Below are 57671 nucleotides of genomic sequence, written 5' to 3'. Positions count from 1 at the left end.
CACGTACTTTATTTATTGCATCATATGCTTCTTTAGTCGGACCTTGCTTCCATTCATTGAGAGCTTCTGCATATAATAGTAATACGTCGGCATAACGTAAGAAATACCAATTGACGTTTGATTTGTCATTATTGATTAATTTGTTTTTTACGTATTTCTCAATGTCCCATTTGGCAGGTGTATAGTTTTGTTTTTCTTTGTTTTTTTGTGTACTTAGTGCGTCGTTTTCTAATGCTTTTTTATCAGTATCACTTTTACCTTTAGCATATAAAACTTTATTTGGATTATACTGGTAATTTGCTACAGAAAGATTTAGACGTTTATCTTTAACAGTTTCCGGATGATATACTTCGCCGTCTGCTAAGTCTTTTTCTCTCCATTTTAAAACAAAAGGATGAACAACTTTAACATTACCAGCACAACTACCACGTTCTCCAGCGAGCATTGTTGTTTTTACTCCATTCCATTTTCCAATACGTCCACATGGGTCGCTGGCACCACCAGATGCTGTTGGGCTGTAGAAACTAATTTCAATTAGACTTTCGGTCGGATCCCAAACACCATTACAAGTATTGTCCCATAATTGTTCAAAGTCATTTAATAAATCATGTTTTTGTGATTCGACCAGAACTTTCGCTGTTTTGGCTGCTTCTGCCCATTTTGTGTGATCTTTGACTGGATAACCTGCCCATGTAGCATAGACTTTAGTTAATAGTCCTAAAACAGCTCCCTTGGACATACGGTATTTATTGCTTTGGCGATTTGTATCGTCTATTGCATAAGGAAGTGTTTGTATAGCATGTAACAGGTCTTCTTCAATAAATTTATAAATAGTTTCAGGTTTTTCCTGAACGAAAGTACTTGGAGCTTGTTCGGACATTGCTGTATTAGTCATTAATGGCACATTACCAAATCTGCGTACCAACTCGAAATAGCACATACCACGAATAGCTCTTGCCTCGGCTATGTAAATATAAGCCAATTGTTTGTCTGTTTCATTGAAATCATTCATCCGTTGTTGAAGAATCTCCATGAAATCATTTGCATTATAAATAGCTTTATACAAAGCAGCCCATGTTTGTTGTATTTCCGCTTGGCTTGCATTAAAAGCATTGGCAGGAATGATACGATAATTTTCTGTAGTATTTCCTTCTACTTGTTCACAATCTGTTGCTAAATTGAACAGAATTGAGAGGTGGTAGCCATACATTGCATCACTCACTAAACTTTGATAAACGCCTAACAATACAGTTTCCGCTTCTAAGGCGTTTTTCATGAATCTATTTTTATCAATCTCTGTCCGAGATTCTTCGTCAAGCGAGCATGAGAAAGGAAGTATGCACATCGCTGACAATAATATATAATAAAATATCTTTTTCATTGCGTTCTTTATTAGAATTGAAGATCAATACCGAATGTAAATACTCTACTCTTAGGATAAGCACCCCAGTCTAAACCTGGTGTCATAGGATTACTTCCTGCCGTACTAACTTCCGGATCATATCCACTGTATCCATTGATGCAGAATAGATTCTGTCCACTGGCGTAAACACGTAATTTAGATACATAAAATTTCTTAGTCCATTTATGCGGTAACGTGTATCCGAGAGTAACATTCTTCAAACGTAAGAAGGAACCATCTTCTACAAAACGAGAATATACATCATTTGTTATATAACCTTTAACCGAAGGTACTTTATTAGATGCATTTGTTTCACTCCAACGATCGGCTACTTCTGCCATCATGTTTCTACGGCCATTTCTAGTTTGTGTGGCATACAAACGTGTAGCATTATAGATGTCATTCCCATAATTGAACTGGAACATGAAACTTAAATCTATTCCTCTATAGTTGAATGTATTTGTAATACCACCATACCATTTAGGAAGTGCGTTACCTATTACTGTACGGTCTTCCGAAGTAATAATGCCATCACCATTCTGATCTTTATATTTTACAACGCCAGGACGTAAACCATCTGCATCAGTATAGCGAGTGTTATTTACTACTCCTTCCTTTAAAATATATTTAGGATTGTTCGCGTCTGTATATCCATCTATGTAAAAGTCAGAACTTTGGTAGATACCATCAAATTCATACCCGTAAATCAAGCCTAATGATGAACCCACAATAGCTATATAATCATCTTGTGTAAAGTTTCCGTCAAAACCGGAACGAGTTGTTTTATAATTAGCACCGGATTCTAATGACTTTAGTTCATTACGAATGAAGGAAATATTGAAATTGGTATTCCATGTGAATGATTTCGTCTGAATGTTAGTACTGCTAAGATTTAACTCTATACCACGGTTTTGTATTTTTCCAATATTTTGATATTGAGTACTATGTCCGGTGACATGTGCTAATTCTTGAGCTAACAGCAAATCTTTTGTGTTTTTGATGAAGAAATCTGCTGTAAAGTTTAAACGGTTATCAAAGAAACCTAAGTCTACTCCTAAATTGACACTTGATGAACCTTCCCATTTCAAATCTTGATTCTTAATTTGTTTAGGAGTAAGTACAGTTACTAAACTGTTACCAACGCCATATCTGTTGTTTTGATACAAATCAAGTGAGAGATAATTAGAGATTCGGTCGTTACCAACGATACCCCATCCAAAGCGTACTTTGAAATTAGACACCCATTCGATATCTTTCATAAAGGCTTCTTCTGATACACGCCATGCAGCAGAGAATGAAGGGAAGAAACCCCATTTGTTTTTCTTTGAAAATACTGTAGAACCATCAGCACGTACTGTAGCTGTTAGTAAGTAGCGATTGTCATAGTTGTAATTACCACGTGCAAAGAAAGACAATAACTTTTTGTCGCCAAAGTCCGTAACGACTTTGCTTGGGGTAGCCCCCAGTCCTAAATTGTTATTACCTAAATAATCAACGGGAAAGTCCATTGCCTGTCCTAATAGATATTCGCTGCTACGGTAAGCAATTTCATGTCCTAGCATGATGTCATAGCTGTTTTTCTTGTTGATTTTTTGCTTCCATGTCAATTGGTTAGAATTTGTCCAACGCAAATCGCGTCCCATTTGAGTATCTCCATAAGGCTTTTGTCCATTACGGAATGCTTCCTTCGAACCGTCTTTATAGAATTTGTCTATACGATTGTTTGTTGTGTTATAAGTGGCTGCTGTTCTGAAAGTCAGTCCTTTAATAATCTCCCAGTTTAAGGAAACATTAGCTGACCACATTTCAGCTCTTTTTTTATTGGTTACAGATTCTGTTTGTCTTACAGGGTTTACTTGCGCTAAACTACTTCCATCTTCTAGCATTACCGGGTCGATTGCAGAAGCTAGTAATTCTTCATCTGTCAATTTAAGACCACCGGTAGGACGTGCACTTAAAATTTGTGCCAACATATTAAAACGTCCGCTGTCTGCTGTTGTTCCAACTCCTCTTCTATTTGTTTGTGCGTAGTTCATAGTTGCATCAAACGATAGTTTCTTGGTAAGTTTTTGTTTTAAACGAAACTTAGCTGTTGTTCTGTCAAATCCACTGTTGTTGAAAATACCGTTTTCATTGTAACGTGTGAACAAAAGAGAGTATGTGGTTTTTTCGTCTCCACCTGTGATTGAAAGGTTATGATCTTGTGACCAAGTAGGATTGAATGTTTCATCCTGCCAATCTACTCCGCTTTGACCGATATAATCTTCTAATGATTGATAACGATATGGAATACCATCATCATCATTTCCCACTTTATAATATGTATCCGGATACTTCTCATTAATTTCCCCTTGTAATTTTACAAATTCATAAGGGTTGAGGAGGTCTAGCTTTTTAGTAATTTTACGATAGCTGGCAGAACCGTTATATGTAACTGTGGGTCTTCCGATTTTTCCTGATTTAGTAGTGATCATTACAACACCATTAGCTGCACGTGCACCATAAATAGCAGAAGAAGAAGCATCTTTCAAAAATTCCATAGACTCAATATCTGAGTTGGCAATATTATCAATATTATCTACTTCGAATCCATCTACAATGAGTAGAGGAGAAGCATCTCCGGTCATTGTACCGACACCACGAATATTGATATTGAAACCGGAACCAGGACCACCATCAGATTGAGTGATTTGTACACCGGCAATTTGACCTCCTAAAGCTCCAATGACAGAACTACTTTGGAAACCTGCAACATCTTTTGCTGCTACCGAAGCAACAGAACCAGTCAAGTCACTACGTTTCATAGAGCCGTAACCTACTACAACTACTTCATCTAATGCTTGATTATCTGGTACCATTTTTATGTTTACTCTTTGCTGACCGGTATATTTCACTTCCTGTGTTTTATATCCGATATAGGAAACCACAATGATATTTCCTTTTTGGGCATTGATAGAATAATTACCATCAATATCAGTAATTGTTCCTCCACTATTTCCTTTTATTAAAACAGTTGCTCCAATTAACGGAAGATCAGTTTCATCTACAACTGTTCCTTTAACTAAATTCTGGGCATACAGACTAATTGACATGACCAGAGCCAAGAGGGTGATGAACCCTCTATGGCTAATTGTTTTGGTTATTATATTGTGCATAATTATTAGATTATTAGTTTTACTCTTCGTAATTTTCATCGAACCAAATGATTAGTGGTGTTGCTTTACCCCCACCGTTAACATTTCCTATTATACCATCAGTACAGAAAGTCATTTCTGCTGCCATAAATCCATTAGCGTATCCCTCGCTATCTTTCCACATATCTTTAATGATATTCACTGAATGTTCATGGTTTTTGTATTCTATAGTATTCGGATTGTAATTAATTACATAACCTAAGGATTGAGAACTATTATCTTTGTAGCCACTGTTTGTGAAAAATGCCATCGGTGGTTTGTTTGCATTATTTTTTTGTCCACAAGCTTGCCATAAATGAGCCATGAATGGTGAGATTTTATTGGGGTCGTTTTTGTCATAAGGTATGCCATTAGTATGATTGCCTCCAAAATTGTAGTAGTTGAAGTTTCTACGATATTCCAATAAGAACTTCTTACGTACATCACCTGAAAGTTCACTGTCAGGTTCTCCTTTAAGGATTATTTTAGGAGATGTTGATATTCCTCCTTTATGTGGATTAACGTGTAACACAAAGGGATAATATTCGATTTTGACATTATCTTGATTGTATTTTGTCCAATTGTTGAAATGGAAGAAAACAGGGACTTTAAGTTCTGTCTTATCATTCACTGTTGCAGTGATAATTCCGATATTGGATGTGGCTGCATCTCCTTTCCAACCAGAGAATGTAATTTCATTATTAGAAATATTCGCATTTACTGATGTAGAAAGTTTTTCGTATTTAAATGTAATCTTAGCATTAGGATAAGCATTGGTTTTTATAGTGAAAGTTTTATTCATATCATTTTCACTATTGAATCTAAATTGATTTTCGTATTGAATACCCGGTAATGCATTACCGTTTGTATCTAAATTATTACCACAATGAATGTATGTAATCCTATCTATATTTTGAGTTAGTTTGAAAGTTATATTGGCTTCTTTTTCATATTTTGAGTTAGCAACTTTGACTTTCATCGTATAAGAGTCTTTACCCTCATCATTTATCACTAATTTATTTCCCTCTTTCATAGTGATAGCGCCTGTCGTTGTATTAAATTCAATGTTTTTTTGTAACTCTGGTTCACATTCAATAAGTGTATATTTAATGTTTTCACCTCCACCGACTATAGTTGGCTCTATAGTGTATGATGGACCAAGTTCCATTCTTTCAATTGTATTTGTTTCATTTTCATAATAAAATTGATCAAATTTTGCGATAAATGCTACTGTTTTTAAAGAATAGGCATTTTCAATAACTGTTCCTATCTCTCCTTCTTCATTGTACATATTTCTTGCACATACACTAATCTTATAGGTTGTTCCTTTTTGTAATCCATGTCCAGCTTCTACATATAGTTTACCTGTATTTTCATTAATTTTAATAACTTCTTGTTCGATGGCAGGTTCGATTGTATAAATGCTAAATTTTAATCCATCTGTGGCTCCCTGATATGTTGGAAGTACCGATTCGAAAGTTGTTCCTTCTGGCGTAGCTGTACTTTCTTCTTCTAATTCTCCTTCTGCGGGATCATAGAAGAAATTAAGTGGTTTAGATGTTACTTTAATGTTAATACTATTTTTCTCATCCAACAAATATTCATTTGTACGGGTTGATAATAGAATACTAACTGCATATAAAGCACCTGGTTCTAAAATTTTTGATTTTTCATCTTGTACAATAGTGAATTCTCCTTCTTGAGAGATACTGAAACATTCTTTAATACCTTCTGTTGTTACTAATTCGTAAACAGGTTCTTCTGTATTCTCATTGGTGATTTTGAATACATCAGAAACTGTGTATGAACTGATGGAGATATGTTCTTCACCAGTTGTTGTTATTTGGGCTATAGGCATATCAATTTCACTATTTTTATTGATGATATCTCCGTAATCAGCCTGTATTAATTTAGGAGTGATTATTACGCTTTTGGGAGCGGATGCTAATAATTTAACAATTACAATATCTTTATATTCATATCGAGTCCCTCCAGATACGCACGAGATGGAGATTTTGTAATGTCCTTTAGTTGCGTTTTCTGTGTTTTGCACAGAAATTACTCCAGTTTCAGAATCAATCTGAAAACAATTTCCTGTATACACTTCATTGTTAAGTGTGATACCGGTAATTGTAAAATCAGAAGGGGCACTACCTTTGTATGTAGGTTTACTGATTGTTCCGGTCATAGACGGAGCTATGTTGGTCAATCCTGTATAATAAAGTGCGAAGTTGGACGAGTCTGTTGTTTCTGTATCAGAACAAGAAGCATAGAACAGCGGTGAAACTGTAACTATTAGAATCGCCAAAAAACTAAATGTTAATTTTCTTAGACTCATTTTATATCAGTATTAGTTATTATTATAGGTTGATTATTTAGTGTATCCTAATTCATATGTCTGATCATTTACCGTAACCTCTAATTTTACAGCATCTTCAATAGATTCCTCAATATCTGTGAATGTAGCTGAGATGTCAGGTGTTTCGTTTGAAATGGGATATATAACGGTTATATAACGTACTGGTCTATCTGCTGTTTTTTTCATTACGAGTGAATAGGCTTTACGGGCAAGGAATTTCCCTTTGGTATCGTAAGAAATATATCCCTTAACTTCATTCTGTGTGATATTTACATTTCCAAAGCTACGTATGAATAAGTTGTTATTATCATCGAATGTTGTATGTGCTCCGTAGTTATCTGTATCTAAGGAAACAGATTCTTCCGTTTTATCATCACAGAGGTGGAAATATAGTTTGCTGAATCCAGTTGCTGTTCCTATACCTTCATCTACTATTACAAAGAATGGCTTTTCTTTGGGTGTGACAAAGAAGATGGAACGTCTATGAGTAAAGTTATCGTATCCTTGATTTTCAGTAGCAATAAACTGATATTGATTAGTTTCACCTTTACGAATTAATTTACCTAAGGTGTTTTTGATATCTTCATCTCCATATCTTTTTGCATTAGGTTCATCATTGTCTTCTGCTTCTTTATTGCTTAGAATCATTGTGTTATGCGATTTTGTTTGACGGAACCAACTGCGAATATTATTAGGAGTTCCAGTACCTACATAAGAAGATACTCCGGAATCAGGGAAAAAGTTACGCCCATTATGATATAATTCAAATGTTCCGTTATCCGGTTGATTGTGACTCCATATATCCATCTTTTCATTTGAATAGTTATTACTATGTATTAGCATAGTTGAAGTTTTATCCCATCCATTTCGTAGAATATAGTGTCCGGAGTTCTCGAAAACTTTTATTCCTGCGCTTGGTGCATGTCCTTGTCCACCACGAGTTGCCATCCACGCTAATTCTTGATTATTGGGGAACATTTCAGCGTATTTCTTAAAGTTTTTCTCTAATACACTTTCTGTTTTCATCCACGAATCATTGAATGCCGATGTGCAATAGTCATTACTGCTTGCCTCAAAATAATTGGGATAGGTAAAATGCATAACTATTTCAGTTGCTTTCTCTAAAATTTGGTCAAGTTTAGAAGTGAGTAAGTTTTCCGGTAGATGATTCTCCTGGATAAGTCTTTTAAGGTTATAAAGTTCGTCTAATATACCTATATGGTAATGCAAAGAAAGGTCACTAAGCATTCCGTCCGGTAAGAATTGTTTTTCAAGTTGCTCATTAATGATTCTACAACCTTCTGCTTGCCATTGAGGAGCATCCTTAAATTCAGGAAATAAAGTTCCGGCAAATACCATTGAGATTATTTGGCTAAATAGAATATTGTTTTCATCTTTATAGCGGTTTTTTAGTAAAAAATCGGCATGTTCTGAGAAGTGAACTAAAAAGAAAGAAAGCCATTGGGGTGTGAAATTGGATGAAAACTTGAAATATTCAAATGCTTGTGCTTGCCCCATTAGACGTGTGGATACTTGTAATTGCCACCATGCAAATTCATCTACAACGGTTTCTGTTTTTGGGAATTTGGATACCCAATCTGAATATACATCTTTCCATCCCAACATATATGCTTCATCTTGGGTTTTTTGATATGCCATAGCCTGAAATGGAATCCAATTGTGTCGATGCAACTGCTTGCGATATTCGTTATCAGCATCTTTAGGAATAAATTCCCAATTGATCTCTTTTCCTGACTTTAAGCTATAGGGAACTTTTTCTTTACCATTTCCAAGATCTTTTTCTTCTACATAATTATCATTAACATAAAAACGATAATTATTTTCTGCTAATGCTAATTCTGCATATCTTGCTTGCTTTGTTGTAATAGAGTTTAAGGATACATAAGGGTTAATGATGCCAATTCTACCTCTATAATATTCGAGTAGAGCTTTGGATGCAGAGTAATAGTTACCAGTTTCATACCAATTTTTTACTTGCTCCAAGCCAGGATAATCTAAATTGATAACTTCAAATAAACGTTGATCAATTTCTTCGTTAGGGAAACTAGTTTCCTCCTCGGCAGAATCTTTTCCACTGTTTTTGTAGAGTTCGTCGTCATCTGTGCATCCTGTAAATGCAATCAGTGAGAACACGCAAATAAAGAAGATGTTCTTCATACTTTATTAGGTTTTAATTATTAAAAGTTATATTTTACTGTTTGCAAATGTAATCTCTTTATATATAACGATTAGCCGAAGTTGTTCAGGCTTTGTTCAAAAATGTTTTTTTGATATTAGTTTTGTTGAATCATATGCTATTTCTGTTCAAAAAAACTGTTTATGACTTGAAAATAGGTCTTTTGTATGTCATAATGTAACCTTCTCATACATATATAGAGGAAGGCTTTTGTACATTTTTAGGTGTTGGTTTGGACGTTTTTTAGTCCAAAGTGATTTTTGGAAACAGGTGGAATGGGAGAGATTATGAAGTCCGGAATCTTTCCTTGAGGATAGATCAAGACCTCTTCTCCTTTCTTTAAATCAATTTGATACGTATCGTTGGTGGTGGCTTGTACAGTAAACGTCCGTTTCCCTTTGAATATGGGATTAACGATGTCGGTAGTTACGATACATGGTTCTCCTGTAAGACTTTTGATGTGGATAAACAGTGTTTTCCCATCCTTTCTGTTGGCAGATACTTTGAATGCTCCTTCTGTGCGTAAACCGGAGAAGCAGACATCCTTCCAAACGTCCGGCAGTGCAGGGAAAATACGGAGTTTCCCCCCCAACTTTGTATTAACATATCATGTATACATTGTGCACCTGATAGTGGCGTCTCGATAACCGGGCCGCTTTCTTTATACATAGTGGTCGAACTAAGGAACTTGCCAAATAATTTATTTAGATAGGATAGAGCCTCGTTTCCTTTTCCAATAGCGGAAGATATAGAGGATGCACCTGTACATGAGTAACCTAAAAGAGCTTTCGGTTTACTTTGCCAAAAGGCTAATGATTTCTCTATAAGTCGGGTATTGTTTGGTTGCTCCTTATTAATAAGGTATAAAGGATAGATGGAAAGCAAGTGTGAATAATGCCTGTGGGAGAAAGCATAAGGTGTGTCTTTTCCAATAAGTAACCCATTTTCATCCATCGGATACGGAGTGAGATTATCCAATACATCTTTCCAGGTTGAATTTAGTGGATCTTGAATCTGCAATCGCTGTGCTGACTCCAATAAGGTCTGACAACCCCAATATAATAATGCAAGGTCAAAGTTACAGTCTTCCGTTACACCATATTCGGGAGAATAAGTTTCAGGTAGATGATATTTGCCGTCTTCTCCTTTTTGGATAAAATGAAGATAGTAATTGATAGCCCCTTTTAATAGCGGGAACAATTTGTTACGCAAAACTTCATCATCCATTTTATGACGATAAATAAGCCAAAGATTATGGCAGGCCCAAGGAAGAAGCCCCACTTGTGCTTTTCCTTTACCGGGAATTCCTACAGTGGTCGTCATGCATTCCAAATTTGAAGCAACACCTATGCCCAATGAGTTGTGACGATATGCGGCAGGTATGTTCAAGCGTAGTTGGTCAATGTGATTATAGAGTGCATTCTCTAGAGATGCGGCTAAATCCAAATGGTCGGAAGCATTCAGTGCCCAGTAGGTGAGTTGCACGTTGAGGTTCCACCAAGCATTTGGCCACGGTGTTTCAGATAACCACGGACCGGTGTTATCTATTAATGCCCGTTCGCCACGAGTAGCTGAGGCTAGTTTATACATTTGAATCCAGTAGAAATTTTCTTTCTTTGCATCCGGTAAGCTGATGAAACTAGCGGGATAATAAGAGTTCCACCATTGCCGATGAGCGTTTTGAAGTGCTGCATAACCTTTACGTATAGCTTGGCGTATTTCTGCTTTACAAATCTTTTTTGAAGTACTTTGTGGATAAGTGTGTGTAAGATTTATCCATAAGATTCTTTCTTGTGGAGACGTTTTTGTCTCTTGCCATCCTACGGTTGTTTCTCCTCCTGCCAATAATTCTTGTATAGATAAGTTTATCTCATTTTCTTTGCTGTTAGTAGGGGAAGGATTGAGTTCATAACCTTCGGGGATCTTATTCGTTTTTCCTTGCCTTTTGAATAATAGATAACGCGGGCTGTTGGCTTCAGCAGCTATCCATTCCCATCGAAAGTCATGTTCGTCTCCTTCGGTAGTTGCTTTAACTACGATGATCATATCATCAGCATGAACGAAAGTTTGTAGATGGATAATTCCTTTCGTAGTGGTGATTTCGGTTGAAGCCTCTGCGTTCCAAAGATCAAGACGCATCTTGCCGCTGATTATTTCTCCTTTAGGGTGTAAAGCAAAATGCCCGGTAAGTAGTCGGGGAATTCCAAATACATCTCTTTTTGCACGATGATCGTGTACATCACAGTTTCCTGTTTCCAGGCGTATATAGTTTTTATCCGGTTCTTTGTAGATCATTACTCCCAACCTGCCGTTACCTAGATAGGCTGAGTCATACCAATATTCCGGTAATCTTTCCCATATCATATCCTGCTGACTCATAAATTGAGGCCAATTTATATTCTGCTTGATATCCATAGAATAAACATCCGCACTACAAAGGCAGATTAAAAGCAGAAGGATACAGTTATAGTATCTGCGTTGAATATTCATAGTGCTATTTATGTGTTTATAAGGTTAACGAGAGATTTACAGGTTGCTAACAAAAATAGGAATAAAAATAATAAATTCCAACTAATTGCTTGAATATATTTTTGCATAACTTTTAGTGTTTGAGTTGAAAGCTTAGTGGATATACCTGATTACTGATAGTCACTTCAATAGAAACATGGTTTGAGTTTGACGAGTCATCAGTAAATTTTGCACTGATCTTTTGATTGGAAACCTTACTGACCGGATATAGTATGGTAATGTATCGCACGGGGATACTTCTTTGTTTCTTCATAACAAGTGAATAGGCTTTTCTTGTTGAGTATTTTCTGTCGGTCTGATAAGATATCCGTCCATCAAAAGGCTTTAGGGTGATGGCCTGATTTCCAAAGCTTCGGATTAATAAGTTATTGTTTTCAAAGGTAGTATGTGCGCCTGCCTCTTGACTGTCCAGAATAACATTATTTACAGATGTTTCATCGCAAAGATGGAAATATAATTTTGCATAACCGGTTGCTGTGCCAAATCCTTCATCTACCAATACGAAAAATTCGGTCGGTTGTTTTACATAAAAAACAGCACGGCGGTGTTTGAAATCATTGTATCCTTGATTTTCGGTAACTATGAGTTGTTGGTCGGCATTTTCTTCTTTTAGTAGTAACTTGCCTTCTGCCTTGCTGATATTTTCTGCACCGATATCTTCATGATCTTCAGATTTTCCCAGTACCATTGTATTGTGCGCTTTGGTTTGCCGAAACCATCTGCGTAGTTTCATTACTTCTGCATCATCCTCTTTCATATATGAACATACTCCGGAGTCCGGAAAGAAATTACGACCGTTATGATATAACTCGAATGTTCCGTTATCAAGTTGGTTATGGCTTGAGTCTTGTAACTTGGAAGATATGTTATTGCTAAGTATCAGCATTGTAGACTCTGGTGTCCAACCGTTGCGCAATACATAAAATCCGGAATCTTCGAATGTTTTGATTCTGCTGTCGGGAAGAGTGCCTTCATTACCATACGTTTGCATATACTTTAATTCAGAATCTTCCGGAAACATTGCCGCATACTTCACAAAGTTTTTGTTTAATACACTGCGTGTTTTTATCCATGAATCATTGAATGCGGGACTGCACTGTTTGCTTCCTTTCTCAAAATAACTTGGGTATGTGAAGTGCATGACAACTTTGGTGGCTTTCAAAAGTGTTTCATCGAGCTGCGGTGAGAGCAGATTGTCCGGCAATTTATTCAGTTGGATAAGCCGTTTGAGATCATAAAGTCCGTCTACTATGCCTATATGATAATGAAGAGAGAGATCGTTAGTCATTCCATCTTCCAAAAATAACTTTGTAGTTTGATCATTTATAATCTCACATCCTGTTTTCTGCCATTGTGGGGCATTCTTAAGTTCCGGAAACAATGTTCCGGCAAATACCAATGCTACTGCCTGGCTTAGTAGAATATTGTTTTCTCCGGAATATTTGTACATAGATAAATAATCGGCATGTTCAGCAAAATGTATGAGGAAAAAGGAAAGCCATTCCGGAGTGAAATGAGGGGAGGATTTGAAATACTCGAAAGATTCTGTTTGCCCCATAATACGTGTGGACATTTGGAGCTGGTGCCATTGGAATTTGTCCGGCTTCCCATTCGGCTTTGGATTTTTGAGTATCCAATCTGTATATACTTCTTTCCATGAAAGCATATATTTTTCATTCTTGGATTTTTGATAGGCTTTGCCCTGCATTGGTATCCAATTATGGCGATGTAACTGCTTTTGATATTCATTATCAGCACCTTCGGGAGCAAATTGCCAATTAATCGTTTGGCCGTTACTTTTCAGTGAATATGGAATTTTCCGATCTTTGTCTTCCAAGTAATTGTCATTGACGTAAAAACGATATTCGTCTATGGCATAATCGGCATAACCTTGCTCCGTGTCATTAAGAGTAGCAGTCAGATTGGGGTTTTCAATGGCCGTTCTGCTTCTGTAGTAGGTAAGTAACTTTTGCATTGCTGCATCATTCTCACCGCTTTTATATAAAGATTTTATTTCTTCTAATCCCGGATAATCAAGATTGAGAATATCAAATAAATGTTCTTCGGCCTCTTCCTGAGGAGGGGTTGGCTCGTCTTTGGGAGGAAGATTATTATTGTTTTCCTGAATGTCGTTGTCAGTGCACGCTATAAACGTGGCGATAAGAAATAACAATATGTGGATACCTAATTTATTACCGAAGTTCATAGTATTAATTATTAGTTTACGCAATTTCTGAGTACTGATTTATTTCTCTGCAAATATATGGAGTAAAGTAGCCTGATTATGGATAATTTTATTGAATAGTATTTCAATTTTGTGCAATGTTCCTGTTTGATACGTGGAAAAGGCCGTAGCATTTTGTAGAATTGTGCTGTAGTGTTAATAATCTCGTCTACTTATATTATGCAAAACATCTTGGTCTTTTGATAAGTTCGTCTAATAGAGTTAATGAGTTGGAGTTGAGTAATCGACCGGTTGCTGTTGTGTAACCACATGGAAAGACAAGTGTAACTTATCGGTTACACAACTGTAATGCATTAAAGAAAAAATGCACTTTTCTCTTGGAAAAAAGCGAAAACATCCTGTTGTTTTTTGTAAACTTATTCTATTTTACCCTTGTTTTTGGACTTAAACCTTTGATAATGAGGACTGCAACATTTTTGTATTTCCCCCTATAATACTTAGAATAACTACAAAAATGTCACAGGCGATGAAAGAGAGGTTCATATTGCTGTTTTACAATAAAAATTCTTCTATATTCTCCGGAGTTATTACTGTAAAAGTAGCTCCCGGATAATTCTCAGAAAATGCTCTTGGAAATTTGGCAGAACGTTTGGGATTCCACTTGAATTCATAAGTCATTAACTTTCCATTTCCTTCTTCTATCAAGTCTATTTCCTGCATGGCAGTTGTACGCCAAAACCATGTGTTATGCCATAAATGGTGATATTGAAGATATTTGATTCGTTCTGAAACAAGGAAATTCTCAAATAAAGCTCCTATATCTGAACGGGTTTCTGCTAACGAAAAGTTGGCGATTACAGCGTTACGTATTCCATTATCATAGAAATATATTTTTCGGCTGCTTTTTAGTTCATTCCTGAGATTACGGCTGAATGAACCTAAACGGAAGATTATATATGATTGTTCGAGCAATATAACATAGCGTTCTACTGTTTTCGGATCAAGATCACATAATTGTCCTAATTCATTATAAGAGACTTCAGAGCCTATTTGAAAAGCCAGTGCTTGAAGGAGTTTTACAATCTTGTCTGCCTTTTTGATGTGTTCCCAATCTAAAATATCTTTATATAGGTAGCTGTCTGATAGTAACTTCAGAATTTCACTTTCCGAACCGGGATGTGTAACTACATCCGGATAATAGCCAAAAACCAAGCGGTGTGGTAACAGACGTTTTTCATCCAGTAAACCATGATGATTGACCATTTCTTGAAAAGAAAGAGGGTACATTTTATATTCCCATTTTCTTCCGGTAAGAGGCTCATTTACTTTATTGGCTAAGTCGAACGAGGAACTTCCTGTGGCAATCAATTGTATTCCATTTATTTGGTCGGTGATTAGTTTTAAGCGTAATCCTATATTTTCGATACGTTGTGCTTCATCAATGATGATAATTTTCTTTTTTCGAGCATTTTTTTGGATTTGGACTTATCCTTTTGTCCTCTTAATATATTCTGTCGGTAGGTATCCAAAATATTTCTTGAAACTTGTAGCAAAGTAAGACGGGGTATTGAATCCCACCATTGTACTGACTTCCGCTACGGTATAACGTCCGTCTTTCAATAGTTTGGCAGCTTCGTTGAAACGAATCTTACGTATAAAGTCGATCGTGGATTCACCGGTAATCGCTTTCAGTTTCAAGTGCAAGTTGGAGCGGCTCATGTTCATTTCTCTGGCAAACTCATCGGTGGAGAACTCGATATTGTCCATATTCTTTTCTACAATACTTACGGCACGTTTAAGCAAAGCCTCGTCCATGGCATTAAACGTGATCTTTTCGGGTTCTACTTCCAAAGACTTGGAATAACGTTCAAGCATACGTCTGCGTGTACGCATCATATTTTGTATCTTCGTGGTCAGGATCGAAAGAGAGAAAGGTTTGGGGATGTAGTCGTCCGCACCCATTTGCAGACCTTCCATCTGGTCTTTTATTTCGCTTTTGGCTGATAACATAATTACCGGAATGTGACAGGTCGGAATGTTCTGTTTCACATTTTTGCATAACTTGATACCATCCATAACGGGCATCATCACATCAGTCACGATAATATCTACCTCATTTCCTTTCAGTTTCTCCAATGCTTCTTCACCATTTCCTGCCTCTAATATATTGAACAGTTCGGCAAGCCCGCTACTTAGATAGTGCCGGATTTCATTGTTGTCTTCTACGATGAGAATGGTTCCTCGCTTTTTGTCACCGGATTCTATAGCTTCATTCTCCACCTTTTCCGTGTCGATGAAATACATTTCTTTGGAATTGGTGGAATATACCTGTTCCTCCTCGCTCTTATTGCCGTTGGCAGCCAGTTCGGAGGGCTTGTAGATACTTATGTCCTGTGGCAGATAGACGGAGAACGTACTTCCTTTTCCTTCTTCGCTATCCAGTTCGATATGTCCGTGATGTAGTTCGACCAGACGTTGTATCAATGAAAGTCCGATACCACTTCCTACATGTTCACTTTCGATCTGGTAGAAACGCTCGAATATTTTTCCCTGTTTATTGATAGGAATACCGATACCGGTATCACTGACTTGCAACACCAGATAATTATTTTCTTCCTTCAACGTGACAGTAATGCTTTGGCCGCTTTCTGTATATTTGAAAGCATTCGAAAGCAGGTTGTTTACTATCAATTCCAGATAATTAGGATCAAAAAGTACCTCTTTATCTTCCAGATCGGAGTGGAGAGTATAAGTTATCTTTTTGTGGCGTGCCAGTTTATCATAAAACAAGAAATTTTCTTGTATCAGTTGGTAAGCGTTCGCTTTCTTGGCTTTCAATTCGAATACTCCGAGTTCGGCACGGCGATAATCCATCAACTGATTGACAAGGTGTAGCAGACGATTAGCGTTTCGTTGGATATATTCTAATTGGTTTCGTGTCCAACGATCGCTTATCTTATTGATGATATCCTGCAGAGGAGCCAGGATAAGAGTCAATGGGGTACGAAGTTCATGGGAGATATTGATGAAGAAACGCATTTTCATTTGGTTGATTTCCTCCTGATGTTCTTTGTCCCTGCGTTCTATTTCCAGTTCAGCTTCCATGCTTTTGCGCATCCAGAAGAAACGAAAAACGAAAGTGATGAAGCCGATAAAAGTGGCTAGGAAAAGAAGAATAGCCCACCATGTTTTATACCATATCGGAAGTACGATAATCTCGAGTACAGTTGGGATAGTGTTCCATTTACCGTCACTATTGGCGGCTTTTACCATGAAATGATAAGTCCCTTGTGGCAGATTAGAGTAGGAAACACTACGTTTATCTGTCAGATAATACCATTCTTTATCGTATCCTTCCAGCTTGTAAGCGAAAGTATTATGTTGTCCTGAAATATAATTGGATACGACGAACTCAATGGTGAAAGCTGTTTGCCAGGATTTCAGTGTGATACTTTCAGTTTCACTGATGTTTTTAGTCAATATGCCTGTTTCATCGTCCGGGCGGACCGTTTTATTAAATAGCTGTAGCTTGGTTATTACTACCGGTGGAGTGTATGGATTGTCCAGCAACAACTCCGGACGGAAAGTAGTGATACCATTGATACCACCAAAGTACATTTGCCCGTTGGCAGTGCGGCAGTAGGAGGAAGAGTTGAATTGATTACTTTGTAATCCATCCGATTCTGTAAAGTTACGGAACTTTTCCGTTTCCGGATTGAAACAGGAAATACCACGATTGGTACTCAGCCAAAGTCGTCCGAAAGTATCTTCCAGTATGCCGTAGACCACATTATTGGGCAGTCCATTAATTGTAGTGTATCGTTTGATTGTTTTTTCTTCCTCATTAAAGCAATAGACTCCTTCACGTGTGCCTATCCAAATAATACCATTGGAAGCCTCGTAAATGCAATTGGTAAATAACTTTGTAACTGATGATTCAGGTAGTATCGTAACTTCTTGTATTTCCGGTCCTTCCTGTTGAAAGACTGATATACCCTCTTCGCCGCCAATCCAAAGTCGTTTGTGGGAATCCCTGAATAAGATTGTGATTCGTTGGGGAGTGAAAGGCGTGCCGTCTTTCTCTTTTTCTATGGTTGTAAAACTGCGTTCTTTCGGATTGAAACGGACTAAAGCGCTGAGTGTTCCCAATAAGAGATTACCGTCTTTGTCGGGAAGGATGGCATATACATTCTCATTGACAAGCTGGCTGTTCAGCTGATTGAAACTTTCCATCCGTCCACTGTTACGGTGGAGGACGTTCAATCCTCCGGCGTGTGTACCTATATATACCAATGATTTTTCTTCATCCACATATACAGCTTTGATATTGTTGGAACCGATACCGATTTCACGCTCGTTTTCTTGCAAGGCGTAATGGGTGAAATGTTGTGTCTTGGTGTTGTATAGATTTAATCCGCCGTCATTGGTTCCTATCCACAGATTCTTGTCCTTGTCTTCTACAATACAGCTTACTACATTGTCACTCAACGAGTTCTTATATGGGATGCGCTGTATATTCTTGAATCGGTTTCGGATGGGATGGTAATAGTTGAGACCGCCAAAGTAGGTGCCAAGCCACATTCCTCCCTGTGAATCCATAAAAATACTTCGGACGGAACGTTGCGAAAGGCTGCCGCTTTCTACCGGACTGCTGCTATATGAGACGAACGAGTCACTGGCTTCGTGATAAATATTCAAATCATTGAAAGTTCCTATCCATAGACGGTTTTGTGAATCCAATGCCAGAGAACGTATGTAATTGGAACTTATACTTTTCGGATCGGAGGAGGAATGGAGGTATGTCTTTAGTTCTTTAGTTTTCGGATTGAGCAATAATAAGCCTGCCCCTTCGGTAGCTATCCATATTCGGGTGGGAGATTGCTGTAAAATAGCCTGAATCCGCTTGGTATCCAATATAGGAGTCACTTTCTCCAGATTTTTTTGAGTGACGGAATAACTGTAAAGCCCGTCTTCCATCGTACCGATATAGATTATGTCGCCATGCCGGTAAAGAGCGGAAGCTATGATTTTGTGCATGGCAGTGCTGAAAGCATCTTCTACAAACTTGGATTCTTGGCTGTCGAACATGATCAGACCTTCCTGTGTGCTTACCAACAATTGCTCAGGAGAGATTTCTGCGATGCCGTTGACCTGTTGCCGTTTGCCTTTTTTTTCATAGAAAAAGTTCTTGAATTGGTCTTTTTCTTCATCATAATAAGATAGACCGTCTCGTGTTCCTATCCAAACCCGTCCCTGACTATCGGTCTTGACAATTCTTGAAATGTCATTGGCAATGCTGTTAGGATCATCTTCATTGTGTTGGTAAACTGTGAATGCGTATCCATCATATTTGTTTACCCCATCATAAGTGGCAAACCACATATTGCCCCGTTTGTCCTGATCAATGGCGAATACAGTGCTTTGTGACAATCCTTCATTGATAGAGATATAAGAAAAGTTGATAGGTTCCGGAATTTCCGAAAAAGCGGAATGGGTACCTAAATACAGAAATAGCAGGCAAATGACTATATTTTTAAGGTTGCTCATTATTAGGTCATAAGATTAATAATGGCACCAAAGATAATAAAATCTTTAATATGCCCCATCGTTTTATCCGGAAAACAATGCAACCTTTTCCGGATAATGTTAAATATCTTTCTTCATTATTAGTCGATTTTCGTTATCGATGCGTTGGTAGGATATTTCATTCATAATGCTTCGAATCAGGAAAATACCCAATCCCCCGATAGGACGTTCTTCAATAGGAAGTGTAATATCCACATCTTCCACTTGTGTGGGGTCGAAAGAGGCTCCTTTATCCGTCAGAAGGAATATCAGTTGTTTTTCGGTAGCCGTTACTTTTAGCAAAATGGCATGCTGCTCTTGTGGAGGATAGGCATACATGATGATATTGGCAACAGCTTCTTCTAGAGCCAGATTGATATTCATGGTTGTTTCTACAGACAGAGAAAGTTCTTCGCCTACTTCTTCTATAAAACTGGCTAAAACAGTTATTTCGTTTAGATTGTTCGAGATTGTTATTTCTTTTTCCATAATGATGTATTAGTTAATGATTTTATATTCGGGTTCGTATTGAATGAGTAAGATAGTCAGGTCATCACTGGCTTCAGCTTCTTGCACATGGTCTGCGATGGAGGTGACAATGACATCGACGATAGTGCGCACATCCGAAGAGGCATTATCAGATAAAACTTTCTGTAATTTTTCATCACCATAAAGCTCCTTCTCCGCATTCTCAGCTTCTGTAACTCCATCTGTATAAAGGAATAACTTACTTCCTTTTTCTAAGGTAATTTCTGTGTCCGTATATGTAGAGCTATCAATGACTCCTACGAATATCTGAGTCGGAAACTCCAAGAATGATACGTGCTTGTCCGGATGTATGAGTATGGGAGGATTATGACCGGCATTGCAGATTTTCATTTTGCCTGTTGATAAGTCAAGAATTCCGACAATTAGTGTCACAAACATATTGGATTCGTTACTGTTAGAGATTGAGTTGTTCATCTCTGTGACGATTTTGGCCGGTGAATCTACTTGATGGGACAGGGTGCGGAATAGGCTACGGGTGATAGCCATGAATAGGGAAGCCGGCACGCCTTTTCCCGATACATCTCCTATCAGGAAGTAGAGTCGGTTGCCATCCATATAGAAGTCATAAAGATCGCCTCCCACTTCTTTGGCGGGATGTAAGATAGCATGTAAGTCCACGTCGTTACGGTCGGGGTAAGGCGGGAAGATCTTGGGTATCATTCCCATCTGTATTTCTCTAGCTATGGAAAGCTCACTTTCGATCCGTTCTTTGTGGGCTGTCGTTTCTTTTAATTCACTTACGTAAGCAGACAGGGATTTTTGCATATAAGCCAGAGAATCGTGCAAATCCTTGATTTCATCCTTGGAATAGACCTGTGGTAAAGTTACATCAAATCTTCCGGTAGCAATTTCACGGGCCGATTGGGAGAACTGTTCCAATGGGCGTACCAGTCGTCGGATAATACTATATACAATTATGAACAGTATTAGTATGCCGATCAGGAAAGTATAAATGATTTTTCGGGAAGTGCTATCCAGCTCCTGAAGGATAATCCGGCTCGGACAGACTGTACATACAGACCATCCGGTCTCTGGGATAGCGGTATAGAAAGCATATGAATCCGTTCCTAAATTGTTGAACCGCATTGTTCCGGTTTGTCCTGCCAGCATATCGTGCCCAATTTGTTCCTGTGCCCGATTATCCGTTGCAAATGATTCTGCGAATACGGTTTCATTCAGAATCTTACTTCTGTCTTCATGAGTCAGGAAACTTCCGTTGCGGCTAAGTAAGTAGGTGTAGCTGGTAGGATAGGGCTTCATCAGACTTATGTTGTCGGTAAACTGTGAAAGGGATATGCTGGCGATAAAGATGGCGTACAATTCACCTTGATTGTTATATAAAGGTTTGGAATAAGTACTCATAATGATGTTCCCTCCTCCGTCATCATAATAGGGCTCACTCCAATAATCCTGTTTCAGCATTTTGGGAATGAGATACCAGTCCATACATGGATAATCATAATTTGGGCTACCTAATATCTGATAGGTAATCTTATTACTGCTGAATGAGACATAGGGCATGAAATATTTCCCCTTTTCTTTATAATAATCCGGAATGAAAGCTATGCCGCTTCCTACAATGAGGGGATTATTTTTAATGATGGAAGTAATGATATAATGTAAGGAGTCCGGTTGATGTATGTTTTCCTCCAATATCCAGACGGACTGGTTGATGGTAGTCTCTACAGAACCCAATTGATTGGTGATTTCTGTTGCGATATTGCTTAATAGTCCATGGGTACGTTCAATGGCGTAATTCGTCACTTTCTCATGGCTGTATTTATAGAACAATCCCATGATTGTGGCAAAGACAATCAGCGTGAACGACAGTATGTAGATACTGAGCTGGGTTGCAAAAGAACGGGAGTATGTGTGTGTCATGTAATAGTGCGGTTATTTTACAAAGTTCTCATATTGAAGGGTATTTGTTTCTCCGGTATTCTCCGGCAATAAAATATCCATTGCCGTGTCGAATCCCTCACGGCTCAACCGATAGGGACGCCGGCCGTTTTTATCAGTTTGCAACCGTAGTATTTCATCCAGCATTTTACGCTGGTGATAGCGGTTGGTTCCTATATTGTAATGACGAACTTGTTCCATTACGATATCGAGCGCTTCTTCACGGTGCTCGTAAGTCCAGTTCCATCCGCGAATGCAGGCGCGGACTAACTTTTGCACCGTTTCCGGATGTTCCTGATAATACTTCTCGGTGACATAAAGCCCGTCCTCAGGCAGATTGTATCCATAATCGGCAAAACGCATTATATGTGTGGAGTCTATCTCCATCCCGCATTCCGTAAGTTGCGGGAATTCGTTATAACTTCCTACCATACAAATATCTACTGCATTTGAGAGAAAGAGATTGATACCATTGTTAAAGCGTATCCAGTTTACGTGAAGTAGATATTTGTTTGCAACCTGGTCTAGTAGTTCCTGGCTGAGATGATTCCATACGGCAATATCTTTGTGTTGCAAGGATGAAATCCCTTTCAATGGTGAATGACTGACTAATATCAGGCTGTTTTCTTGTGATGTTTGCATGATATTCACAACTCGGTTGCCTTTCTGATACGCTATCAAAGCTTGTGATAGGTTAGTGATAACCGCTTGTGGCGCATCTTCTTTAAGGTAGAGAAATGAGTTTTCGGAATGGGACGGGTGCTTGATATGTACATCGAGTCCTTCTTCTTTGTAGAAACCCATTTTTTCGGCTACATAATAACCTGCAAATTGTGCTTGAGCTGTCCACTTTGGTATCAAAGTTATGGACTGTGCGTTCGCTGTATCTGTCATCAGCCATACGGATAACAGGATACCAATAAGGATGTGGATGGCTCTCATACCTATGCGGTTAGCGTATGGTAAAAAGATTGGAACATCCTGTCATATCAAATATCTTGCGGATTTCGGGTTTCATTGCTTCCAGCACAAGTTGGCCATTGTGCTGTGTCACGCTTTTTTGTAATGTAATCATGCTTCGCAAACCGGAACTGCTGATGAATGACAGGGCTTCACAGTTGACAATGATATCGGGATTTTCCATATTTAAGAGAGGTTGTATGATTGTGTTGAATGTATTTGAATTAGCTGTGTCGAGTCGTCCTTCGACAGTCAATATGGTCACTTCCTCTATTTTGCATATGTTTGTTTTTAAAGTAGCTTCCGGTTCGAAATTCATATCAATATTTTTAGTCAGAATCAGCTCATTGTGATTATTAGTTGAATGATACTCTACTTTGTCCATGGTACGCCGGATTAAAAAGAGTCCCAGTCCTTGTGTCAGGTGTTGATCAAGTGATTGTGTGCTGGTGGTTGCTTCTTTTTCTGTCGGGTCGAATGAAATGCCGTCATCAATGATTCGGGTAGTCAGCATACCGGGAGCTACGGAAGTCCGTAATATGATTTCACTCTCTTTATTGGGCGGATAACCATAGCGGATGATATTGGTTACAGCTTCTTCGATAGCGAGGTTGATACTCATAGTGATACTTGCCGGCAAGTGCAATGACATTCCTAATTCTTCTATAAATTGGGCGATTCTTGTAACTTCATCTAGCTGATTGTCAATGATGATTTCTTTTTCCATGTTTTTTAAGTAGCGTGTCATAAAAATATTGTTTGATTGAATGCTTCAACAAAAGTACAGCTTTATTTAAAAATAGGAAATCAATCAGCTTGAAATATTCCCTGCGTTGAACGAAAATAGAAAGAATAGGATGTATTTAAACTGATTTAACATAAAAACAGAAAAAACCCGGTGCAATTACTGCCCGGGTTTTCACTATTATTTGCTCTGGAAATGAGAAAGATTACTTTTCTAGATTTCCGATCTCATCCAGATTTTTCTGGATATCTTCATCCGTCAATGAATAGTTGACCAAATCACCTGCCAGATACTTGTCGTATGAAGCCATATCGATCAGTCCGTGTCCGGAAAGGTTGAACAGGATAACTTTCTCTTCTCCTGTTTCCTTACATTGGTTGGCTTCACGAATAGCAGCTGCAATGGCGTGGCAGGATTCGGGAGCCGGAATGATACCTTCTGCTTGTGCGAACAGGCAGCCGGCTTCGAATGATTCCAACTGTTGGATATCTACCGCTTCCATCAATTTGTCTTTGAGCAATTGTGACACGATCACACCTGCGCCATGATAACGAAGACCACCGGCATGGATATGTGCCGGAGCGAAATTATGCCCTAATGTAAACATCGGAAGGAGCGGAGTATATCCGGCTTCGTCACCGAAGTCGTATTGGAATTTACCACGTGTCAGTTTAGGGCATGAGGCGGGTTCGGCTGCCACAAAGCGGGTTTTCTTTCCTTCCAGTATGTTATGACGCATGAACGGGAAAGAGATACCGCCAAAGTTGGAGCCTCCTCCGAAACATCCGATCACGACATCCGGGTATTCACCTGCCATCTCCATTTGTTTTTCGGCTTCCAGACCGATGATTGTCTGGTGAAGGGTGACGTGGCTAAGTACCGACCCAAGCGTGTACTTACAGTTGGGAGTCATTTGTGCCAATTCGATAGCTTCGGAAATTGCTGTTCCTAATGAGCCTTGATAGTTGGGGTGAGCGGTCAGAATATCTTTACCGGCACGGGTAGACATGGATGGAGAAGGAGTAACCTGTGCTCCAAACGTTTGCATGATGCTACGACGGTAGGGCTTTTGTTCATAACTGATCTTTACTTGATAAACGGCTGCTTCCAAACCGAATACTTTTGCCGCATAAGAAAGAGCTGCTCCCCATTGTCCGGCACCTGTTTCGGTAGTGATATTGGTTACGCCTTCCTGCTTGCAATAGTATGCCTGTGCCAATGCGGAATTCAATTTATGAGAACCGATGGGACTTACACTTTCGTTTTTGAAATAGATATGAGCCGGAGTACCGAGTGCTTTTTCCAATCCGTATGCACGGACTAACGGTGTGCTGCGATAATATTTGTACATTTCGCGTACTTCCTCCGGTATTTCAATCCAAGCGTCGGTCTGATTCAATTCCTGGCGGCATAACTCTTCCGCAAAGATAGGATAGAGATCTTCTGCTTTCAGTGGTTGTTTAGTTTTCGGGTGCAACGGTGGCATTGGCTTGTTTACCATATCAGCCTGAATGTTGTACCAGTAATGTGGAATTTCTTCTTCTGGTAGGATATACCGTTTTCTTTTGTCACTCATAATATTGTGGTTTTTAATTATCTGCTGCCAAAAGTAGGCAAAATTTTTAATATTCAGATAAATTTGTCAACAAAGAATCGGTTTCGATTGTTATTTTAGTTAAGTTTGCACGACGTTATAAAAAATATGATATGAAGATTTATCATAAATTCCTGTTATATCAGAACAAACTGCTAAAACCTTATATACGAATTATACTGGGCTTAGTGGAGGCTTTAACTTATTTAGCGTCTCTTGCGCTAATTGTCGGAGTGATTTATGAACACGGCTTTCCGTTGTCGGTAGATGAGATTGCGAAAATACAAGTTCTGTATAAGGCTGTATGGATCATCTTTCTGATTGATGTAACGTTGCATATTTCGCTTGAATATAGGAGCACTAAAAAGCAATATCGGAAATTGGCCTGGATATTGAGCGGGTTGTTGTACCTGACTTTGATACCTGTCATTTTCCATCGTCCGGAGGAGGAAGGAGCTATCTTGCAGTTCTGGGAGTTCTTGGATGGCAAATTTTACCATTTGATATTATTGCTGGTCTTTTCTTTATTGAATCTGTCAAACGGATTGGTACGTCTGTTGGGACGGCGTACCAACCCGTCTTTGATATTGGCAGTCAGTTTTCTGGCTATTATTCTTATTGGCACGGGATTATTGATGTTGCCAAAGTGTACGGTGAATGGCATTACTTGGGTTGATTCGCTGTTTACGGCTACGAGTGCGGTGTGTGTGACGGGGCTAGTACCGGTGGATGTATCGACTACATTTACGACAGGAGGGCTCGTTGTCATAATCTTGCTGATTCAAATCGGTGGTTTGGGAGTGATGACATTAACGAGTTTCTTTGCGATGTTCTTTATGGGAAATACCTCTCTTTATAATCAGTTGGTTGTCCGGGATATGGTCAGTTCCAATTCATTGGGTTCTTTGTTGTCTACCTTATTATATATATTGGGCTTTACATTGGTGATTGAAGGAATCGGCATGGTCTCTATCTGGTTCAGTATTCATGGTACGTTGGGGATGAATCTGGATGAGGAACTGGCTTTTGCTGCTTTTCATTCCATTTCGGCTTTCTGTAATGCCGGGTTCTCTACGCTTTCCGGCAATTTGGGGAATCCGATGGTGATGACCAATCATAACTGGTTGTTTGTCTCTGTTTCCTTTTTGATTATTCTGGGTGGGATCGGTTTCCCTATTTTGGTTAACTTCAAGGATATCGTTCTATATCATCTACGTCATTTCTGGAGGTTTATCCGTACCCGTAAGTTGGAAAGGCACAAGGTGCATCATCTTTATAATTTGAATACGAAGATTGTGTTGATAATGACTTTGCTGCTTTTGGTAATCGGTACATTGGCGATTGCCGCTTTCGAATGGAATGCTTCGTTTGCGGGGATGCCTGTTGCGGATAAATGGACGCAGGCATTCTTTAATGCCACTTGTCCGCGAACCGCCGGTTTCAGCAGTGTCGATTTGGCCTCTCTGAGTGTACAGACGTTGTTGGTTTATCTGGTGTTGATGTGGATTGGAGGTGGGGCGCAGTCTACTGCCGGTGGTGTCAAAGTGAATGCCTTTGCGGTAGTCGTTCTCAATCTCGTAGCTGTGTTGCGCGGTACGGAGCGTGTCGAGGTGTTTGGTAGGGAGTTGTCTCATGATTCTATCCGGCGTTCCAATGCGACAGTGGTTATGTCATTGAGTGTACTATTTCTTTTTATTTTTATCTTGAGTATGCTCGAACCGCAAGCATCGTTGATGGCATTGACGTTCGAATGTGTTTCGGCGCTTAGCACGGTAGGCTCCAGCTTGAATCTGACTCCGAGTTTGTGTGATGCAAGCAAATTATTGGTAGCGTTATTGATGTTTATCGGTCGCGTGGGCTTGATCACATTAATGCTTGGAATTGTGAAACAGAAAAAGAATACAAAATACCGTTATCCGAGTGATAACATCATCATAAACTAAAGATATGAAGTATATTATTATTGGTTTAGGGAATTATGGTCATGTGTTGGCAGAAGAGTTGTCTGCATTGGGACATGAAATTATTGGTGCGGATATCAGCGAAAGCCGTGTGGACGCAATCAAAGATAAGGTGGCTACTGCTTTTGTAATTGACGCGACGGACGAACAATCTTTGTCGGTACTTCCGCTGAATAGTGTGGATGTGGTGATTGTGGCGATTGGCGAAAACTTCGGTGCGTCTGTGCGGGTAGTGGCCCTGCTGAAACAGAAGAAAGTAGCCCGTATTTATGCCCGTGCAATTGACGGCGTGCATAAGGCGGTATTGGAGGCTTTCAACTTGGAGAAGATTCTGACTCCGGAAGAAGATGCTGCACGTAACTTGGTGCAATTACTTGACTTCGGGACAAATATGGAGGGCTTCCGTATTGACTCGGAATATTATGTAGTGAAGTTTACCGTACCGAAGAAGTTTGTGGGATATTTTGTGAATGAACTGAATCTGGATGGAGAGTTTCATTTAAAACTTATCGGGCTGAAACGTGCGGATAAAATAACCAATTGTTTGGGGATCTCCCTGACAGAGCTTCATGTGAAAAACAATTTGCCGGAGGATGAGAAAGTAAATGAGGGGGACGAATTGGTTTGTTACGGTAAATACCGTGATTTCCAGGCTTTCTGGAAAGCTATCTGATAATTGCTTTATGTGAATATCGGCTATTGGAGTTCCGGTTTGCAATGATTAATAACCACAGGATGAAGTTGGACATTGCATTCTGTGGTTGTAAAGTTTAGTTGTACAATTAAACTTTGCGTAGTTTCCGGTTTGTGCTGGTCGAATACGAAATTCCCCAAACTGTAAAAGATTGGTTTGCCATCGTAATATTCCTCTTTTTGAATGATATGAGGATGGTGCCCGATGATTGCATCCGCTCCGGCGCGAATGAGCGAGTGTGCACCTTTTCTTTGGACAAGGGTAGGGAGGGGCTGATATTCTACTCCCCAATGAAGAATAACGACTATGTAACTTTTGGGATTCTGCCGTTTGAAGTTTGTGATTTCTTCTTTCAGTTCCTCTATCGGCTGCTGACAGATACCGGGACTGTTTTCCAGATATACCCAATTTTCCAAAGGAAGTGCAACGGAGTTATAAAGTGCCACTTCTATCTTTCCTTTCTTAATAAGAACAGGTCGGCAACTTTGTGGGGAAGTATCTCCGTAGCCTACCGGAGTAATTCCGGAGGATAAGAGATATTGATTGGTGTCTGTCAATCCGTTTCGTCCTTGATCTATTGTATGATTATTTGCCATAGCAGCGTGAGTAATACCGGCTTGGGATAGAGCTGTTGCCCATATTGGTTCAGCGCGGAAGATATATTTCTTGTGCAGTGGTGAACGAACGGAGGTAATAGGGCACTCTAGATTGATAACTGTTGCATCTACGGAGCGGAACAGTGGTGTGACTGATTCAAATAAGTGTTCGACACCTTTTTTCCGGATTTGTTGGCGTACTCCCCTGTCCAAAAGGACGTCTCCTGTGAAAGCGATAGACAGACATTCTTCTGAAGGCTGTTGACAGGCAGCCAGCATTAGGAATATGATTCCAATGCCAGCTGTGATTCGGCTTATCTGATAAAAGTTCATTAACAACCGGAACTATAAAAAACTCTTTCATCTACATGAGGCTCCTTCTCTATTAGGATACTCTTCATCCACTCCGGTACGGCGGGTGCTTTCTTTTCTTCCAGCATTTTTTGCCATTCTTCATCGGTAAGCCTTGTGCCTAGTGGCTGGACAAACTCGTAATAGCTGAAGGTCGCCCCACGAGTCAAGTAGAGATTGCCTTCTATTTCTATTACGACATAAATATTGTTGGCATTTCCTGTCGCTACATGTAGTATTCCATTCTTGTTACAACCCCTTATATTGCGGGTATAAATATCGGCTACTATGGCTATCGACTTGTCCGGACCTTGTACTAATGACCAATCATCCAGATGCAAATCTGGGTCAACCACAGATAAAGTGAAATACTCAATACTGCTACCCATATATTCCAGTGTCCGGTATTCCGGTTCTGTCAGTTTCTCTCCTCTCAGTTCTTTTTCTGTTACTTGAATAAGGAAGGTGACGTAGTCATTCAATTGATCGGTTTTTCCTTTCAGGTCATCGGTCATACAATCGTTCTGTTGCAGGATTAGTCGGGTGGCTTGGAGAATGTTCTCCATTTTCCTCCAGAAAGGTAGATTAGGTTCTACATATCCTACAACGATTGGATCGGGAGGTCCGGCACCTCCACATTCAGCAGCCATTGGCTGTTCTCCATAAAGTATGGCATCGTGTTTTAACTCTGCCCAAGAAGCCAAAGCTGTATTCAGATTCTTGTATCCCCATTCAGGAGTTTGCATGAATCCCGGATTATTTTTGTCCGTTTGTTGCATGGTGAGCAAACTCTTCATCCATAGTTCGTAGACAGAGAGTTGTGTGGATTTACTTGTTTTGAATTTATCCTTTAGTTGTTGTAATTCTTTGGAATATTCGCTCCAGTTATTAGGCTCTTTATAAAAATCAATCAACAAACTTTCAGCAGTACCTGTGCCAAAGGCTGCGAATACATCCAAGCCTTTCGGGTAGGCTCGTTGGCTATTGGGATTGACATCAACTAACTTTTGAATTACTTCATTGTCAGATAGATACCGTTGTGGCATAAAGTTTATTTTATCCCGGCAAGTGATTTCTATCTGAGGCTTTATGTTGTTTTTATGTTTTGCCAATCCAATGAGAGCCTGATTCACTTTCTCTATTTGTCCGGCTGTCAGTGCGTCTTCAATATGTATGGCATTATTCTTTTCCAAAATTCGGGCGATATCAAAGATGGATAGGTTGTCAGCTTCCCCCATTAGGAATGTGAGTGGGGTATAGATATGTTGATATAACTTTATCAGTGGTGTCTGGTCTATACTTTTGTAAGTACAAAGTACGGCAGCTTGAAAAATGGAACGTTTCAATTGTTCCTGTTGCTCCCTGCAAAAGCAGGCAGTTTGCATCCACATCATTGCTTTGAAATATGCTTGTAATTGCGGTTCTCGCGTGTAATGTCCACGAGGCTTGAAAAGGCTATACGGGAAATATGCATCTTTGTATGAAAGAAAGTCAGAAAAGTTATCTTCCTGTTTATTAATGTGCTCTATTTCTTCCTGATATTCTGTTTCATATTTGGAGGGAACGGTAAGCGTCTTATTGGTCAGCAGATAATAAGGGATGGCATAGAAGGTTGCTGCGTGTTCAGCCATATCTTTCAGGGATTCGTCCTCCGTTTGTTCGGCCAGCTTGATGCAGGTTGCATTGAAAGAACGGCATAGCATTTCGAGTGTAGGAATGATATGTTGCTTTTCCAGACTCTTTAGGATATAAGAGAAATACATGTGGAATGCTTGCAGATACAGGTCGGTAGTAATAAAATTAGGTACTTGGCGGTAGTCGTTTTCTTCGTAGGCATGAAAGAGTTGCAGGTTATTTCCTTTTGTGATGACAAAGTTGTTCTGTTGTAGTTTCTCCAATATTTCTTTGTCTATATCCTTAAATTGGAACAAGTTGACGATGTTATTTGTATTTCCCAGGTAATAGGAATCCCGTTGTATGAATTGTTGCTGGCGTAGTTCTGTCATACGTGCATCAATACGGTCGACAAAGGCTTTTTCTTCAGGTGTCAGGTTGACCTCTTCATAGCTTTCTGCAAACTTTACTTTTCCTTCTTCTGCATCCCAATATATATCATTGACTAAATTGTTATACCATTTGGTATTGGCTGAGAAAAAAGCATTGATATCCGCTTCCATAAAATGATAGCCATGTATGGCATACGGATAACTGCGTAATAACCGTAGTTCCTGAAAAGAAAGATGGCTGATATCCTGCTTTAAATCAATGGACTGAGGTAGTACCGTATCAGTCAACAGCGAGGAAACGGGATTGGTAATTGTATCTGTTTGTGCAGATACAGCGGGCATGATTTGGTTGTTTTTGTTTTTATTCTTGCATCCGCAGAGAATGAACAATAGTATACAGGTGAATAATAATAGTCGTTTCATGTTTATTTCCATTCAATTAATTACGCTATATAGTATGATGATAGTAGCTAATGTTTGAGGATATGTATGGCTTCCTGTTTTTTAACCTCCCGTTTTAAGTATCGCTTGAAATCCAGACCGAATCCTCTCCAGATGTATTCTGCGACTAGAAACTTCCCACTGCGTTCCCGTTCTAGAGTCCGTATCCGTGTGGGAGTCTCTTCACGGATTATTCTGAAGTCTTCCAATGGTTGTGCTACCCTTGACCCTAACCAAAGCGGACGGATATAAGTTTCATCTGCAATCCGGTAGATAAATAACCGTTTGTCCGGTTTGGGATCAAATCTTGTCGGTTTGATAACTCCGACAATGATTTCGGGAACTCCGTTTCCTGTAATATCTCCATAATCAAATTGATAGACAGGGTAGGGCAATTCCCAGGTGGAATGACTGGGACGATCCGTGTCCAGCTGGATAACATAAAGTGAGTCGGACTCTTTATTCAGAGACACTTCCATGTGTTTCTGAGCAACCTTCCATTCAAACCTGTTATTGTCGTGGCATGAACAGAATATAGGCATAAGACCTATTAAGAGGAGGAAAGAAGTCCTATATGACATATCCGTAATTTTTTCTGATGCAAAGATACAACAAAAAACTGAGAATGAGGGCAGAATGATGAAAAATCTGTGAGAATGAGCGGATTAATTGATTTAGTTGGATTCTCTGTGCAGACAACAGATGCCACAGAAAAGTCAGTTGAAGCAAGAGTTTCGTTACTATCCCGTTACTCTTTTCGCTGGCGAGGAGGTCTGAAAAGCCCGTGAGGAAATGGCTGTAAACTATCGAAATACAGCGTTTCGGGAGGCAAAATTAGGGTAATATCTGATGTTGCCTGCGGGAAAAGGACAAAAAAGACGTGAAGCGGATGTGATTGCGCCGATGTGCTGCGGTTTGCTTACAGCCTTTCAGCTCTACATGGAATAATTTTGCAAACAAAAACAATGTAGAGTATGAGCAGAAGCACTTTCAGGGTGTTGTTCTACCTCAAGCGCAACGCGCCGAAAAAGAACGGAATGATTCCCGTGATGTGCCGCATCACGGTGAACGGAAAGGTATCACAGTTCAGCAGCAAGTTGGACGTGGAAGAAAAGATGTGGAACGTGGAGCTGGGCAAACTGACAGGCCGCAGCCTCGTGGCACAGGAGGGCAACCGTATGCTGGACAAGATACGGCTTGGCATCAACAAGGCGTATCAGGAGGTGTGCGACACCGACGGATATGTCACTGCGGAAAAGGTGCGCAACGCTTACTTAGGTCTGGGACAGAACCACAAGACCCTGCTTGCCGTGTTCAAGCAGCACAACGAGGACTATGCGAAACAGGTGGGCAAGATGAAGAGCGAGCGCAGCTACTGGAAATACCGCGTGGTATATAACCACCTGACGGAGTTCATCAAGCAACGCTACAAGATGAGCGACATCGCCCTGCGTGAGCTGACACCCGCCTTCATCACCGACTTCGAGCTGTTCCTCCGCACGGAGAAGAACCACTGCACCAACACCGTGTGGTCATACATGATGCCCTTCCGCAGCATCATCTTCACCGCCATCAACAACGGCTGGCTGGAGCGTGATCCCTTCTATGCCTACCACATCACGAAGGAAGAGACCAAGCGCGGCTTCCTGCCCAAGGAGGAGATTACGGCACTCATCAACGGCACGTTCAAGAAGAAAAGCTATGAACTTATCCGGGACCTCTTCATCTTCTGCTGCTTCACGGGACTGAGCTGGCGGGACATGTACAACCTGACGGAAGAGAACCTGCAGACCTCCTTCGACGGCCACCTGTGGATAAAGACCAACCGCCAGAAGACTGGCGTGGAGTCGAACATCCGCCTGCTCGACGTGCCCAAGCACATCATCGAGAAGTACAGCGGCATGGCAGAAGACGGACGGCTGTTGCCCGTCCCATGTTATGGGAACTGCAAGAACGGCATCAAGGCGATAGCCAAACTTTGCGGCATCAACAAGAACGTCACATGGCACCAGAGCCGCCACTCGTATGCCACCACCATCTGCCTCTCCAACGGTGTGCCGATTGAGACCCTGTCGAAGATGATGGGCCATACCAGCATCCGCAGCACGCAGATTTATGCGAAGATTACCGCCGAGAAGGTAAGCAACGACATGGAATGCCTGTCCAAGCAGATAGAGTCCATGGAGCAGTTCATTTGTCAGACCATCTAACACGGAACGCCATGAGAAGAACTATCAGAATAGACGAGCACGGCCACGTGCGCATGGAGGGCAACCCGCAGGAAGAAGTATGGATGACCCTCGCAGAGATAGCCGATCTGTTCAACCTCACTGCCGCCACCATAGGCCGGGAGATAAAGGCCATCCGCAAGACGGGTGTGCTGGTGGACTATGAGGTGTGCAAATATATCCGCAAGGCGGACGGCTGTTCCGTGGACATCTACCACTGGGACATCATCGTCGCCTTGGCCTATCGGATAAACACCTTCTATGCTCACGCCTTCCGCGAGTGGCTGAAAGAGACAGCTACGAAAGAAAAGGATAAAGAGGCGCACCAAGCCATCTTCATTCCCCTGTGGCCTTTCGGGAATAACTGAAAGGACAGAAATAACAAACGAAAAAGACGGACGGACAATCCCACTCATCAGGGTTGCCCGTCCGTCTTTTTCATTTTTACATGCTAAACATCCGCCCTTCGGTAGTTAGCCTCCAGCAACCGCTGTATGTCATACTCCCGATAGAGAGCCTTGCCGCCAAGCAGAATGAACGGCAGTACACGGTTGTTGCGCAGGTTCTGCAAGGTGCGGCGGCTCACCTTCAATGCTTCCGCCACCTCCTTGTCCGTCAGGTAACGGTCACCGTTCAGCGGAGGGGTATAGTCCTGCAGGAAACGGTTTATCCTGCGATGGCTGTTTTTCAGCGAGAGGAGCATGTCCGCCACCTGCCCTTGCTCCAGCGTGAGAATCTCCTGCTTCATAGGCTGCTCTCCTTACTATTAGTGACGAGGCTTTCCACGTCCTCCCTGCGGTAGTAGAACTTCTTGCCAATCTGCGAGCAGGCAATCAAGCCCTTGTCCCGCATTGTTTGCAAGGTTCTCGGACTGAGGCGCAGCAGCCTGCACACCTCCTCGTTGTCCATCCACTTCGCCATGCGCCTGTCGCTCTCACGACCGCACAGACGGTTCACCTTCTCCGTCAGCGACGAGACATCCGCCATCAGTGCCTCGAACGCCTTTCTTTCAATGATTACTACTTCCATGATTCTGAGTGTTGCTGTGATTATCGGTGCAAAGTTACGCCGCAACCTCCTAAAACCACTCATTTCCAGTGCAGGTGGCAGCATGTGGAACCGTTGGTTTAGCCATCCAAAGCCAATTGCAAGAAAATCTTCTATGAGTCATCTATGAGTCATAAGTTCACCCTTTCCATACCCTGTAATTTTGCAGCAGAAACAAGAAAAAACAGTATTGATTATGAACGTAATAATGATGGAAAGTGCCGCCTTTCAGGAACTGGTCGGGCACATTGAGAAGATAGCGGAGCACATCCGCAGGTATGAGGACAGACTGACCGTTCAACCACAGGAACGGTGGCTGACCAGCAAGGATGTGACCGCCCTGCTCGGTATCAGCCTGCGCACCCTGCAACGCTATCGTGACGAGGGGCGCATCCCCTTCTCGCTGATGGGGCGTACCTGCCGCTACCGCCTCACGGATGTGGAGCGCATGATGAAGGAGTGCTCCATGAGCGGCAACGCAGAGCGCATCGGTGAGCTGCACAGACAGTATATGGTAAGGACTGGCAAGAAAACATAAAAACGGCAAGAAAATGGATACGTACAAGATAGAGCGGCTGTTCCACCTCCTCATGGAGCGGCTCGACAGACACGAGAAGATACTCGACGATCTGCTATACCGCAGCCAGCGACAGGCGGCAGGTCAGGAGGAAGGTACGGAGTGTAAGCTGTACAACGGCGAACGCCTCTACGACAATCAGGACCTCTGCTTGATGCTGCAGGTGAGCAAGCGGTCGCTGCAACGCTACCGCACGTTAGGCATCTTGCCCTACCTCATGCTCCGGCAGAAGACCTACTACAAGGAGTCGGACGTGGAGAAGTTCCTCTCGGAGCATATCGACTGTTTCCAGAAAGAGAAGATGGCGGACTACAAGGCCCGCATCCGATAACAATCAATGTTTCACAATTAAAAGTCAATCAAGATGGCAAAGAAAAAAGACGAAAAAGACGTGCTGATAGTCCGTGATGAAAAGACGGGCGAAATCAGCGTGGTGGCCGGATTACAGGCGGACGGCACCCCCAGACGCACACCGCCAAAGATGGAGAACGCACAGGATTTTCTGCAGTTTGACAAGAACGGCGACGTGCTCGACAATTTCTTCCGCAACTTCTTCCGGCAGTGCAAGGAACCCAGCCGATTCGGCTTCTACCGTATCGCGGCAGACCAGGCGGAGAACCTGCTCGGCGTGATGAAGGAACTGCTGAAAGACCCCGTGGCCAATGCCGACCTGCTCGCACCCCACAAAGTAGATACCTCTGCCTACGAAAAACTGGTGGCGCAGGAACAGAAGGCACAGGAAGAGCAGAAGAAAGAACAGAATCAGACAAACAATGTAGAACCCCAAAAACAAGAAAACATGGAAAAGAAACAACAGGAAAACGTGCAGCAGAACGCACCAGAGAACAAACAAGAGAACAAGCAAAGGCAAGGCTACCAGCCCATCGACGAAAGCCGCATCGACTGGCAGGCTTTGGAAAAGAACTGGGGCGTGAAGCGTGAGGAGCTGGAACAATCCGGCGACCTGCAGAAGATGCTCAACTACGGCAAGTCCGACCTCGTGCGTGTCACGCCCAACTTCGGAGGAGAGTCGTTCAGCCTCGATGCCCGCCTCTCCTTCCGTAAGGACGATGACGGCAACGTGCGACTCGTTCCCCACTTCATCCGCAAGGAGCAGAAGCTCGACGAGTACAAGGGACACAAGTTCACCCCGGAAGAGAAGAAAGCCCTGAAGGAGACAGGCAATCTCGGCAGAATCGTGGACTTGGTGGACAAGGCCACGGGTGAGATAACCCCCTCCTTCATCAGCATCGACCGCAAGACCAATGAGATTACCGACATGCCCGCCGCCCGCATCCGCATCCCCGAACGCATCGGTAAGACGGAGATCACCCCACAGGAGCGAGAGTTGCTCCGTGCCGGACTGCCCGTCAAGGACAAGCTCATCGAGCGCAACGACGGCCGCAAGTTCGTCACCACCCTGCAGGTGAACGTGGAGCAGCGAGGCGTGGAGTTCGTGCCCGGCACGGGTAAGTCGCCCCGTACCGTGGAGGAGCAGAGCAACAAGGAATCCCAAAAGGTGGATCAGTCAGCCCCGCAACAGGAACCCGGCAAGCAACGTCGCAATACATGGACCAACGAGGACGGCAGCATCCGCCCCATCACCAAATGGAAGGGCGTGCCCTTCACCGAGGAGCAGAAAGCCGACTACGTGGCGGGCAAGACCGTCAAGCTGGAGAATGTGCCCGACGACAAGGGTGTACCCTCCACCATGTACCTCCGCTTCAATCCCGACAAGGGCCGTCCCTACCGCTACGACACCAATCCCGATAACGCCCAGAAGGTGGCTCCGGCAAACGAGAGCCGCACGCAGGTGGCCGTCAACAGTCAGGGCAAGACCAATGAAGCGACCAAGAATGTCAACGAGCCGCTGCAGAAGGGACAGACCGCCCCGAAGGACGACATCCAGCAGAAGCAGGAGAAACGCAAGAGCAAAGGCATGAAGGTATGAACCGGAGTGCCACCACTGAATCCACTATTATCCCGAATATTCATCATGACAACATCAAAACAGTAAATCAGTATGAAGACGATTATCGCAGAGAAGCCCTCCGTGGCACGTGAGATAGCCCGCATCGTGGGTGCAACCAAGAGAGAAGAAGGTTATTTTTCCGGCAACGGCTATGCCGTCACCTGGGCCTACGGGCACCTGGTTCAACTCACCATGCCCGAAGGCTACGGCATCCACGGTTTCGCCCGTGAGCACCTACCCATCCTGCCCGACACCTTCACCCTGCAGCCCCGTCACACCAAGACGGAGAAGGGCTACAAGCCCGAACCCAGCGTCGTCACGCAGATACGCATCGTGGGCAGGCTCTTCAGCGAGAGCAAACAGATTGTAGTGGCCACCGATGCCGGACGCGAGGGCGAGCTCATCTTCCGCTACCTCTACAGTTACCTGAACTGCCGCACCCCCTTCGTTCGCCTGTGGATCAGCTCCCTCACCGACAAGGCCATCCGCGAGGGATTGCGCCACCTCGAAGAGGGCAACCGCTACGACCGCCTCTACCATGCCGCCAAGGCACGCAGTGAGGCCGACTGGTTGGTAGGCATCAACGCCACGCAGGCCATGACCATCGCCGCAGGCAGGGGCACCTACTCCCTCGGACGTGTGCAGACACCCACGCTGGCCATGGTGTGCGCCCGCTACTGGGATCACAAACGCTTCACGCCCGAAGCCTTCTGGCAGGTGCATCTGTCTGCGGAAGGCACAGGGGAACAGACGGTGAAGTTCTCTTCCTTGGAGAAATGGAAGGAAAAGTTCCCTGCAGAGCATATATATAATAAGGTAAAGGCGCAGCCCTCCCTGCTCGTCACCAAGGTGGAGTGCAAGGAGAAGGTAGAGGACACGCCGCTGCTCTACGACCTCACCACCCTGCAGAAGGAAGCCAACGCCAAACACGGCTTCACGGCGGAGAAGACACTGGAGATAGCGCAGAAACTCTACGAGAAGAAGCTCATCACCTATCCGCGCACCGGCAGCCGCCACATCCCCGAAGATGTCTTTGCCGAAATCCCCAAGCTGCTCGCCTTCTTGGGTGGCTATCCCGAATGGATTGGCAAGGTGCCCCACAGGGACAGGCTGACCCGCCGCAGCGTGGACAACAGCAAGGTCACCGACCACCACGCCCTGCTCGTCACGGGCGAGAAGCCCCTCTTCCTCTCCAAGGAGGACAACACCATCTATCAGATGATAGCCGGGCGCATGGTGGAAGCCTTCTCCGACAAGTGCGTCAAGGAACTCACCACCGTCACCGCCCTTAGCGGCGAGGCGGAGTTTGCCGCCAAAGGCTGTGTCATCCGTCAGGTAGGATGGCGTGCCGTGCTGGGTGAAGAGAACGAGGAACAAGTACTTCCGCCTTGGAAGAGCGGCGACACCCTTGCCGTATGCGGCGTCAGTCTCACCGAGGGCAAGACCAAGCCGAAGCCCCTGCATACCGAAGCCACCCTGCTCTCAGCGATGGAGACGGCAGGCAAGGACGTGGAGGACGAGGAAGTGCGCCAAGCCATGAAAGAATGCGGAATAGGCACTCCTGCCACCCGTGCCGCCATCATCGAGACCCTCTTTGCCCGCGGCTATGTGCAGCGTTGCAAGAAGTCGCTCGTGCCCACCGAGAAGGGGCTGGCCCTCTACTCCGTAGTGAAAGGAATGCGCATCGCCGACGCTGCCCTCACAGGAGAGTGGGAACGTGAATTGGCACGCATCGAGCGTGGGGAGAAGGAAGCCTCCGCCTTCCATGAGGAGATAGAGCGATACACCACGGAAATCACCGCCGAACTGCTCTCCTGCGACAAGATCTTCGGGCACAAGCCCTCCGGCTGCACCTGTCCCAAGTGCGGCAAAGGGCAGATGCAGTTCTACGGCAAGGTGGTGCGTTGCGACAATCCCGAATGCGGTCTGCACGTGTTCCGCCAGAAAGCCAACCGCGACCTGAAGGACGAGGAAATCAAGGAACTGCTCACCGCCGGGAAGACCTCCCTGCTGAAAGGCTTCAAGAGCAAGCAAGGCAAGAGTTTCGATGCCATTATCGCCTTTGATGCCGACTTCAACACGGTATTTGTCTTCCCCGAAGTGAAAAACAAGGGAAAACATTCCCCGAAGAGGAAATAAATGAGTACCTTCGCCACTGAATCAAAGTCTAATCGTTGGTTTTAAACCTTCGTTTTCTCGCCATGGCAATGATTAAGCGAGCTTATCATTGCTCATCTGGCTTATCGAAAACGTTCTTGTTCTTCTAAGACCGGACTGATTTACTTTGGATTTAGTGGTGGCACTTCGGGAGGGATACCCGGAGTGCTTTTTTTCTTCTATCCCGACATTTAGTATTCACCACTATAATCCAAGAATAGACATGAACAAGAACGAAAAGAAGCGGAAAGAGCTGTCGTACTACCACCTCTATCTGCGAAAACACCTTCAAGAGAACCGTTTTGAGCAGGCCGGTGATGCCTCCTTCATCGAGACCCGTGCCGACCTGGCCGCAACCGCCTACGAGCAGGCACGCCGTGGGGGCTATCCCATAGAGGGAGCGCAGGAACTGGCGATGCAGACCCTGCTGAAAGGGCTGCACCACTCCAAATACGCCATCCTGCGTGAGGTCATCACGAACGAGTTTGCCTACGAAATCCCAGAAACGCAGCAGGAAGCCTTTACCGCGAAGCTGCTGCCCTTGGTGGACAACGTGTTTTCCATCTACGACCTGTCCGACGACCACTTCGCCCAGTCGTTGGACTATGACCTGCTGTACAGCGAACTGACGGGAGCTGTCGTACTCTATCTGGCCGAGTATGGCGTTTAACCGCAAGCAGCGACTGAGGGACAACATTGAGGCGATACGGACGGCCTTCCTCCTTGACCGGGAAGGGCGCACCCCCACCGAGGCCGAGCGCGACATACTGCGCAGCTACTGCGGCTTCGGAGGCTTGAAGTGCATCCTGAATCCCGCCAAGGAACTGACGGATGCCGTCCACTGGGCGAAATCCGACCTCGAACTCTTTGCCCCCACGGCGGAACTGCACCGCCTTATCCGTGAGAACAGCCGTGACGAGACGGAGTACAAGCGTTATGTCGATTCGCTGAAAGGCTCCGTGCTCACGGCCTTCTATACCCCGAAGGAAATCACCGATACCCTCGCAGGCGTGCTTGCGGGGCACGGTGTCGTGCCTGCACGGTTGCTGGAACCGTCGGCAGGCATGGGCGCTTTCGTGGACTCCATGCTGCGCTACGCACCCCAAGCCGATGTGATGGCTTTCGAGAAGGACCTGCTGACGGGCAGGATGCTCCGCCATCTTCATCCCGACCGGAAAGTGCGTATAGAAGGTTTTGAGAAAATAGAAAGACCTTTCAACGACCATTTCGACCTTGCCCTGTCCAACATTCCCTTCGGTGACATCGCCGTGTTCGATGCGGAGTACGAGAAGCGTTCCCTCATGCACCGGACAGCGGCGAAGAAGATTCACAACTACTTCTTCCTGAAAGGACTCGATGCCGTGCGTGACGGCGGCATCGTCGCCTTCCTCACCTCGCAGGGCGTGCTGGACAGCGAGAGCAACAACGGCACCCGCTTCCTGATGATGAGGAATGCCGATCTGCTGTCGGTGGTGCGTATGCCCAACAACCTCTTCACCGAGAATGCCAACACCGAGGTGGGTTGCGACCTGATTATCCTCCAGAAGAACAGTCGCAAGGAAGAACTGACAGAGGATGACCAACTGTTGACGCAGACAGTGAAGGACAACCATACCCATGTGACAACCAACCGCTACCTGTTGGCGCATCCAGAATTGGTCATACACACCAGTGCCAAACTGGACACCGACCCTTACGGGAAGCCTGCTATGGTCTATCTGCACGAGGGCGGTGTAGCAGGAATCGCCGAGGATTTGCGTAAGCGGATTGATGCTGATTTGGCTGCACGATTGGACGTGGCACACTATAAGGGTGTGACAGAAGAGATACCTGTCCAAGCCATTCCGTCTGCAACCAAGGAAATCAAAATAGCGGAAGAAGTCCCGCAGATCAAAGAAGAACCGAAAGAACAACCTTCGACAGATTTTTTCGCAGAAGGGAAGGCGGTACAACTTACCCTCTTTGATTTATGGGAGTACACCGTTCCGCAAGAGAAGCCTGCCCCGAAGAACAAGAAGAAGTCCGCTGTCGCCAAACAGGCACAAAAGGGGAACAATCCCACACCAGCACGTGCGGAGATGCCGAAGAAGCAGGACGGCGAATCATTGCAGTCTTCACAGAAAAATGCAGACGATGCCCCCAAAGAAGATAAGGAAACCCTGCCGGGCGATATCTATGCGGACATCAACTGGGAGGACAATCCGCCCATCAACGGATTCTATGAGGCCATGATGACGCTGACACCCGAACGGCGGGTGGCACTGCGGCAGGAAGCGGAGCGCCATCGTCAGGAGCAGTTGAAGAGATTGGGCGTGAAAGATACGCTCAATCCCGCCTTCATCCCTCCTATGGGAGAGATAAAGCCGCTGTCTGAAGCAGAGCCGACACATGCAGATGTAAAGCAGTCACCGCTTGACCTTACTCCGCATCCCTACGACCGTACCTTGGGGCCACACCATCGTGAAGGCTCCATCGTGCTCGATGCGGCAAGGAACGTGGGCTATCTGAAAGACCTCACGCCCTACGGATCGATGTTCCATCCTGCCGACCTCAGCGGATTCCAGAAAGAGAAACTGATGCTCTATATCTCCCTGCGCGATGCCTACGAGCGTCTGTACAGCTATGAGGCGGAGCACCACGAGGAGAACAAGCCGCAGCGAGGCTACCTCAACACCTACTACGACGAGTTTGTCCTGCGCTATGGCCACCTCAACGCCAAGCAGAACGTGAAGTTGCTGCTGATGGACGCCGCAGGGCGCGACATCCTTTCCTTGGAGCGTGAGGAGAACGGGCAGTTTGTCAAGGCCGACATCTTCGAGCGTCCCGTGTCATTCTCCATGGACGAGATTGTGCAAACCGACTCGCCGGAGGAAGCCCTGTCCGCCTCACTCAACAAGTACGGCACGGTCCATCTCGACTATATGCGCTCGCTCACCGACACCACCGTGGAAGAACTGCTTGCAGCCCTCCACGGCAGGGTCTATTTCAATCCCTTGGCGGACGGCTACGAAATCAGCGACCGCTTCATAGCCGGGAATGTCATAGACAAGGCGGAGCGTATCGAGGCATGGATTGCCGACAACAGGGAGCATGAGCATCTGGCAGAGGCGAAAGAGGCGTTGCAAGCATTGCAGGATGCCGCCCCACAGCGCATCACCTTTGAGGAACTCGACTTCAACTTCGGCGAGAGGTGGATACCCACGGGCATCTACTCCGCCTACATGAGCCACCTCTACGAGACCGATGTCCGCATCGCCTACGCCCCCGGCATGGACGAGTTCTCCGCCGTATGCGACCGTAAGAACATCAAGATATGGGACGAGTTCTGCGTGAAGGGCTACTACCGCCACTACGACGGCATGAGCTTGCTGAAGCACGCCCTGCACAACACCTGTCCCGACATGATGAAGTGCATCGGCCAGGACGAGAACGGCAACGACATCAAGGTGCGCGATGCCGAAGGCATACAGCTCGCCAACGCCAAGATTGACGAGATACGAAACGGCTTCTCCGAATGGCTCGAAGAGCAGTCGCCGGAGTTCAAGGAACGGCTCGTGACGATGTACAACCGCAAGTTCAACTGTTGCGTGCGCCCAAAGTACGACGGCTCTCACCAGACCTTCCCCGACCTCGACCTCAAGGGGCTGGCCAGCCGAGGCGTGAAGGACATCTATCCCTCGCAGAAGGACTGCGTATGGATGCTCAAGCAGAATGGCGGCGGGATATGCGACCACGAGGTGGGGACCGGCAAGACGCTGATAATGTGCATGGCAGCACACGAGATGAAACGGCTGGGCCTCGCCCACAAGCCGATGATTATCGGGCTGAAAGCCAATGTGGCGGAGATTGCTGCCACTTATCAGGCTGCCTATCCGAATGCCCGCATCCTCTACGCTTCGGAAAAGGACTTCTCGACCGCCAACCGTGTGCGTTTCTTCAACAACATCAAGAACAATGACTATGATTGCGTCATTATGTCGCACGACCAGTTCGGGAAAATACCTCAGTCGCCGGAGTTGCAGCAGCGCATACTGCAAGCGGAACTTGACACGGTGGAGGAAAATCTCGAAGTCCTGCGGCAGCAGGGCAAGAACGTGTCGCGGGCGATGCTGAAAGGGCTGGAGAAACGCAAACACAACCTTGAAGCGAAGCTGGAGAAGGTGGAACACGCCATCAAGTCGCGCACGGATGACGTGGTGGACTTCAAGCAGATGGGTATCGACCATATCTTCATTGACGAATCGCACCAATTTAAGAACTTGACTTTCAACACCCGGCATGACCGTGTGGCGGGGTTGGGAAACTCGGAAGGGAGCCAGAAAGCCCTGAATATGCTCTTTGCAATACGCACCATACAGGAGCGCACTGGCAAGGACTTGGGGGCGACATTCCTCTCCGGTACGACCATATCCAACAGCCTGACGGAATTGTACCTGCTCTTCAAGTATCTGCGTCCCAAGGAACTGGAACGGCAGGACATCCGCTGCTTCGACGCATGGGCGGCTATTTTCGCCAAGAAGACAACCGACTTCGAGTTCAACGTGACAAACAACGTGGTGCAGAAGGAACGTTTCCGCTACTTCATCAAAGTGCCGGAGCTTGCCGCCTTCTACAATGAGATCACCGACTACCGCACGGCGGAGGACGTGGGTGTGGATCGTCCGCACAAGAACGAGATACTGCACCACATACCGCCGACACCTGACCAAGAATATTTCATCAAACAGCTGATGGAATTTGCGAAGACTGGCGACGCCACGTTGTTGGGCAGGTTGCCGCTGTCTGAAACGGAGGAGAAGGCAAAGATGCTCATCGCTACCGACTACGCGCGGAAGATGGCTTTGGATATGCGCATGATAGATCCCAATTACGAAGACCACCCCGACAACAAGGCGAGCCACTGCGCCAAGATGATAGCTGAGTATTACCATAAATACGACGCGCAGAAAGGCACGCAGTTCGTTTTCTCGGATTTGGGTACATACCAGCCGGGCGACGGGTGGAACGTGTACAGCGAGATAAAGCGAAAACTGACGGAGGATTACGGCATACCGGCAAGCGAGGTGCGCTTCATTCAGGAGTGCAAGACGGACAAGGCTCGCAAAGCAGTGATAGACGCCATGAACGCCGGGACGGTGCGTGTATTGTTCGGTTCCACCTCTATGCTCGGAACGGGCGTGAACGCGCAGAAACGGTGTGTCGCCATCCATCATTTGGATACACCGTGGCGACCGTCTGATCTGCAACAGCGTGACGGACGTGGAGTTAGAGCCGGCAATGAGATTGCCAAACATTTTGCCGGAAACAACGTGGATGTCATCATTTACGCCGTGGAGAAGTCACTGGACAGCTACAAGTTCAACCTGCTGCACTGCAAGCAGACGTTCATCTCGCAGCTCAAAAGCGGGGCTATGGGCGCACGTACCATCGACGAGGGGGCTATGGACGAGAAATCGGGCATGAACTTCTCGGAGTATATGGCATTGCTTTCCGGCAATACCGACCTGCTTGACAAAGCGAAGTTGGAGAAGCGTATCGCCTCACTCGAAGGGGAACGCAAGTCGTTCAACAAGGGCAAGCGGGATTCGGAGTTCAAACTGGAATCCAAGACGGGAGAACTGCGTAACAACACGGCTTTCATTGATGCCATGACGGAGGACTGGAACAGGTTTCTTTCGGTTGTGCGGACGGATAATGAGGGCAATCGCCTGAATACCGTCAAGGTGGACGGCGTGGATTCAACCGACGAGAAGGTTCTCGGAAAGCGTTTGCAGGAAATCGCCAAGAACGCCACGACGGGCGGACTGTACAAGGCTGTCGGGGAACTTTACGGTTTTCCGATAAAGGTGGTCAGTGAGCGGATTCTCAAAGAAGGACTGGAGTTTACCGACAACCGCTTTGTGGTGGAGGGAAACTATAAGTACACCTACAACAACGGGCATCTGGCGATGGCAGACCCGATAGCCGCCGCACGTAACTTCCTGAACGCATTGGAGAGGATTCCGTCCATCATCGACCAGTACAAGGCAAAGAACGAGGTGCTGGAAAAGGAGATTCCGCAGTTGCAGGAGATAGCGGGCAAGGTGTGGAAGAAGGAAGACGAACTGAAACAGTTGAAATCCGAACTTGCCGCGCTTGACCGTAAGATTCAGTTGGAGCTTGCACCGCCTACACCGGAAGTTGCCGAAAAGGAGAATGAAAGGCAGGAGGTCAAGCCGGATGCAAGTAGTGTACGGTACGAATCATCACAACATACTGAAAATGCTCCGCAGATACACAGCCCAGCGAATGATCGACCTTCGTCTGGCAACTCCATTGCCAACCATATCGTCATTGGACGTCAGGGATTATATACAAGAGAGGAAAACCGCTCGAAAGGAATAAAAATATAATCCAGATTAAAGAGGTTGTCTAACAAATCTGAATTTTACGATTTCACCCCGTCAGAATAAGCTCTGACAGGGGTGATTTTCATTTTCGGGGACTTATTAGACAGCCTCTTTTTGCATTGAGATACGAGACTTTAGATATTGTGATAGGTTAAAAAAAGAAAAATTCGATGAAAAAAACGCACGATTATTTGGTTGATTCAATCGTTTATCGTAATTTTGCGATGAATTAAAAATGAGAAGTGATTATGGCATATAGTAAAGCACAGCATTTTGAAGACCGGGACGTGATGGCAGCCCGTTTTGCAAAGGCTCTGAGCCACCCGGCACGAATAGCAATCGTAAGGTTGTTGGCTAACCATAATGCCTGTTGTTATTGTGGAGACTTGACAACGGAATTGCCAATCGCGCAGTCTACCATATCACAGCATTTGAAGGTACTGAAAGATGTAGGTCTGATAGACGGCGAGATAGCTCCACCAAAGGTTTGCTATCGTATTAACCGTGAAAGCCTGCTTTTGGCAAAGAAGTTGTTTTCAGAACTCTTATGATTTGAATAAGAGTTTTTTTATTGGTATATAACATCGTATTTTTACGATATAAAATAAACTATGGAACAGATAACGGCAAAAAGAGAAAAAAGAAAATCACTGCTGAGAATAGCAATCCCTATCATATTATCATCCTGTCTTCAGATCTCATACGATATTACGGATATGTTCTGGGTCGGGAAACTGGGAAGCGGAGAAGTGGCTGCTGTTGGAACAGCCGGATTTTATATCAAGTTGGGTTGGTCTTTGATAAGCGTGATAACCATTGGTACCATGGTATCGGTTTCACACAGTATAGGGGCTGAAAAGAAGGACAGAATACAACACTTCATATCATGCGGAATACGCAGTACATTCGTGTTGGGGATATTCTATGCCCTGTTCGTCTTTATGCTGGCAGAGCCTCTTATATCCCTTTTCAATATCGAAAGACCGGAAGTAAACACGATGGCTCAGAACTATCTGAGGATAAGCAGTATCACTGTTCTTATCATGTTTATGAACCTTTTGTTTACCGCCATTATAGACGCACACGGAAAGACACAGTTCTCGTTCAGGGCGGTACTTTATGGGAATATCGTCAATATCATTCTTGACCCTCTGTTTATATTTTATTTCGGACTGGGAGTGGAAGGTGCGGCATGGGCTACGGCATTTTCACAGTGGGGTGCCATGATGTATGCGATATATCTTCTCAGACATAGGCTTGAACTTACCTTGAGTATAAAAGCGGTACCCCGCAAGTTTCTCAGGAAAATACTTGGAATAGGCACAGCACCTGCCATGCAGCGTATTTTGTTCTCGCTTATCGGTATAGCCATCGGGCGTATAGTAAGTATATGGGGAACAGATGCAATAGCCGCACAGAAGCTGGGTCTTCAGATAGAGTCGCTTTCGTTTCTTCTTATGAACGGTCTTATGCAGGCAACCTCCATACTGATAGGGCAATATTACGGGGAAAGGAATACGGATATGATTAGGAAATGCTATCGTACAAGCATCAGGCTTGGATATTGTATTTCCATACCTGCCACATTCATATTTTTAGCTTTCCCGGAAACCATACTGTCATTTTTCGTGAAGGAGGCTGCCACCATAGAAATAGGCAGTGCCTATCTGCGTATAGTCGGCTTCTCACAGCTGTTTGCCACACTTGAAATACTCACTTCGGGAGCTTATACCGGACAGGGGCTTACCAAATATCCTGCAACCGTGAGCATCGTGTTCACCACAATGAGGATACCTCTTGCCCTTCTGCTTGGCAAAAGTATGGGAATGGGAATAGATGGTGTCTGGTGGAGCATATCGCTTACTAGCGTGATAAAGGGCATTGTACTTTATCTATTATATAGAAAAAGGGAAAAGGAACTTGAAGAATCAAACATACAATATAGCAGTATATGAATACACAGGATTTTTGCTTTATACTTAAACAGAACAGCCATCTGCTTAGAGAGGGGTGTTTCGGACTTGAAAAGGAAAATGTCAGGGTCAATCAGGACGGTACGCTTGCCCTGACTCCACACCCGGCAGTATTTGGCGACAAGGGGAAGCACCCTTATATAACCACCGACTTTTCAGAGAGTCAGGTGGAAATGATAACTCCGCCGCTGCCAAGTGTAGGAGAGGCTTTGGGATTTATGGAAACGCTGCACGATGTGGTTACGGAGAATATCGGCGATGAGCTTCTCTGGCCTCAGAGCCTTCCTCCTGTATTGAAGGAGAATCAGGAGATACCCATTGCACATTATTCGGGAGAGTTCAAGGACAAGGAGTATTACCGTCAGAAACTTGCCGGAACCTACGGAAAGGAAAGGCAGCTTATTTCGGGAATACACTTCAATTTCTCTTTTTCGGAAAAACTGATGGACGTTCTGCTAAAAAGCGGTGTTTGCGGCAGCTCTATGGAGGAGGTCAGGGAAACGGTATATTTTCGTGTGGTAAGGAACTTTCTCAAATACCGCTGGCTTTTTATCTGGCTGTACGGTGAATCTCCGCTTGCAGAAGAAACCCTGAATGTGATTTCGCTTAAAACGGGAGAAAAGCAGCCCATGAAGTGTGGGGTAAGCCTCAGTCTGAGGACAAGTCCATTAGGGTATCGTAACCGTGAGGAGTTCTTCATCGATTATTCCTCACTTGAAGCCTATAATATGTCTATTGACAAACTGATAAGGGAAAACCGTATTGACGGACCTCACGAGCTTTATCTTCCGGTCCGTATCAAGTTTCTGGAAAAGGATAATGGTTCTCCTTCTTATATTGAGGTACGAATTGTGGATCTTGACCCGTTTACAAAATCGGGGGTATGTGCAAGTGCCATTTATTTTTCTCACCTTCTGCTTGTCTATTCTCTGCTGAAGGAGGAGAACGGAAGTCTTACGGAGGAAGAACTGCAAAGGGCAACACGTAATCAGGATATGGCTTCATGCTATGGAAGAGACGAAAAGAAGGAGTTGAAATGCTGCTCGACCACTGTACAGCAGAAAGCTACTTCTATTTTAGAAGATATGGAGAGAATTCTCTCAGAATATGGGGTGCTTGACGATGAAATCTACCGTCAGGAGATGCAGCATAATCTGTACCTTGTACAGAATCCTGAGAAGCGTATAGGCATGGTACTGTATGAGAACATAAACAGGGTGGGGTTTGTACCGTTCCATCTGGAAAAGGCAAGACAGTATAGGGAAACCACCATAAGCGGAGGTTACAGATTTCATGGACTGGAGGATATGGAAATGTCCACACAGCTTCTGCTGAAGGCTGCAATACTTAAAGGGATAGGTTTTGAAATACTTGACCGTAAGGAAAATTTCATACGTCTGTTTGACGGTAAAAAGGAAGAATATGTGATGCAGGCAACCAAGACCTCTCTGGACTCATACGTGTCTGTACTGATGATGGAAAATAAGGTGGTAACGAAGAAGGTGCTGGAACGTGCCGGAATAAGCGTGCCGGGCGGTTATGAATACACGTCACCGGAGGCAGGTATGGCAGACTACCGCCTGTATGCAGGGAAACCTGTGGTAATCAAGCCTAAGTCCACCAATTTCGGATTGGGTATAACCATACTGAAGCACAACTATGATGAAACGGACTTCAAGGCAGCCTTGCAGATAGCCTTTGAGCATGACAACACGGTGCTTATAGAGAAGTTCATACCGGGAAGGGAATTCAGGATATTCATCATCAATGATGAAGTGGTAGGTATCCTTCACCGTGTTCCGGCAAATGTGACGGGTGACGGTGTTCTGAATATCGGACAACTGATAGACAGGAAGAATGAAGATCCGCTCAGAGGTAAAGGATATCGCACCCCTTTGGAGAAAATCAGAAAGGGGCGTGAGGAAGAAATGTTTCTGAAGCAGCAGGGAATGGATTTCAACACTGTACCCAAAGAGAGGGAAGTGGTCTATCTTCGTGAGAACTCCAATATCAGTACGGGAGGAGACAGCATAGATTTTACAGACGATATAGACGATTCGTACAAGGCTATTGCTGTGGAAGCTGCAAAAGCTCTGAACGTGAAGATTACCGGACTGGATATGATGATACAGGATATTCATGCTCCTGCCACACCGGATAACTATGCGATCATTGAAATGAACTTCAATCCTGCCATACATATACACTGTTATCCGTTCAAGGGCAAGAACAGACACCTGAACCATAAGATGATCAAGGCTTTGGGATTTTAAAGACAGTGCAGACAATAAAAAGGATATGACCTATCCTTTTTATTATAGGTTTAACCAACGTATATTTACGATTTAAATATATATAATCACATGGAACATATTACATACATCGGAGAAGTTGTTGAAAAGTTGGCGGATTATTCATCATTCCCTGAACTTTTCATCAAATATGAAGAAGGAGACCCGATACCTTCAGGTAAAGCCATACATGAGATAATAGAACTTTGCCGTGCAGTCCTGTTTCCGGGGTATTATGGAAATCATACGGTAAACAGCCAGACACTCACATTTCATCTTGGGGTGACACTGGAGAAGCTGAGCAATATCCTGACGCAGCAGATACAGGCGGGTATGCTCTTCGGAAATGAGAACATGAAGGAAAGGATAAAGGGAACTCCCTGCTGCCAGACGGCAAGAAAGTATGCCGAGAGGTTCATACGGAGCCTTCCCGAAATGAGAAGGGTGCTGGCAACGGACATTCATGCAGCCTTTGACGGAGATCCGGCAGCGACCTGTATCGGGGAGATAATATCCTGCTATCCTGCCATCAGAGTCATTTCAAACCACAGGATTGCCCACGAACTATATAAAATGGAGATACCGCTCATACCGAGAATTATCAGTGAGCTTGCCCATTTTGAGACAGGGATAGATATTCATCCGGGGGCTGAGATAGGAGAATATTTCAATATAGCCTAAAATCCGCAAGCAATCTCAATGGCAATCTCAATTGCAGTAAAGAGCTTGAACACTATGCATCATGATAGTATGAGCGTGAATTTTGTCCGATTTGTGCATACCTTCCCCTTACCCCACAATGCGACTTGAGGCAATACGCAGATTAAAACCATAAGGAACGGACTTTATCCGAATCCAGTTTTGAAAGGTCTTGCATAAGCCCGGTTTTCAGTATAGATATTCAGCACGTATTGCCTTGCTGTCATGATCCACTTGGCAGGTACGGAGATGAAGCTGAAGACAAAAGCCTTTATGCGACTCGTTTCCTTGAGCCCGAAAGCCTTGGTGTCAAGCTTGCTAATGATGGTCTTATAGAAATTGTGTATCAATGCCGTAAGCAGAAGGAATACAGTGTTCTCTGACATGAACGACTTGGGGAGCCTGTTCCAGCCGAATCCGTTGTTCATATCATCGAATATACGCTCTTTGCCCCCACGCTTGTTGTAAAATTCGACGATGTCTCTTGTTGATGAGTCATAATCGTTGGTAAGAATGGATCTGTAGGTGTATTCACCTTCCCACAAGTCAAGCTCTCCATCCATGCGCTTTTGTCTCTGAATGACAAGACGATAGCACTTGCCTTCCCATTTCTCAACAAGAATGGAATTGAGTTCAAACTGGATGCCGTTGATTTCCTCCGTCTTCCATCCCCTCAGTGAAAACAAGTCATCGTAGAGCGAACTGCATCTGTTGGCGCGGATGTAGAAGTGCGTGCAATGCTTCTCTATCTCACTGACAATTTCCTTCGAGCACGAACCACAGTCGGCTCTGAAGCGATTCACACGGATGCTGTTGGCTTCCAGTAGGGCAAAGAATCTCTTGTGGGTCTCAGCCTGATAAAAGCGCACATTTGTGTTGCCATCGCTGTTCTCAACATAGACAATCATGTCACCGATGACATATACGCCAGGTCTGTAGCCGAGGAACTTCTTGTATGTCGGTTTTGCATCATACTTCTCTGTTTCAAGGAACTGATGGTCGAAATCAACATCATAAGATTCCACCTCATTCAGTTCACCGGTGGAAACCAAGGCTTTTATAAGCAAGGCGTTGAGCTTGTCTGCCGTATTGAAATCATAGGTCTTGCCCTTATCGGAAGTATATGAGATGTTTTCCTGTGTTAGTTCCTTGATGGCTCTGAGGATGGTATCAGAGCTGCATGTGCGCAAGGTCGGATGATACGAGAGATGACGCATCAGATGCGATGTTACATCCTCCACGCATGAACCGCCACAGAAGTATACGCTCATCAGAGAACGAATAATTTCGCTGTACTGGTATCCGATGATACTGCGGCATCTCTGACCAAGTGTCTGGTCGATAATAGGTGAAAGCATGGAGTCAAATCGCTCCATGATTGAAAAAATTCCTCCAAAAGGTGTGAGTTTTTCGGATTTTATTAGTTCCTTTGCCATGTCTTGTTACGATTTACGCTTGTTTTGAATTGCAACACTAAGATAAGTGAAAAATCTGACATGGCAAAATCCTGAGCAACTTTTTGTTGCTCAGGAACTTATAAATAAAGTTAAATCAAAGTGTTGCGGAATTAAGGGTAAAAACGAAATCAAGAGTTTGGACGAAAGCGATAGGTTAAGCAGATAATGGAATATTTATATTGTAAAGATGATAATTTTCAGGATTTTGCAAGTGGTCGGGTTCTTTATGGAGGAAAAGGAATACCGAATTTCCCGATTCGATTGTTGCTTGAAATTTACGGTCGGGCACTGGAGCGTTCGAATAAAAAAGAGGATTTAGTCATATATGACCCTTGTTGTGGGGGAGGCTATTCCCTTACAATTCTTGGATATTTTCAAAATAAGTATATCAGAAAAATATATGGTAGTGATATTGATGAAGATATGGTAGCTCATGCAAAGAAAAATATATCCTTACTTACTGATGTTGCTTTGAAAAAGAGAAAAGCAGAGATAGAGGAACTTTACAATTCTTATGGTAAGGAATCTCATAAGGAGGCATTAGATAGTTGCGATAAATTAAGCATTATGCTGGGGAATGATATATCGACAGAGATTTTCCAAGCGGATTGTACGATGCCTTTGCCGGAAATATTGCCTGATATAATTATTACGGATGTTCCATACGGAAATTTGGTGGAATGGGAACAAGGTAAGAATTCCATGGATGCTATGTTGGAACAGTTATGGAGAATTTCGCATGAAAATACAATTTTAGCTGTATGCATGGATAAAAAGCAGAAAATCAATTGTGAGAAATGGGAAAGGCTAGAAAAGCAAAACATTGGGAAACGAAAATTTGAAATTTACAAAAAGTAAGAATTTTGAAAAGCCTGACTATGTAAATGAGGCAATGGAAACTTTGAATTTGAGGAGGTGATAAGATGACAGCATATATGAGATTAAGATAATACCGCGAGTTGTGTTGCGGTACATCCGTATTACATAACTCGCTTTCGGTCAAGAATGTAATAATGGAGGATGTCATGAATAAAATTATTAGATTTAATGACAGCGAAAAGCTTTTTCGTTGTCCAATATGTAAACGAAAGTTAAAGATGGTAGGCAATAGTTTGCTGTGTAGTAATAAGCATTGTTTCGATATTTCTAAATTAGGATATGTGAATTTTGCATTAAATCAAAAGCAATCTAAGCATTATAGCAGAACTTCTTTTGAAAGCAGAATGGATATTTTAGAAAAGGGATACTATTCACATATTCTTACGGAGATAACACATATATTGAGCAAGCTTGAAAACATAACAACTATTCTTGATGTCGGATGTGGTGAAGGATATTATTCTAGAAAAATCAAAGAACTATTTCAAGCAGATATAGTTGCTTTTGATATTTCAAAAGATGCCATTTCCCTTGCTTCAAAAAGAGACGGTAGTAAGTCTATAAAGTGGTTTGTGGGTGATTTGGAAAATATGCCAATTAGAGACCACTCAGTAGACTGTATACTGGACATATTTACACCAGCTAATTATTTGGAGTTCAATAGAGTTCTGACGGATAGCGGCTATATTGTAAAGGTTATTCCTGGGAATAAACATCTGATGGAGTTCAGAAACATTGCAAAAGAACATTTGAAAAATCAAGAGTATTCCAATGAGAATGTGATTAACTTATTCAAGAAGCAGTATTCTGTTATTTACCAAAAAAGAGTTTCAGAATCATATGAAATGCCGTTAGAGGATATTAAAATTTTTGCAGACATGACCCCACTGCTCTTCCATGTAGATAAAACTGAGATTGATTTCAAAAAGCTAAAAACTTTGACGATTGATGCAGAGATATTTGTGGGAAGTCTATAACGCTTGAAACTTTCAGTTTGACGGAGCAACAAATTCCAATTTGTTGAACTGAATAGCACATACTGACCGATAGGAACAAGGATGAAATATACCTTGTTCCTTTTCGTTTACCCAGGGCATTCATAGAAAATGAATAAACAGGTCAGTTATGCATACCAACACTTATCTCGGACAGAGACTTTAGGAAAGTGTATTCATGGTTCTATGTATTTGTGCCCGGCGCTATTAATTGCATTAGGAAAATTTGAATATTATGGTTCTGGAGGTTGTCAAATTGGTGATTCGATAGATTCACATAATAGACCATTTTCTCATATTGCTTCAGTGATTGAATGTTTTAATCACAAAATAAGTATAGAATCTAATAGAATAATAGGTAATTTTGGTGACAATAGCGATATAACCGAGTTAGATATAAAAAATTTTTCATACTCTAGCGAAGATTTGAGTGGACCGCTTGTAGGAGGGGCCACTAAAACGGCATTACTTTTATCTGTTAACAAACAAAAATTTATCATAAAAAATCCATATTTAAAAACGGATGTCTATGATATGATTGATTTTTTGCGCTTAATAGGTAAAAAAATTGACATCTCTGATAATTCTATTGTCTGCAGTGGAAATGTTATGGCTTCTTCCAATCAGTATATTGAATTTAATCTAACTCAATGCATAAGTGAAATTATAACATATTCCACGTTAGCTTTAATAAATAATACAAATTTGACATTTTTAGATTTAAACAAGAAAACAATTTCGCTAACTTTAAAACCTGAGATATAATATTATTCAATCAGTGACAGAAAAATTATCCTCTTTGCCTTATATAGAAACATAAATGCTATTAGACCACTTGAAGTTACGGTCATAAATCAAAAGGATGTTGTCCCTTGGAAATTTCCTCCTAAACATGAATTTATGTATGGTGAGTGGCTAAGGGAGCAGTTTGATAAGGGAGCAATTCCTGAGCCAACTTATGATCCCGATTTAGCAATTCTTTTATCTCAATTAAGAGAAAATAGTATTAACCTTTTCGGACCAGAGGCAACAGAAGTGATTGAGCCTGTACCAATGACAGATATTCGAAGGGCGATTAAAGAATCCTTACCCGGGTTGATAGCTAGCATTGAAGGTGACGAACACAATGTGATTTTAACTTTAGCCAGAATGTGGCTGACATCCTCTTCCGGTAGAATTTGCTCAAAAGATCAGGCTGCTGAATGGGCGATACCTAAATTAGCCAAAGAGCATGCTACTTTACTTGAAAAAGCAAAAAAGGCTTATTTGGGAGATTATGATGACAAGTGGGAAGGAATGGAGACTGAGATAATTGAACTCGTTAATTATTTGAAAAGATCTATAGAGTCTTCCCTTAATATTTAAATCCTTTTCGAATAGTTTAAATACAACAGTGATTAGTTTTTAATGCGTATTATTGGTGTTTATTACTTCGATATGTTCCCTCATACCTCGTTTTCTCAAAAAACAGTAAAAAATTGATAGATATGTTTCCGCATACGTCGGGCTCTAAAATTAGCCAAAGACATCAATTCCATCAACTCGAGCCACGTGGAGTGCGTAGTTTTGATGTCAAGGGTAAGCAAATAAAGGGCGAAAAGAAAGCTATAAAACTGCTTGAAACTTTTGAATATAAACCTGAAAAATATGCCGAAACCCTCATGACAATTTAGAAGTCGCCAAAGTAAATGAAAATGTTCTGTCGCACGTCTTATTAGTATATCTTAGCATATCACTAATAATGACGATTATGGCAGGGATTCATTTCGATCAGGTTGTATCGCGCGGTTGCGGTATGGACATCCACAAGAAGGTGGTGGTAGCGACGGTCCAAGGCGAAGGGATCTGTAAGGAGACCAAGTCTTTTGACACCTTCACGAGTTCTTTGACACAATTGAGAGAATGGTTGGTATCATTAGGAATCACTCACGTTGCGATGGAGAGCACTGGAGTGTATTGGAAACCGATATACAACGTGTTCGAGGATTACATCCGCAACATCTGGATTGTCAATGCCCGTCACATCAAGAATGTTCCGGGTCACAAGACAGACAAGAACGACAGTGAGTGGATATGCCAGTTGCTAATGGCAGGATTGCTCAAGCCCAGTTTTATTCCCCCTCGTGAGCAGCGCGAGCTTAGGGATCTTACTCGTTACCGCCGCAAGCTGATAGAAACGGTGTCGGCCAACAAGAACCGCATCATCCGTACGCTTGAGGACGGCAATGTCAAGTTGTCCAGCGTTCTGAGCGACACGAGCGGCTCAACTGCGACCAAACTGATAGAAATGCTTTGCGATGGCAGGATTCCGACATTGGCAGACATAGAGTCTGTACGACACAAGCGTTGTCTGCATTCCGCGGAGGAAATGCTTGAGGCATGCACGGGTTATATGAACAGCCACAAGATATACATGCTTCAGAAGATACGTTCATGCAACAGACGGCTCACGGAGGAAATCACGGAGATGGACAGGCATATCAAGGAAATCCTCTCTCCCTACGAAGATGTCATTGCAAGGCTGAGCGAGATACCCGGAGTGCAAAACCGCACCTGCGAGGAACTGATAGCCGAGATTGGTCTTGACATGGGCAACTTTCCTACTGCGGCGCATCTTTGTTCCTGGGCAGGAATGTGTCCAGGCAACAACGAAAGTGCTGGCAAGAAGAAGAGCGGAAGGACGAGCCACGGAGACAAGCATGTAAGGGCTACACTCGTTGAAGCCGCATGGGCTGCCTCACGAACAAAAGGGACGTTCTTCATGGAACGCTTCAACCGACTTGCCCCACGCAAGGGCAACAAAAAGGCGTTGATTGCCGTTGGGCACTCCCTTCTCAAGTGCATACACTATGTGTTGTCAACAGACGGAAGATACAAGGAGCTTGGAGACAGTTATGTGCCTGAGAAGAAAGAGAAGCAACGCAAGGAATACCTGAAAGGTGAGTTAAAGAAACTTGGCTACCATGTAGTCCTGACGAAGAAAAAAGATTAGCCTACACAATATAAAACTGGGGACTGAGTTAATCCAAGGCCGAATTTTACTGGAACATCCCGAGTCCGAAAATGAAACTGGTCCCAACTGCTGAGAGGCAAAGTTTGTGACATTATGAGCACGTGTATGAAAATTCAACATCAACTCAGCAGTATAAATATAAATTGCCGAACATGCCAGCCGCGCACTTGCCCAACAGTGAGTGCTCTCTATTTTTGTGTCATTGGCTCAGAGAATACATAAAAACAAAGTAAAAACAGCCGTTATAAACTAAAACGGCACAAATAATTTTCGTATGAAAGAGTTAATCATATTTTTGAAGTACTCGGTCTTTCACTTTTTGAATGCTACGATATGACCGAGAAGCTTTATAAAGAAGTGAAAAAAATTGCAACGGAGATAAATAACTTTTTAAACGAGGAGAATTCAGATGAAAGAAAACAAATATGATGATAATATATTTTTTCAAAAATACAGTCAAATGAGTCGCTCACAGCAGGGACTAGCCGGTGCAGGAGAATGGGAAACATTGAGAAAGCTGCTGCCGGATTTTAAAGATAAGCGTGTGCTTGATTTAGGATGCGGCTATGGATGGCACTGTATTTATGCGATGGAACACGGTGCTTCTTCTGTTGTAGGTGTTGATATTTCTCATAAAATGTCTATGGTAAAAAGTTAAAAAATCCTCCCACTTTTGTTAGATATATTTTTTTGTGTAATTTTGTAATCGTTATGCGGCAGTAATAATATACATATTAATACGAGTTAGTAATCCTGTAGTTCTCATATGCTACGAGGAGGTATTAAAA

At 43.3% G+C, this 57671-nt stretch carries 33 protein-coding genes and 7 pseudogenes (1 of these 40 cut by a window edge); 21 read left to right on the top strand and 19 right to left on the bottom strand.

Annotated features, from left to right (window positions below; translation table 11 throughout):
- The 13 genes and pseudogenes from GD630_RS18300 to GD630_RS18240 all read right to left on the bottom strand — a co-directional run.
- Positions 1-1381, bottom strand: partial view of a RagB/SusD family nutrient uptake outer membrane protein gene (locus GD630_RS18300; protein ID WP_143868591.1) — the 5' portion only. 326 nt of this gene lie to the left of the window's left edge; 1381 of the gene's 1707 nt are visible here — the first part of the coding sequence; the start codon lies at positions 1379-1381; its stop codon lies off the left edge, out of view.
- 11 nt (positions 1382-1392) lie between these two features.
- Complete coding sequence (locus GD630_RS18295; protein WP_182505779.1) at positions 1393-4557, bottom strand: SusC/RagA family TonB-linked outer membrane protein; 3165 nt, start codon at positions 4555-4557, stop codon at positions 1393-1395.
- Between the two features lie 19 nt (positions 4558-4576).
- Positions 4577-6913 (bottom strand): surface glycan-binding family protein, encoded by a 2337-nt coding sequence (locus GD630_RS18290; protein WP_143868589.1) that lies wholly within the window; start codon positions 6911-6913, stop codon positions 4577-4579.
- A gap of 33 nt (positions 6914-6946) precedes the next feature.
- Positions 6947-9112 (bottom strand): heparin-sulfate lyase HepC, encoded by a 2166-nt coding sequence (hepC, locus tag GD630_RS18285; RefSeq protein ID WP_143868587.1) that lies wholly within the window; start codon positions 9110-9112, stop codon positions 6947-6949.
- A gap of 239 nt (positions 9113-9351) precedes the next feature.
- Positions 9352-11621 (bottom strand): annotated as a pseudogene (locus GD630_RS18280) (glycosyl hydrolase family 95 catalytic domain-containing protein).
- A gap of 112 nt (positions 11622-11733) precedes the next feature.
- On the bottom strand, positions 11734-13866 hold the full coding sequence (gene hepC, locus GD630_RS18275; protein WP_143868585.1) for a heparin-sulfate lyase HepC: 2133 nt from the start codon (positions 13864-13866) through the stop codon (positions 11734-11736).
- 531 nt (positions 13867-14397) lie between these two features.
- Positions 14398-15306 (bottom strand): annotated as a pseudogene (locus tag GD630_RS18270) (ATP-binding protein); the annotation flags it as partial.
- A 24-nt stretch (positions 15307-15330) separates the two neighbouring features.
- The gene (locus tag GD630_RS18265) at positions 15331-19392 is read right to left on the bottom strand and encodes a hybrid sensor histidine kinase/response regulator transcription factor (RefSeq protein ID WP_143868583.1); all 4062 of its coding nucleotides are present in this window, start codon (positions 19390-19392) and stop codon (positions 15331-15333) included.
- 99 nt (positions 19393-19491) lie between these two features.
- Positions 19492-19899, bottom strand: a complete 408-nt coding sequence (locus tag GD630_RS18260) for an ATP-binding protein (RefSeq protein WP_143868581.1) — start codon at positions 19897-19899, stop codon at positions 19492-19494.
- A 9-nt stretch (positions 19900-19908) separates the two neighbouring features.
- A complete protein-coding gene (locus tag GD630_RS18255; protein ID WP_143868579.1) occupies positions 19909-21840 on the bottom strand; it encodes a SpoIIE family protein phosphatase in 1932 nt (643 codons plus the stop codon).
- Positions 21841-21852: 12 nt separating this feature from the next.
- Positions 21853-22800: an ABC transporter substrate-binding protein gene (locus tag GD630_RS18250; protein WP_143868577.1), complete on the bottom strand. Its 948-nt coding sequence runs from the start codon at positions 22798-22800 to the stop codon at positions 21853-21855.
- A gap of 10 nt (positions 22801-22810) precedes the next feature.
- Positions 22811-23545, bottom strand: coding sequence for an anti-sigma factor antagonist (locus GD630_RS18245; RefSeq protein WP_229092467.1), 735 nt, complete (start codon positions 23543-23545; stop codon positions 22811-22813).
- Between the two features lie 223 nt (positions 23546-23768).
- On the bottom strand, positions 23769-25139 hold the full coding sequence (locus GD630_RS18240; protein WP_143868573.1) for a TrpB-like pyridoxal phosphate-dependent enzyme: 1371 nt from the start codon (positions 25137-25139) through the stop codon (positions 23769-23771).
- A 131-nt stretch (positions 25140-25270) separates the two neighbouring features.
- On the opposite strand from GD630_RS18240, the gene GD630_RS18235 reads away from it, so the two are divergent.
- Together GD630_RS18235 and GD630_RS18230 are read left to right on the top strand one after the other, a co-directional pair.
- Positions 25271-27100, top strand: coding sequence for a TrkH family potassium uptake protein (locus GD630_RS18235; RefSeq protein ID WP_143868571.1), 1830 nt, complete (start codon positions 25271-25273; stop codon positions 27098-27100).
- Positions 27101-27104: 4 nt separating this feature from the next.
- A complete protein-coding gene (locus GD630_RS18230; RefSeq protein ID WP_007758853.1) occupies positions 27105-27791 on the top strand; it encodes a potassium channel family protein in 687 nt (228 codons plus the stop codon).
- Between the two features lie 23 nt (positions 27792-27814).
- Here GD630_RS18230 and GD630_RS18225 read toward each other — a convergent pair whose 3' ends face one another.
- Genes GD630_RS18225 through GD630_RS18215 form a run of 3 tightly spaced genes read right to left on the bottom strand, consistent with a single transcriptional unit; the run spans position 27815 to position 31685 of the window.
- Positions 27815-28741, bottom strand: coding sequence for a CapA family protein (locus GD630_RS18225; protein WP_143868569.1), 927 nt, complete (start codon positions 28739-28741; stop codon positions 27815-27817).
- Positions 28741-31188, bottom strand: coding sequence for a DUF3160 domain-containing protein (locus GD630_RS18220; RefSeq protein ID WP_238482940.1), 2448 nt, complete (start codon positions 31186-31188; stop codon positions 28741-28743). The genes GD630_RS18225 and GD630_RS18220 overlap by 1 nt, the downstream gene beginning before the upstream one ends.
- A 47-nt stretch (positions 31189-31235) precedes the next feature.
- A complete protein-coding gene (locus GD630_RS18215; RefSeq protein ID WP_143868603.1) occupies positions 31236-31685 on the bottom strand; it encodes a nuclear receptor-binding factor 2 in 450 nt (149 codons plus the stop codon).
- A 495-nt stretch (positions 31686-32180) separates the two neighbouring features.
- Here GD630_RS18215 and GD630_RS18210 point away from each other — a divergent pair, with 495 nt between their 5' ends.
- The gene (locus tag GD630_RS18210) at positions 32181-33416 is read left to right on the top strand and encodes a site-specific integrase (protein ID WP_122343478.1); all 1236 of its coding nucleotides are present in this window, start codon (positions 32181-32183) and stop codon (positions 33414-33416) included.
- Between the two features lie 11 nt (positions 33417-33427).
- On the top strand, positions 33428-33802 hold the full coding sequence (locus tag GD630_RS18205; RefSeq protein ID WP_143868565.1) for a RhuM protein: 375 nt from the start codon (positions 33428-33430) through the stop codon (positions 33800-33802).
- Positions 33803-33885: 83 nt separating this feature from the next.
- Here GD630_RS18205 and GD630_RS18200 read toward each other — a convergent pair whose 3' ends face one another.
- Both GD630_RS18200 and GD630_RS18195 read right to left on the bottom strand, forming a co-directional pair.
- Complete coding sequence (locus GD630_RS18200) at positions 33886-34137, bottom strand: helix-turn-helix domain-containing protein (RefSeq protein ID WP_238023651.1); 252 nt, start codon at positions 34135-34137, stop codon at positions 33886-33888.
- Between the two features lie 41 nt (positions 34138-34178).
- The gene (locus tag GD630_RS18195) at positions 34179-34463 is read right to left on the bottom strand and encodes a helix-turn-helix domain-containing protein (protein ID WP_122343473.1); all 285 of its coding nucleotides are present in this window, start codon (positions 34461-34463) and stop codon (positions 34179-34181) included.
- A 214-nt stretch (positions 34464-34677) separates the two neighbouring features.
- On the opposite strand from GD630_RS18195, the gene GD630_RS18190 reads away from it, so the two are divergent.
- The 11 genes and pseudogenes from GD630_RS18190 to GD630_RS18145 all read left to right on the top strand — a co-directional run bounded on the left by GD630_RS18190 (position 34678) and on the right by GD630_RS18145 (position 50521).
- On the top strand, positions 34678-35019 hold the full coding sequence (locus GD630_RS18190) for a helix-turn-helix domain-containing protein (protein ID WP_122343471.1): 342 nt from the start codon (positions 34678-34680) through the stop codon (positions 35017-35019).
- A 13-nt stretch (positions 35020-35032) separates the two neighbouring features.
- Entirely contained in the window at positions 35033-35389 is a 357-nt protein-coding gene (locus GD630_RS21525) for a helix-turn-helix domain-containing protein (RefSeq protein WP_310478418.1), read from the top strand.
- 33 nt (positions 35390-35422) lie between these two features.
- Positions 35423-36793, top strand: a pseudogene (locus GD630_RS18180) (DUF4099 domain-containing protein); the annotation flags it as partial.
- Positions 36794-37081: 288 nt separating this feature from the next.
- The gene (locus GD630_RS18175) at positions 37082-39169 is read left to right on the top strand and encodes a type IA DNA topoisomerase (protein WP_143868563.1); all 2088 of its coding nucleotides are present in this window, start codon (positions 37082-37084) and stop codon (positions 39167-39169) included.
- Between the two features lie 241 nt (positions 39170-39410).
- Entirely contained in the window at positions 39411-39857 is a 447-nt protein-coding gene (locus GD630_RS18170) for a DUF1896 domain-containing protein (RefSeq protein WP_122343465.1), read from the top strand.
- A pseudogene (locus GD630_RS21620) lies at positions 39847-41464 on the top strand (N-6 DNA methylase); the annotation flags it as partial. The gene GD630_RS18170 and the pseudogene GD630_RS21620, both read left to right, overlap by 11 nt.
- A 137-nt stretch (positions 41465-41601) precedes the next feature.
- A pseudogene (locus GD630_RS18165) lies at positions 41602-45579 on the top strand (helicase-related protein); the annotation flags it as partial.
- A 245-nt stretch (positions 45580-45824) separates the two neighbouring features.
- Positions 45825-46127: an ArsR/SmtB family transcription factor gene (locus GD630_RS18160; RefSeq protein WP_143868559.1), complete on the top strand. Its 303-nt coding sequence runs from the start codon at positions 45825-45827 to the stop codon at positions 46125-46127.
- Between the two features lie 60 nt (positions 46128-46187).
- A complete protein-coding gene (locus tag GD630_RS18155) occupies positions 46188-47531 on the top strand; it encodes an MATE family efflux transporter (RefSeq protein ID WP_032585415.1) in 1344 nt (447 codons plus the stop codon).
- The gene (gene gshAB, locus GD630_RS18150; RefSeq protein ID WP_032585417.1) at positions 47528-49822 is read left to right on the top strand and encodes a bifunctional glutamate--cysteine ligase GshA/glutathione synthetase GshB; all 2295 of its coding nucleotides are present in this window, start codon (positions 47528-47530) and stop codon (positions 49820-49822) included. Before GD630_RS18155 ends, gshAB begins: the two co-directional genes overlap by 4 nt.
- A gap of 90 nt (positions 49823-49912) precedes the next feature.
- Entirely contained in the window at positions 49913-50521 is a 609-nt protein-coding gene (locus GD630_RS18145; protein ID WP_238482938.1) for a serine O-acetyltransferase, read from the top strand.
- Between the two features lie 164 nt (positions 50522-50685).
- Here GD630_RS18145 and GD630_RS18140 read toward each other — a convergent pair whose 3' ends face one another.
- Positions 50686-51975 (bottom strand): IS1380-like element IS614 family transposase, encoded by a 1290-nt coding sequence (locus tag GD630_RS18140; RefSeq protein WP_143868557.1) that lies wholly within the window; start codon positions 51973-51975, stop codon positions 50686-50688.
- A 186-nt stretch (positions 51976-52161) separates the two neighbouring features.
- On the opposite strand from GD630_RS18140, the gene GD630_RS18135 reads away from it, so the two are divergent.
- The 6 genes and pseudogenes from GD630_RS18135 to GD630_RS18105 all read left to right on the top strand — a co-directional run.
- Positions 52162-52854, top strand: coding sequence for a hypothetical protein (locus GD630_RS18135; RefSeq protein ID WP_118408998.1), 693 nt, complete (start codon positions 52162-52164; stop codon positions 52852-52854).
- A 167-nt stretch (positions 52855-53021) separates the two neighbouring features.
- Positions 53022-53852 carry a methyltransferase domain-containing protein gene (locus tag GD630_RS18130; protein WP_083655179.1) on the top strand — a complete coding sequence of 277 codons (831 nt, stop codon included), beginning with the start codon at positions 53022-53024 and terminating at the stop codon, positions 53850-53852.
- A gap of 129 nt (positions 53853-53981) precedes the next feature.
- Complete coding sequence (locus GD630_RS18125) at positions 53982-54635, top strand: hypothetical protein (RefSeq protein ID WP_118409000.1); 654 nt, start codon at positions 53982-53984, stop codon at positions 54633-54635.
- Between the two features lie 48 nt (positions 54636-54683).
- Positions 54684-55255: pseudogene (locus GD630_RS18120) on the top strand (aminoglycoside adenylyltransferase domain-containing protein); the annotation flags it as partial.
- 365 nt (positions 55256-55620) lie between these two features.
- Positions 55621-56862: an IS110 family RNA-guided transposase gene (locus GD630_RS18115; RefSeq protein ID WP_238482909.1), complete on the top strand. Its 1242-nt coding sequence runs from the start codon at positions 55621-55623 to the stop codon at positions 56860-56862.
- Positions 56863-57292: 430 nt separating this feature from the next.
- Positions 57293-57523 (top strand): annotated as a pseudogene (locus tag GD630_RS18105) (class I SAM-dependent methyltransferase); the annotation flags it as partial.
- Positions 57524-57671: the final 148 nt, after the last annotated feature.

It is taken from the genome of Bacteroides zhangwenhongii (assembly GCF_009193325.2).
GTDB classification, from domain to species: domain Bacteria; phylum Bacteroidota; class Bacteroidia; order Bacteroidales; family Bacteroidaceae; genus Bacteroides; species Bacteroides zhangwenhongii.
This window is presented reverse-complemented; position numbering and strand designations above follow the sequence as displayed.

Coding starts and splice junctions, on each gene's coding strand:
- GD630_RS18295 (WP_182505779.1), bottom strand. CDS start 4,557: ATGCACAATATAATAACCAAAACAATTAGCCATAGAGGGTTCATCACC.
- GD630_RS18290 (WP_143868589.1), bottom strand. CDS start 6,913: ATGAGTCTAAGAAAATTAACATTTAGTTTTTTGGCGATTCTAATAGTT.
- hepC (WP_143868587.1), bottom strand. CDS start 9,112: ATGAAGAACATCTTCTTTATTTGCGTGTTCTCACTGATTGCATTTACA.
- hepC (WP_143868585.1), bottom strand. CDS start 13,866: ATGAACTTCGGTAATAAATTAGGTATCCACATATTGTTATTTCTTATC.
- GD630_RS18265 (WP_143868583.1), bottom strand. CDS start 19,392: ATGAGCAACCTTAAAAATATAGTCATTTGCCTGCTATTTCTGTATTTA.
- GD630_RS18260 (WP_143868581.1), bottom strand. CDS start 19,899: ATGGAAAAAGAAATAACAATCTCGAACAATCTAAACGAAATAACTGTT.
- GD630_RS18255 (WP_143868579.1), bottom strand. CDS start 21,840: ATGACACACACATACTCCCGTTCTTTTGCAACCCAGCTCAGTATCTAC.
- GD630_RS18250 (WP_143868577.1), bottom strand. CDS start 22,800: ATGAGAGCCATCCACATCCTTATTGGTATCCTGTTATCCGTATGGCTG.
- GD630_RS18245 (WP_229092467.1), bottom strand. CDS start 23,545: ATGGAAAAAGAAATCATCATTGACAATCAGCTAGATGAAGTTACAAGA.
- GD630_RS18240 (WP_143868573.1), bottom strand. CDS start 25,139: ATGAGTGACAAAAGAAAACGGTATATCCTACCAGAAGAAGAAATTCCA.
- GD630_RS18235 (WP_143868571.1), top strand. CDS start 25,271: ATGAAGATTTATCATAAATTCCTGTTATATCAGAACAAACTGCTAAAA.
- GD630_RS18230 (WP_007758853.1), top strand. CDS start 27,105: ATGAAGTATATTATTATTGGTTTAGGGAATTATGGTCATGTGTTGGCA.
- GD630_RS18225 (WP_143868569.1), bottom strand. CDS start 28,741: ATGAACTTTTATCAGATAAGCCGAATCACAGCTGGCATTGGAATCATA.
- GD630_RS18220 (WP_238482940.1), bottom strand. CDS start 31,188: ATGAAACGACTATTATTATTCACCTGTATACTATTGTTCATTCTCTGC.
- GD630_RS18215 (WP_143868603.1), bottom strand. CDS start 31,685: ATGGAAGTGTCTCTGAATAAAGAGTCCGACTCACTTTATGTTATCCAG.
- GD630_RS18210 (WP_122343478.1), top strand. CDS start 32,181: ATGAGCAGAAGCACTTTCAGGGTGTTGTTCTACCTCAAGCGCAACGCG.
- GD630_RS18205 (WP_143868565.1), top strand. CDS start 33,428: ATGAGAAGAACTATCAGAATAGACGAGCACGGCCACGTGCGCATGGAG.
- GD630_RS18200 (WP_238023651.1), bottom strand. CDS start 34,137: ATGCTCCTCTCGCTGAAAAACAGCCATCGCAGGATAAACCGTTTCCTG.
- GD630_RS18195 (WP_122343473.1), bottom strand. CDS start 34,463: ATGGAAGTAGTAATCATTGAAAGAAAGGCGTTCGAGGCACTGATGGCG.
- GD630_RS18190 (WP_122343471.1), top strand. CDS start 34,678: ATGAACGTAATAATGATGGAAAGTGCCGCCTTTCAGGAACTGGTCGGG.
- GD630_RS21525 (WP_310478418.1), top strand. CDS start 35,033: ATGGATACGTACAAGATAGAGCGGCTGTTCCACCTCCTCATGGAGCGG.
- GD630_RS18175 (WP_143868563.1), top strand. CDS start 37,082: ATGAAGACGATTATCGCAGAGAAGCCCTCCGTGGCACGTGAGATAGCC.
- GD630_RS18170 (WP_122343465.1), top strand. CDS start 39,411: ATGAACAAGAACGAAAAGAAGCGGAAAGAGCTGTCGTACTACCACCTC.
- GD630_RS18160 (WP_143868559.1), top strand. CDS start 45,825: ATGGCATATAGTAAAGCACAGCATTTTGAAGACCGGGACGTGATGGCA.
- GD630_RS18155 (WP_032585415.1), top strand. CDS start 46,188: ATGGAACAGATAACGGCAAAAAGAGAAAAAAGAAAATCACTGCTGAGA.
- gshAB (WP_032585417.1), top strand. CDS start 47,528: ATGAATACACAGGATTTTTGCTTTATACTTAAACAGAACAGCCATCTG.
- GD630_RS18145 (WP_238482938.1), top strand. CDS start 49,913: ATGGAACATATTACATACATCGGAGAAGTTGTTGAAAAGTTGGCGGAT.
- GD630_RS18140 (WP_143868557.1), bottom strand. CDS start 51,975: ATGGCAAAGGAACTAATAAAATCCGAAAAACTCACACCTTTTGGAGGA.
- GD630_RS18135 (WP_118408998.1), top strand. CDS start 52,162: ATGGAATATTTATATTGTAAAGATGATAATTTTCAGGATTTTGCAAGT.
- GD630_RS18130 (WP_083655179.1), top strand. CDS start 53,022: ATGAATAAAATTATTAGATTTAATGACAGCGAAAAGCTTTTTCGTTGT.
- GD630_RS18125 (WP_118409000.1), top strand. CDS start 53,982: ATGAATAAACAGGTCAGTTATGCATACCAACACTTATCTCGGACAGAG.
- GD630_RS18115 (WP_238482909.1), top strand. CDS start 55,621: ATGGCAGGGATTCATTTCGATCAGGTTGTATCGCGCGGTTGCGGTATG.